This window comes from Amycolatopsis nivea (assembly GCF_004522235.1).
Lineage (GTDB): Bacteria > Actinomycetota > Actinomycetes > Mycobacteriales > Pseudonocardiaceae > Amycolatopsis > Amycolatopsis nivea.
The window spans coordinates 1-57002 of the sequence record NZ_SDLT01000030.1 but is presented as its reverse complement, the minus strand read 5'-3'; the positions used below and the strand labels follow the sequence as shown (position 1 = coordinate 57002).

Annotated in this window: 51 protein-coding genes and 1 tRNA gene (1 of these 52 running past the window's edge); 35 read left to right on the top strand and 17 right to left on the bottom strand. The window is 69.1% G+C overall.

Going from position 1 to position 57002, the window contains the following annotated elements; genetic code table 11:
* Window positions 1–1311, bottom strand: the 5' portion of a protein-coding gene (gene pcaB, locus EIZ44_RS29945; protein ID WP_134732624.1) for a 3-carboxy-cis,cis-muconate cycloisomerase. Its footprint begins 45 nt before the window's first position; the window shows 1311 of its 1356 coding nt (coding positions 1–1311); the start codon lies at window positions 1309–1311; its stop codon lies beyond the left edge, outside the window.
* Between pcaB and EIZ44_RS29940 the strand changes: the two genes are divergently transcribed.
* Both EIZ44_RS29940 and EIZ44_RS29935 read left to right on the top strand, forming a co-directional pair.
* Complete coding sequence (locus tag EIZ44_RS29940; protein ID WP_134732623.1) at window positions 1310–1633, top strand: hypothetical protein; 324 nt, start codon at window positions 1310–1312, stop codon at window positions 1631–1633. The genes pcaB and EIZ44_RS29940 overlap by 2 nt on opposite strands.
* Window positions 1634–2029: 396 nt before the next feature.
* Entirely contained in the window at window positions 2030–2212 is a 183-nt protein-coding gene (locus EIZ44_RS29935; protein ID WP_134732622.1) for a hypothetical protein, read from the top strand.
* 90 nt (window positions 2213–2302) lie between these two features.
* On the opposite strand, the gene EIZ44_RS29930 is transcribed toward EIZ44_RS29935, so the two are convergent.
* Window positions 2303–2842 (bottom strand): DinB family protein, encoded by a 540-nt coding sequence (locus EIZ44_RS29930; RefSeq protein ID WP_134663810.1) that lies wholly within the window; start codon window positions 2840–2842, stop codon window positions 2303–2305.
* A 331-nt stretch (window positions 2843–3173) separates the two neighbouring features.
* On the opposite strand from EIZ44_RS29930, the gene EIZ44_RS29925 reads away from it, so the two are divergent.
* Window positions 3174–4271 (top strand): tryptophan dimethylallyltransferase family protein, encoded by a 1098-nt coding sequence (locus EIZ44_RS29925; RefSeq protein WP_238603540.1) that lies wholly within the window; start codon window positions 3174–3176, stop codon window positions 4269–4271.
* 45 nt (window positions 4272–4316) lie between these two features.
* Window positions 4317–5690, top strand: coding sequence for a tryptophanase (locus EIZ44_RS29920; protein ID WP_134732621.1), 1374 nt, complete (start codon window positions 4317–4319; stop codon window positions 5688–5690).
* 60 nt (window positions 5691–5750) lie between these two features.
* Here the strand turns inward: EIZ44_RS29920 and EIZ44_RS29915 are convergent, their stop codons facing one another.
* From EIZ44_RS29915 to EIZ44_RS29895, 5 genes are all read right to left on the bottom strand, one after another.
* On the bottom strand, window positions 5751–6338 hold the full coding sequence (locus EIZ44_RS29915; RefSeq protein ID WP_009071593.1) for a GTP-binding protein: 588 nt from the start codon (window positions 6336–6338) through the stop codon (window positions 5751–5753).
* Window positions 6319–6684 carry a DUF742 domain-containing protein gene (locus EIZ44_RS29910; protein WP_037807351.1) on the bottom strand — a complete coding sequence of 122 codons (366 nt, stop codon included), beginning with the start codon at window positions 6682–6684 and terminating at the stop codon, window positions 6319–6321. Before EIZ44_RS29910 ends, EIZ44_RS29915 begins: the two co-directional genes overlap by 20 nt.
* Window positions 6681–7106, bottom strand: coding sequence for a roadblock/LC7 domain-containing protein (locus EIZ44_RS29905; protein WP_009071597.1), 426 nt, complete (start codon window positions 7104–7106; stop codon window positions 6681–6683). Before EIZ44_RS29905 ends, EIZ44_RS29910 begins: the two co-directional genes overlap by 4 nt.
* Before the next feature lie 42 nt (window positions 7107–7148).
* Entirely contained in the window at window positions 7149–9512 is a 2364-nt protein-coding gene (locus tag EIZ44_RS29900; protein WP_134732620.1) for a sensor histidine kinase, read from the bottom strand.
* A 320-nt stretch (window positions 9513–9832) separates the two neighbouring features.
* Window positions 9833–12286 carry a class III lanthionine synthetase LanKC N-terminal domain-containing protein gene (locus EIZ44_RS29895; protein WP_240691453.1) on the bottom strand — a complete coding sequence of 818 codons (2454 nt, stop codon included), beginning with the start codon at window positions 12284–12286 and terminating at the stop codon, window positions 9833–9835.
* A 318-nt stretch (window positions 12287–12604) separates the two neighbouring features.
* Here EIZ44_RS29895 and EIZ44_RS29890 point away from each other — a divergent pair, with 318 nt between their 5' ends.
* The 4 genes from EIZ44_RS29890 (at window position 12605) to EIZ44_RS29875 (ending at window position 14674) form a co-directional block, all read left to right on the top strand.
* Window positions 12605–12970, top strand: a complete 366-nt coding sequence (locus EIZ44_RS29890; protein ID WP_134732619.1) for a hypothetical protein — start codon at window positions 12605–12607, stop codon at window positions 12968–12970.
* A gap of 22 nt (window positions 12971–12992) precedes the next feature.
* The gene (locus tag EIZ44_RS29885; RefSeq protein WP_134732665.1) at window positions 12993–13355 is read left to right on the top strand and encodes a hypothetical protein; all 363 of its coding nucleotides are present in this window, start codon (window positions 12993–12995) and stop codon (window positions 13353–13355) included.
* Window positions 13356–13513: 158 nt separating this feature from the next.
* Window positions 13514–14227, top strand: coding sequence for a S1 family peptidase (locus EIZ44_RS29880; RefSeq protein ID WP_134663805.1), 714 nt, complete (start codon window positions 13514–13516; stop codon window positions 14225–14227).
* 81 nt (window positions 14228–14308) lie between these two features.
* Window positions 14309–14674 (top strand): DUF427 domain-containing protein, encoded by a 366-nt coding sequence (locus tag EIZ44_RS29875; RefSeq protein ID WP_037807362.1) that lies wholly within the window; start codon window positions 14309–14311, stop codon window positions 14672–14674.
* A gap of 599 nt (window positions 14675–15273) precedes the next feature.
* Here EIZ44_RS29875 and EIZ44_RS29870 read toward each other — a convergent pair.
* Window positions 15274–16320: a LysR family transcriptional regulator gene (locus tag EIZ44_RS29870; RefSeq protein ID WP_134732618.1), complete on the bottom strand. Its 1047-nt coding sequence runs from the start codon at window positions 16318–16320 to the stop codon at window positions 15274–15276.
* A 182-nt stretch (window positions 16321–16502) separates the two neighbouring features.
* Here EIZ44_RS29870 and EIZ44_RS29865 point away from each other — a divergent pair, with 182 nt between their 5' ends.
* Window positions 16503–17036, top strand: a complete 534-nt coding sequence (locus tag EIZ44_RS29865; protein WP_205673356.1) for a hypothetical protein — start codon at window positions 16503–16505, stop codon at window positions 17034–17036.
* A 321-nt stretch (window positions 17037–17357) separates the two neighbouring features.
* Here the strand turns inward: EIZ44_RS29865 and EIZ44_RS29860 are convergent, their stop codons facing one another.
* Window positions 17358–17954, bottom strand: a complete 597-nt coding sequence (locus EIZ44_RS29860) for a TetR/AcrR family transcriptional regulator (RefSeq protein WP_134732616.1) — start codon at window positions 17952–17954, stop codon at window positions 17358–17360.
* A gap of 80 nt (window positions 17955–18034) precedes the next feature.
* Between EIZ44_RS29860 and EIZ44_RS29855 the strand changes: the two genes are divergently transcribed.
* Window positions 18035–18781, top strand: coding sequence for an alpha/beta fold hydrolase (locus EIZ44_RS29855; RefSeq protein ID WP_134732615.1), 747 nt, complete (start codon window positions 18035–18037; stop codon window positions 18779–18781).
* A 6-nt stretch (window positions 18782–18787) separates the two neighbouring features.
* Here EIZ44_RS29855 and EIZ44_RS29850 read toward each other — a convergent pair whose 3' ends face one another.
* Window positions 18788–19555 (bottom strand): methyltransferase, encoded by a 768-nt coding sequence (locus tag EIZ44_RS29850; RefSeq protein WP_134732614.1) that lies wholly within the window; start codon window positions 19553–19555, stop codon window positions 18788–18790.
* Between the two features lie 117 nt (window positions 19556–19672).
* On the opposite strand from EIZ44_RS29850, the gene EIZ44_RS29845 reads away from it, so the two are divergent.
* The 7 genes from EIZ44_RS29845 to EIZ44_RS29810 all read left to right on the top strand — a co-directional run bounded on the left by EIZ44_RS29845 (window position 19673) and on the right by EIZ44_RS29810 (window position 27295).
* Window positions 19673–20044 carry a YciI family protein gene (locus EIZ44_RS29845; RefSeq protein WP_037807377.1) on the top strand — a complete coding sequence of 124 codons (372 nt, stop codon included), beginning with the start codon at window positions 19673–19675 and terminating at the stop codon, window positions 20042–20044.
* Window positions 20044–21240: an RNA polymerase sigma factor gene (locus EIZ44_RS29840; protein ID WP_439098628.1), complete on the top strand. Its 1197-nt coding sequence runs from the start codon at window positions 20044–20046 to the stop codon at window positions 21238–21240. Before EIZ44_RS29845 ends, EIZ44_RS29840 begins: the two co-directional genes overlap by 1 nt.
* 90 nt (window positions 21241–21330) lie before the next feature.
* Window positions 21331–22938, top strand: a complete 1608-nt coding sequence (locus EIZ44_RS29835; RefSeq protein WP_134732664.1) for a fatty acyl-AMP ligase — start codon at window positions 21331–21333, stop codon at window positions 22936–22938.
* Window positions 22931–23188 carry an acyl carrier protein gene (locus EIZ44_RS29830; RefSeq protein ID WP_037807706.1) on the top strand — a complete coding sequence of 86 codons (258 nt, stop codon included), beginning with the start codon at window positions 22931–22933 and terminating at the stop codon, window positions 23186–23188. The genes EIZ44_RS29835 and EIZ44_RS29830 overlap by 8 nt, the downstream gene beginning before the upstream one ends.
* Window position 23189: 1 nt before the next feature.
* Window positions 23190–23522: a hypothetical protein gene (locus EIZ44_RS29825; protein ID WP_037807383.1), complete on the top strand. Its 333-nt coding sequence runs from the start codon at window positions 23190–23192 to the stop codon at window positions 23520–23522.
* Entirely contained in the window at window positions 23522–26881 is a 3360-nt protein-coding gene (locus EIZ44_RS44890; RefSeq protein ID WP_167754319.1) for a WXG100 family type VII secretion target, read from the top strand. The genes EIZ44_RS29825 and EIZ44_RS44890 overlap by 1 nt, the downstream gene beginning before the upstream one ends.
* Window positions 26882–26890: 9 nt before the next feature.
* Complete coding sequence (locus tag EIZ44_RS29810; protein WP_037807387.1) at window positions 26891–27295, top strand: hypothetical protein; 405 nt, start codon at window positions 26891–26893, stop codon at window positions 27293–27295.
* Between the two features lie 42 nt (window positions 27296–27337).
* Here the strand turns inward: EIZ44_RS29810 and EIZ44_RS29805 are convergent, their stop codons facing one another.
* The gene (locus EIZ44_RS29805) at window positions 27338–28327 is read right to left on the bottom strand and encodes an NADP-dependent oxidoreductase (RefSeq protein ID WP_240691452.1); all 990 of its coding nucleotides are present in this window, start codon (window positions 28325–28327) and stop codon (window positions 27338–27340) included.
* Window positions 28328–28451: 124 nt separating this feature from the next.
* Between EIZ44_RS29805 and EIZ44_RS29800 the strand changes: the two genes are divergently transcribed.
* From EIZ44_RS29800 to EIZ44_RS29785, 4 genes are all read left to right on the top strand, one after another.
* Window positions 28452–29345: a LysR family transcriptional regulator gene (locus EIZ44_RS29800; protein ID WP_134732611.1), complete on the top strand. Its 894-nt coding sequence runs from the start codon at window positions 28452–28454 to the stop codon at window positions 29343–29345.
* A 230-nt stretch (window positions 29346–29575) separates the two neighbouring features.
* Window positions 29576–31180, top strand: a complete 1605-nt coding sequence (locus EIZ44_RS29795) for a carboxylesterase/lipase family protein (protein ID WP_134732610.1) — start codon at window positions 29576–29578, stop codon at window positions 31178–31180.
* 80 nt (window positions 31181–31260) lie between these two features.
* A complete protein-coding gene (locus EIZ44_RS29790) occupies window positions 31261–32193 on the top strand; it encodes a patatin-like phospholipase family protein (protein WP_134732609.1) in 933 nt (310 codons plus the stop codon).
* The gene (locus tag EIZ44_RS29785; protein WP_134732608.1) at window positions 32190–33029 is read left to right on the top strand and encodes an SDR family oxidoreductase; all 840 of its coding nucleotides are present in this window, start codon (window positions 32190–32192) and stop codon (window positions 33027–33029) included. The genes EIZ44_RS29790 and EIZ44_RS29785 overlap by 4 nt, the downstream gene beginning before the upstream one ends.
* Here the strand turns inward: EIZ44_RS29785 and EIZ44_RS29780 are convergent, their stop codons facing one another.
* Window positions 33030–33692 carry an SGNH/GDSL hydrolase family protein gene (locus EIZ44_RS29780; protein ID WP_134732607.1) on the bottom strand — a complete coding sequence of 221 codons (663 nt, stop codon included), beginning with the start codon at window positions 33690–33692 and terminating at the stop codon, window positions 33030–33032.
* 8 nt (window positions 33693–33700) lie between these two features.
* On the bottom strand, window positions 33701–35182 hold the full coding sequence (locus tag EIZ44_RS29775) for an FAD-dependent monooxygenase (protein WP_134732606.1): 1482 nt from the start codon (window positions 35180–35182) through the stop codon (window positions 33701–33703).
* A 123-nt stretch (window positions 35183–35305) separates the two neighbouring features.
* On the opposite strand from EIZ44_RS29775, the gene EIZ44_RS29770 reads away from it, so the two are divergent.
* The 5 genes from EIZ44_RS29770 (at window position 35306) to EIZ44_RS29750 (ending at window position 42834) form a co-directional block, all read left to right on the top strand.
* Complete coding sequence (locus EIZ44_RS29770; RefSeq protein WP_134732605.1) at window positions 35306–38365, top strand: AfsR/SARP family transcriptional regulator; 3060 nt, start codon at window positions 35306–35308, stop codon at window positions 38363–38365.
* A 173-nt stretch (window positions 38366–38538) separates the two neighbouring features.
* On the top strand, window positions 38539–38937 hold the full coding sequence (locus EIZ44_RS29765; protein ID WP_134732604.1) for an STAS domain-containing protein: 399 nt from the start codon (window positions 38539–38541) through the stop codon (window positions 38935–38937).
* Window positions 38938–39040: 103 nt separating this feature from the next.
* Window positions 39041–39988 (top strand): helix-turn-helix transcriptional regulator, encoded by a 948-nt coding sequence (locus EIZ44_RS29760; RefSeq protein WP_134732603.1) that lies wholly within the window; start codon window positions 39041–39043, stop codon window positions 39986–39988.
* Window positions 39989–40144: 156 nt separating this feature from the next.
* Window positions 40145–41380 (top strand): MFS transporter, encoded by a 1236-nt coding sequence (locus EIZ44_RS29755; protein WP_134732602.1) that lies wholly within the window; start codon window positions 40145–40147, stop codon window positions 41378–41380.
* 185 nt (window positions 41381–41565) lie between these two features.
* Window positions 41566–42834, top strand: a complete 1269-nt coding sequence (locus EIZ44_RS29750; RefSeq protein WP_240691456.1) for a GGDEF domain-containing protein — start codon at window positions 41566–41568, stop codon at window positions 42832–42834.
* 239 nt (window positions 42835–43073) lie between these two features.
* Here EIZ44_RS29750 and EIZ44_RS29745 read toward each other — a convergent pair.
* Window positions 43074–43149: transfer RNA gene (locus EIZ44_RS29745), tRNA-Lys, on the bottom strand.
* Window positions 43150–43210: 61 nt separating this feature from the next.
* On the bottom strand, window positions 43211–44299 hold the full coding sequence (locus tag EIZ44_RS29740) for an epoxide hydrolase family protein (protein ID WP_134732601.1): 1089 nt from the start codon (window positions 44297–44299) through the stop codon (window positions 43211–43213).
* A gap of 45 nt (window positions 44300–44344) precedes the next feature.
* On the opposite strand from EIZ44_RS29740, the gene EIZ44_RS29735 reads away from it, so the two are divergent.
* Window positions 44345–45298, top strand: coding sequence for a helix-turn-helix transcriptional regulator (locus tag EIZ44_RS29735; protein WP_037807428.1), 954 nt, complete (start codon window positions 44345–44347; stop codon window positions 45296–45298).
* Here EIZ44_RS29735 and EIZ44_RS29730 read toward each other — a convergent pair whose 3' ends face one another.
* Together EIZ44_RS29730 and EIZ44_RS29725 are read right to left on the bottom strand one after the other, a co-directional pair.
* On the bottom strand, window positions 45299–45703 hold the full coding sequence (locus EIZ44_RS29730; RefSeq protein ID WP_134732600.1) for an acyl-CoA thioesterase: 405 nt from the start codon (window positions 45701–45703) through the stop codon (window positions 45299–45301).
* Entirely contained in the window at window positions 45697–46977 is a 1281-nt protein-coding gene (locus tag EIZ44_RS29725; protein WP_134732599.1) for a hydroxyacid-oxoacid transhydrogenase, read from the bottom strand. Before EIZ44_RS29725 ends, EIZ44_RS29730 begins: the two co-directional genes overlap by 7 nt.
* 124 nt (window positions 46978–47101) lie before the next feature.
* On the opposite strand from EIZ44_RS29725, the gene EIZ44_RS29720 reads away from it, so the two are divergent.
* The 8 genes from EIZ44_RS29720 (at window position 47102) to EIZ44_RS29685 (ending at window position 56923) form a co-directional block, all read left to right on the top strand.
* A complete protein-coding gene (locus EIZ44_RS29720; protein ID WP_134732598.1) occupies window positions 47102–48745 on the top strand; it encodes a thiamine pyrophosphate-binding protein in 1644 nt (547 codons plus the stop codon).
* Between the two features lie 230 nt (window positions 48746–48975).
* Entirely contained in the window at window positions 48976–49317 is a 342-nt protein-coding gene (locus EIZ44_RS29715) for a hypothetical protein (RefSeq protein WP_037807433.1), read from the top strand.
* Window positions 49318–49528: 211 nt separating this feature from the next.
* Window positions 49529–49732 carry a cold-shock protein gene (locus EIZ44_RS29710; protein ID WP_009071749.1) on the top strand — a complete coding sequence of 68 codons (204 nt, stop codon included), beginning with the start codon at window positions 49529–49531 and terminating at the stop codon, window positions 49730–49732.
* Window positions 49733–49914: 182 nt separating this feature from the next.
* Window positions 49915–50136 carry a heavy-metal-associated domain-containing protein gene (locus EIZ44_RS29705; RefSeq protein ID WP_009071751.1) on the top strand — a complete coding sequence of 74 codons (222 nt, stop codon included), beginning with the start codon at window positions 49915–49917 and terminating at the stop codon, window positions 50134–50136.
* A gap of 142 nt (window positions 50137–50278) precedes the next feature.
* Window positions 50279–51334: an ATP-NAD kinase family protein gene (locus tag EIZ44_RS29700; RefSeq protein ID WP_037807435.1), complete on the top strand. Its 1056-nt coding sequence runs from the start codon at window positions 50279–50281 to the stop codon at window positions 51332–51334.
* Window positions 51335–51425: 91 nt separating this feature from the next.
* On the top strand, window positions 51426–52814 hold the full coding sequence (locus tag EIZ44_RS29695; protein ID WP_037807438.1) for a GlnX family signal transduction membrane protein: 1389 nt from the start codon (window positions 51426–51428) through the stop codon (window positions 52812–52814).
* A complete protein-coding gene (locus tag EIZ44_RS29690) occupies window positions 52811–53779 on the top strand; it encodes a glutamate ABC transporter substrate-binding protein (protein ID WP_199817233.1) in 969 nt (322 codons plus the stop codon). Before EIZ44_RS29695 ends, EIZ44_RS29690 begins: the two co-directional genes overlap by 4 nt.
* 72 nt (window positions 53780–53851) lie before the next feature.
* Entirely contained in the window at window positions 53852–56923 is a 3072-nt protein-coding gene (locus tag EIZ44_RS29685; RefSeq protein WP_238603508.1) for a serine/threonine-protein kinase, read from the top strand.
* Window positions 56924–57002: the final 79 nt, after the last annotated feature.

Here is a 57002-nt window from a genome sequence, read left to right as displayed (position 1 = left end):
CGCCCCGAGGTACTGCGCCGGGTCTAGCAGACCGGCCAGCGTTGTTGCGTCGACGGCGCTGGTGATCTCCGGCGTGTCCGCCAGAATCTCCGACAGCGGACGGTTTTCCTCAATCGCGCGCCGGGAAGCAGTGCCCAGCAAGTCTTTCGCGCGGGCCTTGCCCAGCTTCGGCGCCAGCGCGGCCGACAGTCGTTCCGAGACGATCAACCCGTTGGTCAGCGCGAGGTTCTTCTGCATGCGGTCCGCGCGAATGTCCAGCCCTCGAACCAAATCCACGGCCGTATGGGCGGCTCCGCCGGTCAGGCGCAGACACTCGCGCAGCAACTGCCACTCGGCCTGCCAGACCCCCGCCGAACGCTCGTCCTCCGCCAGGCCGGACTGCGTAACTCCCGCCGCCAACACCGGTACTTGCAGCGCCGCCGACCGGATCAACGCCGACTGCACCGGGTTTTGCTTGTGCGGCATCGCCGAGGACCCGCCGCCGGTCGCCTCGGTCGCTTCGCCGATCTCGGTGCGGGCGAGGACCTGAACGTCGACCGCGATTTTGCCCAACGCCGTCGTCACGCCAGCCAATGCGGACACCAGTTCGGCTACCGGCGCGCGATCCGCGTGCCAGGGCAAAATTGGTGCGGTCAAACCGGTTTCCTCGGCGAAGGCGGCGACCAACCGTTCCGCATAGTCGGCGGTGCCGTCGCCGTACTGGACATACGCGGCCAACGTTCCTGCCGCGCCACCAAGCGAGACCGGTAATCGGAGCTCAGCGATTCGGCGTGCGGATTCCTGGACGCCTTGCCGCCAGATCGCTGCTTTCAGGCCGAACGTCGTCGGAACCGCGTGGGCGGTGAGGGTGCGTCCGGGCATGACCGTCTCGCGGTGCGTACGTGCCAGCTTGGCGAGCGTGTCCGCGATCGACGTGAGGTCCGCGGTGATCAGCCGCAGAACGTCGCGCGCGACCACCATCATCGCCGTGTCGACAATGTCTTGACTGGTCGAGCCGCGATGTACGTAATCGGCATCGTCCGGGACTTTGGCGGACAGCGTGCGCACCAAGCTGACCACGGGGTTTCCGGTCGCACGCGCGTCGCGAGCCAGTTGGACGACGTCGAGTTCGCCCTCGCCCAGCGCCCGGGCGGCCGCGGCGATGCGCTCGGCTGCCTCGGACGGGACCGTGCCGAGCCGCGCCTGCGCCCGTGCGAGCGCTGCCTCCGCGTCCAACATGGCGGCGGCGAAGGCCCGGTCACCGGTCCCCGCTTCGGCCGGGGTTCCGGCGCGCACCGGGGAGAGCAGGCCGGAATCAGGATCGGCGGTCATGTGGTCCAGCATCGCACGCCGGGTGATTTCGGGAGGGGTGGCCGCTGACCGCTCGCAGCACGGGTGGTGGCAGGACGGGCTTTCGCTGACCAGCTCCGACGGCAATCGCACTGCCGCCGACCACTGGCGCGCGACGGCCGGATGCGGACGGCGCGACCTAGCCACAGGCGGCAGCAAGCACGGCTCGGTGTCGCAGTGCGACTCGACCGACGCACGCGGCGTGCGGACGGCTGGGCGTCGGCTGCGCGACTCAACCGAGGTGGCGGCGAGCGCATGGCTGGGTGTCGGCGCGTGGACGATTGGCCTCGACGGCGCCGCCTAGCCACTGTCGGCCGCGTGTGGACGGCTGAATGTCGACGCGTGACTTGGCTGGAGCGCACTGCGCGTGGACGATTCACCGTCGACGGTGCCACCCAGCCAAAGTTGGCCGCGTGTGGACGGCTGAATGTCGACGCGTGACTTGGCTGGAGCGCACTGCGCGTGGACGATTCACCGTCGACGGTGCCACCCAGCCAAAGTTGGCCGCGTGTGGACGGCTGAATGTCGACGCGTGACTTGGCTGGAGCGCACTGCGCGTGGACGATTCACCGTCGACGGTGCCACCCAGCCAAAGTTGGCCGCGTGTGGACGGCTGAATGTCGACGCGTGACTCGGCCGAAGCGCACAGCGCGCGAACTACTGGGCGTCGGCGGCGCGCCCCAGCCGAAGGCGGCGGCTGGTGTCGGGGCGAGCGACTCGGCCGAAGCGCGTGACGTGCGCACGGCTAGGCGTCGAAGGCGCGACGCAGCCACAACTGGCCGCGCACGAACAGCCGGATGCCGCCACGACTCAGCCGAAGTCGTCGGCGAAAGCGCTGTCCGAACGGTCGCCGCTCACCCGCGAGCAAGCCGTGACCTCATAGGGCCGCCTCCACTCTGGACTCGAGCCAAGCTCCAGGCCATGTCGCCGCCTCACTCCTAATCAGACGTGGCCGAAACACCAAGCGTCACCTTCACCGGCCAGTGGCTCCGTCAGTCACCTCCCGCAGCAAGTCCGCGTGCCCGTTGTGCCGCGCATACTCCGCGATCATCGACAGCAGCATCCACCGCAGCGAGAACGGCTCTCCCGTGGTCTTCCCGACCCCCTGCGCGTCCAGCGACGAAGCCCCTGCCACGATCTCCCGGCTCCGGGCGCACTCCTCGCGCCACAAAGCCAGTGCCTCGTCGAAATCCCCGTCCAGGCGGTCGAAGTCCTGGTTCGGGTCGTCGTCCGAGTAGTGCAGCAGCGGGACGTCCTCGCCGGCGAACTGGATGCGGAACCACCATCGTTCGCAGCCCGCCAGGTGCCGGACCAGGCCGTGGAGCGACATTGTGGACGGCGGCACCGCGCGCGCCGACACGGCTTCCTGGCTCAGGCCCGCGCACTTCAGCGCCAGGGTTTCGCGGTGCCACTCCAGATAGGCCAGCAGCGTCGAGCGTTCGTCGGCGACGCGGGGGATGGGCGGGCGGTCGCTTTCGGCCACCTTGGACAGATGCTTCGGGGTCGTTGTCATGAGACGAGCGTCTCACCCGCCACCGACAATTTTCGGCGCCATCCCGTCGCATCGGGTGCACGGGACACCGTCCGCGCGCAGCAGTGGGCTAGACCACATGGCGGGGGCGGGTAGCCGCAGAATCCGTTCCTGTCGATGCGGAATTCAGGTGAATTCCGGTGTTGATCAGCACACTCAGGCACGGTTTCCGGACGGTGTTGTCGCTCCGTCAGAGGTATCGTGATCGGCATTCCGGGGATTAATCTTCTCGGCGGCCCGTGAACGCCCGCTCCACCGAACAGCGGATGCTTCGCGGGGCCGGACGCACTAATGAAACGGTGAATACAGCGCCATGGTCGGAGCGAGTGTGCCGATGGTCGAGTTGTCGATGTACAGCCACGCCGGTGGTCAACTCGACCGGCTGTGCCGGGCAGTGGGATTCGATCCCGAAGAACGCCGTCACCTGGAACTTCTCCGGTTGTTGCTCGGGGAGTCCGGGGAAATGACCGTCGACGCTCCGGCGCAGTTCCCGTGCAATGTGGCGGACGACACTACGCCGGTGGAATTCTCGGTCGCATTCGACGCCAATGGCGAATGTGTGGTACGGGTTCTCGGCGAGACCGTCGGGGCTCCGGACCCGCGCTCCTTCCTCGCTCAGGTGGCGGGCGAATACGGCCTGGTCACCGACCGGCTCGACGCGGTGGCCGACCTCTTCCTCCCGCACGAGGAGCGCCGCGGGCCGTTCACGCTTTGGTACTCGCTGATCTTCCGCAACGGCGCCGCGCCGAAGATCAAGGTGTACCTGAACCCGCAGATCAGCGGGTCGACCATGGCGGATTCCCTGGTCAGCGAGGGGTTCCGGCGGCTGAATCTCGGCGAGGCGTTCGACCCGGTGGTCGAGCACGCGCTGCGCCGCGGCGAGCGCGACAACTTCACCTTCTTCGCGCTCGACCTCGACGACGACCCGCTGTCCCGGGTCAAGGTCTACGTCTCGCACGACGCCGCCGAGACCGAGGACGCGGTGCGCGCGGCGGAGCTGGTGCCGGGCACGGACCCGATGCTGATCCGGGAGTTCCTCGCCGTCCTCGGCGGCGGAAAAGGTCCGTTCGAAGGTCGCCCGCTGGTTTCCAGTTATTCATTTGTCGAGGGCATGGGCGGCACCCCGGGAAACTACAGTCTTTACCTCCCGATTCGGAGTTACGTGCCCGACGACGAGGTGGCCCGCGCGCGCGTGCACGCCATTCTCGCGCAATACGACTTCGACCCGACACAACTGGACAAAGCGCTGGCAGCGGTTTCGGAAAGGCCGCTGCGCGACGGCGTCGGGCTGATCGCGCACGTGTCGCTGAGAATGGGCGAGTTCGGCTCCGGAATCACCGTCTACCTGTCCTCCGAGGCTTATGCGGTAGCGCCGCCGAGAAAGCGGCCGGTGCTCGGCCGGATGACCTGACGCGGTAGTTTTCGGCTGTCACCCACAACTGGAGGAAATACCCTGATGCGGACCTTCCCGCCGTACCGCTCCCAAGTCGTCGCCGAAATTCCGGTCACCACGCGTGCCGAGCGGGAACAAGCACTCGCCGCGGCGGGTTACAACGCCTTCAACCTGCCCGCGAACAAGGTCAGCATCGACCTGCTCACCGACTCCGGCACCGGCGCGGTCTCGACCCGGCAGGAGGCCGCCGCGGCCGCCGCGGACCGCTCCTACGCCGGGTCGGACTCGTTCTACCGCTTCCGCGACGCGCTGAGCGACCTCACCGGATACCCGCATCTCCTGCCGGTGCACCAGGGCCGCGCGGCCGAGCGCGTGCTGTTCTCCAGCGTGCTCGAAAGCGGCCGGATCTCGGTCAGCAACACGCACTTCGACACCACCCGCGCGAACGTCGAACTGCTCGGCGCCGAGGCGATCGACCTGCCCTGCGCGGAGTTCGGCGACCTCGACAGCCTCGAACCATTCAAGGGCAACATCGACCTGGACGCCCTGGAACGCCTGCTGACCGGCCCGGACGGCAATCGCGTCGGCCAGGTCCTGCTCACCATCACCAACAACGGTGGTGGCGGACAGCCCGTCTCGATGGCGAACCTGGCCGCGGCGGCGAAGCTCGCGCGGACGCACGGTGTGCCGATTTTCCTTGACGCGGCACGGTTCGCGGAGAACGCGTGGCTGGTCATCCAGCGCGAGCCGGGCTACGCGGACAAGACGCCGCGCGAGGTCGCGCGAGAGGCGTTCGGCCTGGTCGACGGCTGTGTCGCGAGCCTGAAGAAGGACGGCATCTCGCCGATGGGCGCGTTCATCGGCCTGACCGACCCGGACCTCGCCCAGACCTGCGAAACCAATCTGATCGCCACCGAAGGCTTCCGCACCTACGGCGGGCTCGCGGCGCACGACCTCGACCGCGTCGCGAAGGGCCTTCAGGAAGTCGTCGACCCGCACTACCTCGCCGCGCGCGCGGGCGAGGCGGCTCGGCTCGCGAGGCAGGCCAACGAGGCCGGAGTGGACATCGTGCAGCCGCCGGGCATCCACGCGCTCTACCTCAACGCAGGACGCCTGCTCCCGCATCTGTCCGCCTCGCGGTTCCCGGGCCACTCGCTGGCCTGCGAGTTGTACCTGGCGGGTGGAATCCGGTGCGTGGAACTGGGTTCGCTCTACCTCGGCACGCTCGACGAGCAGAACGAGCTGATCACCCCGGCCCCGTTCGAGCTGGTCCGGATGGCGCTGCCGCGGCGCGTGTACAGCCAGGGCCACTACGACTACGTGGCCGAAATCCTCGGCGACATCGCGAAAAACCCGGAACAGGTGCCCGGCTACCGGATCGTGGAAGCGCCGAAGATCCTGCGGCACTTCAACCTCCGGATGGCCCCGGTGCACTGAGGACAGACGAACGAGGGGGCTCCCCGCGCCGGGAACCCCCTCGCTGGTCGGAAACCCGGCTCAGGCGGGTTGCGGAACCACCGTCATCGCGTGCTTCACCAGCCGGATCAGCGCGATCTTGCTCGAATCCCGCTGCCGCGCGTCGCACATCACGATCGGCACGCCGTCGGGCACCACGAGCGCCTCGCGGATCTCGTCGGCGGTGTAGCGCGGCGCGTTGTCGAAGCAGTTCACCGCCACGACGAACGGGATCTTCCGCCGCTCGAAGAAGTCGACCGCCGCGAAGCTGGTCTCCAGCCGGCGCGTGTCGACCAGCACGACGGTGCCGATCGCGCCGCGCGCCAGGTCGTCCCACATGAACCAGAACCGTTCCTGGCCAGGGGTGCCGAACAGGTAGAGCACGTGCCGCGGCGAGATGGTGATCCGGCCGAAGTCGAGCGCGACCGTGGTGGTCTTCTTCTGTTCCACGCCGGAAAGGTCGTCGACGCCGGTGCTCGCCTCGGTGAGCACCTCCTCGGTGGACAGCGGCGGGATTTCGCTGACCGAGGCGACCATGGTGGTCTTCCCGGCGCCGAACCCGCCCGCGACGATGATCTTGACCGGGGTCGGCACCGACGCCGCGGCGTCTTCAGAGCTTGATGAGGCCATCGAGAACCGCCTGGAGAGTTTCGTGGTCCGGCACCTGGGCCGGCTGACGGGACGGGGCGCGGGTGATGACGAGACCGCGGTCGATCAGGTCCCCGCACAGCACGCGCACGACGCCGAGCGGCAGCTTCACGTACACCGCGATCTCGGCCACCGACAAGGGTCTGCGGCACAGCTGCGTGATCGCCAGGTGCTCCGGGCCGAGCCCGACCGGGTCCGATCCCTGCTGCAGGGTCATCACCTGGGTGGAAAGGTCGAGCTGGTGTTCAGACGGGGTCCGTCCGCTCGTGATGGTGTACGGCCGGACCAGGGGTCCGGCGGCCTCGTCGTACCAGCCGTCGTCGCTCATGTCGCCTCCCGCAGCAGGTTCGCGGCCTCGCGCGGCGCCGACGCCAGGTAGTCGCCGACGCGCTTGACCAGCCGGTTCATCTCGTACGCGATCATTTCGACATCGATGTCCGCGCCGGCGAGCACGGCGAGGCACGCGCCCTGCCCCGCCGCCGAGACGAACAGGTACCCGCGTTCCATCTCGATCATGTTCTGCAGCACCGGCCCGCGGTTGAACTGCCTGCTCACCCCTTTGGCGAGGCTCTGCAGGCTCGACGCGATGGCCGAGAGCTGGTCCGAGTCGTCCTTGCTCATCCCGGACGACTTGCCGAGCAGCAGGCCGTCGGCGGACAGCACGATGGCGTTCTGCGCGCCGACGACGCGGTTGACGACGTCGTCGAGCAGCCAATTGAGATCAGGGGTGGAATTCCCGTACTCGTTCATGCGGACAGACCCTGACTTTCGGTGTGGTGAGGTGTTCGGTCGTTATGAGTCATTTTGCCCGCCTCGCGCCCGGCGGGTGCCCTTGTGGAACGCCATCAGCGTCCGCGCGGTGGTCTCGCCCGCGTTGGTCACGTCCGCTTCGGCGGCGGCGTCCGGGTCGTCGTGCAGCTGGGCGACGAGGTTCTGCTGCGGCTGCCGGCGCGGGAGCCGGGGCCGGTCGTCGCCCTGCAGCCCGCTGAGGTCCGGTCCGGCGGCGCGCGGCGCGGCCGGGACGTCCGGGATCTGGCCCGCGGACGGGGGATACGGCTCCGGGGTGCGCGGGCTCGGCGTCGGAAGCGGACGGGCCGGGTACGGCCGCGGCGTCGGCTGCGGAGCCTCCGGGACCGAGCGCTGGACGGCGCTTTCCTGCGCGGGCGCGCCGACCTGGGCGAGCGCCGGGGCCTCGTCCGCGGGTTCGGGCGCGTTCGCGTCGGCGAGGTGGTTCGACGGGATCAGCACGGTCGCCCGGGTGCCGCCGTACCGCGACGGGTCGAAGGTGACCGTGATGCCGAGCCGCGAAGCCAGCCGCGCGACCACGAACAGGCCGAGGCTGGAGTCCGCGCGCAGTGCCATCGCGTCGAATTCGGGCGCGTCGGCCATCATCGCGTTAGCCCACTCGCGCACGCCCTCCTTCATGCCCAGCCCCTGGTCGGACACGTCGACCACGACGCCGCGCGCGACCATCCGGCTGGTCACCTCGACCTGCGAACCCGGCGGGGAGAACGACGTCGCGTTGTCGACCAGCTCGGCGACGAGGTGAATGGTGTCGGCGACCGCGGTGCCGACGATCGCGACGTCCGGCACCTGCTCGACCTGCACCCGCGAGTACTGCTCGGTTTCCGAGACGGCCGCGCGCAGCACCTCCATCAGCGAAACCGGTTTGCGCCAGCGCCGTCCGGGCTGCTTGCCGCCGAGGATGATCAGGTTCTCGGTGGTCCGCCGGGCGCGCGCGGCGAGGTGGTCGAGCTGGAACAGCGAAGCCAGCTGGGTCGAGTTCTCTTCGCGGCTTTCCATTTCGTCCAAGATCTGCAGCTGCCGGTGCACCAGCACCTGGTTGCGGTGGGCGATGCCGAGGAACACGTTGTGCACACCGCTGCGCGCCTTCGCCTCGCTCGCGGCCGCGTTGACCGCGGTCAGCTGCGCGGTGTTGAAGGCCTCGGCCACCTGGCCGATCTCGTCCCGGCCGTGGTCCAGCTTCGGCAGCTCGGCCTCGATGTCCACCGGATCGCCGCTCTTGAGCCTGCGGACGATATTCGGCAGCCGGTTGCGCGCCAGGTCGAGCGAGTCGTTGCGCAGCCGCTCGAGGCGCGTCATCAGGGTCCGGTCGACGAGCGAGCGCGACACCCGCACCGCGACGATGATCGCGGCCAGCGAGGCGAGCAGGGCCACGATGCTGCCGATGATCGCGTTGCGCAGCTGCGCGTTCCCGGAGTCGATCGCGGCGGCGGAAACCTGGTCGGCCTGTTCGATGGTGAGCTGGTTCAGACCTTGCGCGACCTGCGCGGTCAGCGCGTGCCAATCGCCCGCCGAGACCGGGACGTTGTTCTGGTCGCCGCTGGTCCACGGGCCGTGCTTGATCAGCGAGTCCTCGGCCGCGTTGAGCCGTTTCCACGCGTCGCTCGTCGAGAGCTGCTGGTAGTGCTGGCGCACGGCTGGTTCGAGGAACGGCGAGATCTGCGCCAACTGCGTGCGGTAGTAGCCGACCAGCTGGGAGAACTGGACGAAGTCGTCCGGCGCGAAGGTGCCGCCGGAGAACGCGGCCGACACCAGCGACGTTTCGCGCGACATCAGGTCGCCCGCGCGGAACAGCGAGGTCGCCGAGATCGCGCCTTGCACCGCGGTCGCGTCGGGGACGATGCGCGCCTGGGTGTCGAACAGCGTCGCCGCGGAGTCGAGGACACCGTTGTAGTAGGAGTTGACCTGCGCGCGGTTGATGCTGCGGAAGTTGACCTGCGAGCGCAGCACCGGCAGCTGGTCGAGCTGCGCCTTCAGCGCGGTGACCTTGCCGGCGATCTCGTCCGGCGCGCTGGAAATGGTGGCGGCGAAGGCGTCCTGCAGACCCTTCAGCTTGCCGTCGCTGTCCTGCTCCTGTTGCTGGAGCTGCTGCGGGCCGGAGCTGGGGCTGTCGAGGTACTGCAGGGCGAGCTGGCGTTCCTGCTGCAGCGACGACAGCGCGGTGAGCGCGGGGATCGAAACGTCACGCACCGAGCCCGCGACGAGCCGCACGTACAAGCCGTTGATGAAGAAGGCCGTCGCCAGCACCGCCCACAGCACGAGCAGGGTGATGCTCGGGATCAGGACCGTCCGGGTCAGCCTCTTCCGGATCGACTTGTCGTACGCCTTGCCGGGATCGTCCTTGTTCTCCACGATGATTCACGAACTCCTGGGTCACCCTCGGCGAGAGTGCGGACACGGCCGGGGAAGCGGACACGCCAGTGGGTGCGAGTGGTCCTCGTCACGGAAATCTCGGATACACCCTTCGTAGGCCCACCGAACGGAACAGCCCCGGTTTCTATCACGAACGGGGGCCTCGTGGTGCCGCTGAACGTGCGGCCGAACGCGGTCTTGACGCCGGTTACCGACGGTAGCGGCGGGTTCCCCCGGCGTTTCCCGAGGCCCTGGCCCTGACTGCGAATTCCGGACCAACGGGCTGGGCTGAATGAGTGATTCAAAAAGTGTCCGGACACTCAGTCGAGGTTCCGTGTGGCGGAACTGTCGGCGAATTGACTTGTCGACAGTTGCTGTCCGCAGTGGACTAATGACTGACCCCGCGGCGTCGGGCCGAGGAACGGAAGCAGTTCGATGCCGTCCTGAAGCGCGGCGAGGGTGCGCAGGACTCCGGCGCCGCCGGTGGCGACGTCGGCGGACAGTCGTAGCAGGCGAGTGCCGGGGAAGGCAAGGCCGCCGCGGAACGGGACCGCATACCAGGAAAGCCGCGTCAGGTGCCGGTCGATCGCGTCCTGCGTGCGCCGGTCCGGCGTGCTGCTGAAGGCCAGTCCGGCGGCGAGTCCGCAGCGGCCGTTCAGCAGTCCGGGATGGAGCGCGAACTCCCCGCGGCACGCGACGCGCAGCGCGGGCAGGCTGCGCGCGGCCTTCGCGTCGAAGCGGTACCGCGCCAGTTGTTCGGTGACGATCAGGATTCCCGCGCTGCCGATTCCCGCCCCACGGCGCGAACCGCGGTTGCCGTCGCGGACCGGCAGCGAGCCGTCCAGCGCCGGGACGCATTCCTCCAGGTCGCGTTCGAGTGCTTGATCGGCGAACGACAGCCAGGCCGGTTCGCCCGTGCGTTCGTAGAGCCGCAGAAACAGCAGCGCCGGGCCGGACCAGCCGTACAGAAGCCCGGCTCGCGCGGTCGCTCCCGGCGGTTCCGCGGTGTCCAGTGCCTCGGCGAGGCGGATGCCGATGTTCAGTGCTTGCCTGCCGAATTCGTTGTCGCCGCGGGTCGCGGCGAAGTGCAGCCGGGTCAGGCCGACGCCGGCCAGCCCGCTCGCGAGATCGTGGCCGACGGTCTGGTCCACCAGCGCGCGCGAGGCGGCGAGGAGATCGGCCGCGGCCTTCCGGTAGCCGAATTCCTCCAGCACGTATGCGATTCCGTGACTGCCGTCGTAGAAACCCGCGCGGCTGGGCTGTTCTCCCTCGATCGCCTCCAGCAGCCACTGCTCGTGCTCGGGGAACCGGCCGACGCCCGCGACGTGCAGCGAGTGCAGCGCGCCCGCCGCGCCGGTGCCGAAGGTCGCGCCGCCGACGCGGAACTGCTCGATGTCGCCGGGGAACAGGCGATCCCGCCGATCCGGGGTCGCGCACGCGAGCAGGGCTTCGGCGATCTGCTTGCGCACCAGGGTCCAATCGGGGCGGGGTTCGTCGAGTTCGGTGTGCGCGGGCTCGGTGTGCGGCGCGATGCTGTCGGCGTAGCCGGCGGGCAGCGAGAACCGGCGTTCGGTGAGCTCGGCCGCCCAGCGGAGGCGTTCCGGCACCAGGTGATAGAGCGGGGCCAGCGGCAGGAAGAGACGCAGCCGCAGGGCGGTTTCGTCGCGGTCGAAGCCGGTCAGCGACACCGTGCCGGAGCTGTCGACCAGGATGTTGCGCGGGTTTTCGAGCACGACGCCGCGTTCGGCGGCTTCGGCGACGATCCGGTCGACCTGCGCCACCACGGACAACGCCTGCCTGCGGTAGGCGGCGAGGTCGGCTTCGGGGCAGTCGCGGCGGGTGAGCGGGTAATGCCGGGTGAGCCAGACGTCCAGCGGCAGGCCCTGCCGGTACTCCCGCACCAGGTAGTGCCGCTGTCCGGGCAGGTAGGCGTGGGTCTTCGGGATGCCGGGGATTCCGGCGAGCCGCTCGAAAAGGTCGTGTTTGCGCTCCAGCCGCGCGACCGCGTCGACGCCGTCGCCGTCCAGTCCGGTGTAGGGCCAGGCCTCCTCGACGAGCACCTGCTCGCCACCGCGTTCGGCCAGGTAGACGGCGGTGCCGTGGGCTCGGCGGAGCACCTCGGCGACCCGGTGCGGCGGCATCGGCGCGTCGGTGTACTCCGCGACGCAGTCGGGGATCCGGACCCAGTTCGGCACGGAGAACTCCGGGCCCTGCGGCGCGGGTTCGAGTGCGCTGCTCGGCCTGCGCAACGCGGGCACGCGGGCGCCGCCATGTTCGGTCCACAGGGGCGTGAATCCGCCGTAATGCACGTGAATCGGGCATTCTCCGCAGCGAAGCGCGCCGTCGATATCCGGTCCGGGCTCGCCGGTGAGGAGTTCGGAAAGATCGTCGAGGATCCGTTCGAGGGCGTTATTGTCGGGAGGATAAATAGTGGCCAGTGCACCGGTTCCGCCGGTGGTCGGATATTCGGCATTGCGGTCGAGGAAAATCGACCGGGAACGCAGATGCCGGTGGTGCAGCCCGGCGGTCCGGCAGTACTCGCGAACGCGGTCCAGTACCCGGTCGGCATTGCCGGGCGCGGCGGAAATCTCCACGGCCCAGCCCTGTTCCGGCAAAACGGCTCCGACGGGGTGGAGGTAACGCCAGTGTCCGTGGTCCTCGGCAGTCCATTGTGGACTATAGGGCGGGGCGGCCAGGTCGTCGGCGGATATTTCCCGTCGGCGGTCGAAGAACCACGGATCGGCGAGGCAGAATGCCTCGTGCCGGACGTTCATGAAAGTGGATCCTTCCGCGTATGCGCTTCTCCGGTTCTCCGGCGACGGAAACCATTCCCGCACAGCTTCGGCGTCGCGCCAATCCGCCATTTCAGCGTTCGGCCGACCCGAGCGGGGCGAGGATAAAACCGGCGGTGACGAACCGAGAGTGAGTTGCCGTCGCCCGGTCGAGCGGGATTTCCGTGGCATTCGGGAATTGACGGAATGCCAGCGACCCGTTCCGGTGAACGTGGCCCCGGCCACGCCGTCGGCCCCTCGCCCGTCCGGGGCGGTGAGCCAGGCGGGTACGTTGAGGCCGGCGGGCAGAAGGAGGAACGGGTGATCGTCGGGTTCGCGATAGCGGTCGCTGGATGCGCCGCGCTCGTCGCGCTGTGGAGTTTCGTCCAGGCGGCGCGCAAGAAACTCCCGGACACCCCGCTGCTCGTCGCGCTCGCGGTGGTCGAGGTGCTGCTGGTCGCCCAGCTCGTGATCGGGATCGTGCTGCTCGCGAGCGGGCACCACCCGGGCAGCCTCGCGACCTACCTCGCCTACCTGATCGGCTGCCTCGTCGTGCTGCCGGTCGGCGCGGCGTGGGCGCTTGCCGAGCAGAGCCGGTCGAGCACGGTCGTGCTCGGCATCGCCTGCCTGGCCATTCCGGTGATGGTGCTGCGACTGAACGAGGTGTGGAGTGGAGCAAGCGCGTAAGACGGCCACCGGCCCCGGCCGGATCCTGGTCGCGGTGTACGCCATCTTCGCGCTCGCCGCGACGTCGCGGGCGGGCGTCCAGATCGGCACGAAATTCCACGAGGCACCGCTGGCGTACGTGCTGTCGGCCTTCGCCGCGGTGGTCTACATCCTGGCCACGGTCGCGCTCGCCCGCGGCGGCCGGACGTGGTGGCGGATCGCGCTCGCCGCGTGCACCGTCGAACTGCTGGGCGTGCTGACCGTCGGCACCCTGAGCATTTTCGACCGGCAGGCGTTCCCGGACGCCACGGTCTGGTCGGTGTACGGACAGGGATATCTGTTCATCCCGCTGGTGCTCCCGGTGATCGGCCTGTACTGGCTGCGCCGGACCCGGGTCGCCGGCTGAGGAACAGTACGCGGAACTGTCCGTAGCGGCGGCGGCAGCGGAAGAACAGGTGGTCCCCGGCTACTTTCGCCGGTTCTGGTTCCTGGGCGACGCCCTGATGATCGGGGTTCCCCGTCCCCACCGGAACCGCGGCGACGAAGCCGCAGAAACGAGAGACCATGCGTTTGCGCACCTGTTTACTCGTGCTCGCTACCGCGCTTGGCCTGGCCGGATTCGCCGGAGAGGCCGCCGCTGCCAGTGGACCGGCCGCGACCCCGGCGATCATCGGCGGCGGTTACGCCTCCAACGCCCCGTGGGCCGCGCGGCTGTTCGTGAACGGGCAGCAGAACTGCACGGCCACGATCATCGCGCCGCAGTACATCCTCACCGCGAAGCACTGCGTCGCCTCCAGCGGGACCTACACCTTCCGCATCGGCAGCCTCGACCAGAGCAGCGGCGGCACGATGGCCACCGGCGCCGCGATCACGCGCTACCCGGGCGCCGCTGACCTGGCCATCGTCCGGTTGTCCAGCTCGGTGAACGCGACGTACTCGCCGCTCGGCACCTCGACCGACGTCCGCGCCGGGCAGACCGTGCAGGTGTACGGCTGGGGCGCGACGAGCCGCTGCGGTTCGGAGATCAACTGCCAGTCGCGGTACCTGAAGGTGGCCAACGTGCGCGTCACGACGCCGTCGTGCAGTGACTACGAAGGCGGCGTCGCGGTGTGCGCGACGTACGGCGACGGCATCACCGCGGGCGGCGACTCGGGCGGCCCGATGTTCGCGTCCGGACGGCAGGTGGGCGTCGCGTCGACCAGCGACCGGCAGAGCAGCACCGCGTACACCAACATCACGCGGTACCGCAGCTGGATCTCGCAGGTCGCGGGCGTCTGAGTTTCCCGACGTCTGATTTTGTCGGTGGTCCGGCCTAGTGTTGGGAGTGCGCACCGATTCCGTTGCGCGGAGGAGGAGAACATGCCCGACAAGCTGATCCCGGGGCCGGACCACCCGATCACCGTTGAGCCCAACCCCGCGCGGGTGGTGGTCAAGGCAGGCGAGAAGACCATCGCCGACACCACCCGCGCGCAGGTGCTGCGCGAGGCCAGCTATCCGCCGGTGCAGTACATCCCGTTGGAAGATGTCGACTTGGCGATGCTGTCGCCCACCGAGCACCGCACGCACTGCCCGTACAAGGGCGACGCTTCCTACTACAGCCTCGCCGCGGTGCCGGACGGCGAGAACGCGGTGTGGGTGTACGAGGCTCCGTATGACGCGGTGGCTGCGATCAAGGGGCACGTCGCGTTCTACCCGGATCGCGTGGAGATCGAGGAGGTCGGTTGAGGGGTGCTTGCTTTGGCGCAGGGCTGATCCTGGTTCGTTGACCTCGTGCGCTGCTGATGCGGGATTGGCGCTGATCCGGCACGCTCCGCGTGCGGGAGATCCGGGTTCGGCGTCGCTCGCGGCGCGGTGCGGCTCAGCAGTCCCGTGCTGGGCTGGNTTCGGCGTCGCTCGCGGCGCGGTGCGGCTCAGCAGTCCCGTGCTGGGCTGGGGTGTGGTGCTGATTGGCGCTTGGGTGCGGCTCGGCGGTTCAGCGGTGTGGTGCTGAGCCGCGGCGCGGTGTTGAGCTGTGGTGTGCTGCGGCTCGGTGGTTCGGTGCGGCTCAGCGGTGCGTGCTGATCATTGGGTCGGCGCGGCGCTGCGCGGTGCCACGGTGTGGTGCTGATTGGCGCTTGGGTGCGGCTCGGCGGTTCAGCGGTGTGGTGCTGAGCCGCGGCGCGGTGTTGATTGGCGCTTCGGTGCGGCTCGGCGGTTTGGTGCTGAGCTGCGGTGCGGCTCGGCGGTTCAGTGCGGCGCAGCGGTGCGTGCTGATCATTGGGTCGGCGCGGCACCGCGGTGTGGTGCGGCTCGGCGGGTCAGCGCGGCTCAGCGATGCGTGCGGGTCAGCGGTCCACTTCGAGCCAGGACGCCTCTCCTGCTTGGTGCAGTGCGTTCCACAGCAGGTTGAGGGGATGGCTGTCCGGGTACGAGGATCGTTCGCCGCGGCGGGCGAACACGCCGACGAGGAGTTCGAGTTTCGGCTCGATGTCGTCGACGAGGCCGATGATGCGCAATCCGGAGGCGGCGTGCAGGCGGTTTTCGCCCGCGGCCTCGCCGAGCCCTTGGGTGACGAGCATGCAGCCGCGGATCAAGCCCGAGCGGAGCAGTTCGAATCCGTATTGCGCGGAGTCGATCTCGGCGACGATGTCGAGCCGGTTGCGGTAGTCGGAGCCGAACCAGCCGCGCATAAAGTCGTTGATCACGCCGCCGCTGGGCACGACGAGCGGGAGCGTCGGCAATTGGCTGGTGGCGACGGACTCGCCGGGTTTCGGAGTGTCCATATTGGTCACGATGCCGAGTCCGCTGCGCCGCCATTCGAGCACGTCGACGGAGTCGAGCGCGCTGGTCGTGACCACGCTGCCGCACACCAGGTCCACGTCCTTGGCCAGCAACCGGTCGATCAGGTCCTTGGTGCGCACGTGCACCACGTTGAGTTCGATGTCGCGGGCGCGGAACTGCTCGGCCACGAGATCGCCGGCGTGGGCGAGGCTGCCGAGGGTGTAGCGGGTCGCGCCGACGGTGAGCGTTCCGCCGAGTTCGCGCCGGCATTCGTGAATGGTGTCCAGCCATTCGGTGAGCGTGCGGCGCGCTTGCTGAGCGACGGCGCGTCCGGTGTCGGTGAAAAGAACGTCACGGCCGCGTCCCTGGCGGTGCAACAATGGTTCACCGCACAATTCCGAGAAATTGCGGTTGAGAGTGTCGAGTTGTTTTTGCACACTGGACTGGTCGCGGCCGAGCGTGCGGGCCGCGGCGAGGGCGGTGCCGGTTTCCGCGACCGTGATCAGCGTGCGCAACTGGTCGAACGTCGTGTCGAGCAGGGCAGGCGACGAGCGCAGGAGCCTGCTGAGCACGTTGAACGACGGCGACCGGAACGGGCTGGGTGCGGACATCGGGCAGGGCTCGCCTTCTCATTCTCTTCGCGGACGTCGGAGAGCCTAACGCGGCGTTCCTGATCTCGCGGCCAGTTAAAAAAATCTGTAGATAATATCGGCGAACCGGTGGACGGCGCAAGCAGTCGGCGGGAAACTCCGTGACGCTTGATTCGATTGCTGATCCAAGGAGTTCGACAGAAGTGAGTTCGTACAGTTCCACCGGTGCGCGCCGTTCGCGCACCCTGACCGTCGGCGGAGGGTTGGGGTTGCTCGGCGCGCTCAGCGGACTGCTGTGGGGTGCGATGGTGCTGGTGCAGGGCGAGAGCCTGATCCGCCCGGCCGTGCAGGAATACTTGCAGACCGAAGGCCGCGACCTGGCCTCGAGCGGTCTGCTCACGGTCGACGACCTGACCGGAATCGCCATGCCGTCGTTCACCACCCGCGCGGCGATCTGGCTGGTCATCGGCGTGGTGACCCTGGTGTCGGCCGCGATGGTGCTCGCCGCGCACAACTGGGCCCGGGTGGTGCTGACGGTGTTCGCGGTCTTCGGCATCGGCCTGGGCCTGCGCGACCTGATCGACGTGAACCCGGCTCTGCTGAACGCCTTCGACGCCATCGCGGTGGTGAGCCTGCTGGCGGTGCTCGTCGTGCAGTGGCTGCCCGGGGCCAACCGGGCGGTTCGGGCACGCAAGAACGCGGTGATCGCGCGGAAGGCCGCGGCGTTCGCGGTCTGATGGGTTCTTGACGGTTTTCGCGGTCGGCACGTCTGAGGGGTCGTGCCGCCCGGGAAAGCCGATCCGCCGCAACGCGGCCGGAGGGCGGCTGTGTCGGGGGCAGCCGTAGAGGGCGGCCGTGTTGGGGCGGCGTTTCACAGACCGGCGTTTCCGGCAGATCCGTTTGAGGGGACGGATGCCGGGGAGCGCCGACGTCCTCGAGGGGAGTGCCGTACGAGGGGGAGTTCCGCCTCGCCGCGTGACAGCGGCGAGGCGGGACCGTCAAGGACGTACTGGCGTTCGCGCTCGTCTTCTCAGCACAATTTGTTCAGCCCAGCAGCGCTAAGACAGCGCCCGCTTCCACACTTCGGCGGCGCAGCAGCACAGCTCGCTCGGCTTCACCGCGGCCGGATCTAGCAGGCACTGCAGCGCGATGCCGCGGAGTTGCCCGACGATGGCCACGGCGATCTGCTCGGGATCGACATCGGCGCGGATGGTGCCCTCGGTGATGCCCGCGGTGATCTCCTGGCGAAGGTCGTCGCGGAAGGCGTTGTCGCGTTCGCGGAAGATCGGGGCGAGTTCGCGGGAGGTCATCGATTCCGCCCACAGCACCAGGAACGCCCGGCTCAGCACGTCAGGGTCGCTGAGCCGGGACAAGTAGCCGTCGATGAGTCGCAGCAGCCGGTCCAGGCCGGGCGGCAGGGTGTCCAAGCCGGGGACGAAAGCGGTCTGCGTGGTGCGGGCGAGTTGTTCCAGCAGCGCTTGTTTCCCGCCGAAGTGGTGGGTGACCAGGCCGCGGCTGTACCCGGCCCGCTCGCCGACGCGCGCCAAGGTCACGGCGCGTACGCCTTCCTCGACGACCAACTCCGCGGCGGCTTCCAGCAAAGCGGCCGACGCCTGGTCTCGGCGTTCCTGCTGCGTGCGGCGCGGCGTGGTCACGGGAAGAAACTCTACAACATACTTGCCAGCTGACAAGCAAGTATGCGTAGAGTGGGAGCGACGAAGAGGGAGGAAGTCCGATGACCGCAGTGTTTGTCCACGGCAATCCCGAAACCGCCGCGGTGTGGGAGCCCCTGCTTGCCGAACTGGGCGACCGGTCGACCGTATGCCTATCCCCGCCCGGATTCGGTGCGCCGTGGCCGGAGGGGTTCGGCGCGACGGCGGTCGAGTACCGCGACTGGCTGATCGCCGAACTGGAGAAGTTCCCCGAACCGGTCGACCTGGTCGGGCACGACTGGGGTGGCGCGCACGTTCTCAACGCCGTCATGGCTCGTCCGGAGTTGGTGCGCACCTGGGCCAGTGACACGGCCGGCGCGTTCGACCCGGATTACGTCTGGCATGACCTCGCGCAGGTGTGGCAGAAGCCGGGCGTCGGCGAGGAAGCCGTCGCGGCGATGTTCGGGGCACCGGTGGAAGCCCGGGCCGCGCGCCTGGTCAGCGGTGGAATGCACGAAGCGGTGGCGGCCAAGGTCGCCGAGGGAATGAACGACGACATGGCCCGCGCGGTGCTCCCGCTCTACCGGTCCGCGGCGCAGCCCGCGCTCGCGGAGTCCGGCCGGAATCTCGGACGCGCGGCGGAGCGTCCGGGGCTCGTCGTGCTGGCGACCGAGGACCACTACGTCGGGACGGACGAGCAGCGCCGCCGTTCGGCCGAGCGGGCCGGGGCGAAGGTCGCCGTGCTGGAGGGGCTCGGGCACTGGTGGATGACGCAGGACCCGGTCCAGGGCGCGCGTGTCCTCGCGGAGTTCTGGGACTCGTCCAAATAGGACAGTTCAGGCCCGCGCGACGAGATGGAACACCCGGCTGAGCCGCCGGTACGGATCTCGTCGCGCGGCCTCCAGTTCGACCTCCGCGATCTCGCCGATCCGGCTCTCGTCGACGTCCAGGTCCATCCAGTCGGCGAACAGCCAAACCCCGTACCAGGCAAGCGGTTCGGCTCCCTGCCCGACGAGCAGCTGCGACAGCCCCGCGACCGTGTCGGCGCGCGTGTCCACGCCGAGGACGCCCCGTTCGCCCTGCGCGTCGAACGCCGTCAGCGCGTCGCTCCACCGTCCTTCCAGCGCGGGGAGGACGGCCAGCGTCTCGGCGTTGAGCGCCATCACCGAGACGATCCCGCCCGGTGCCGCGCAGGCGCACAGCGCGTCGATCATCGGCACGGGATCGTCCACATACATCAGCACGCCGTGGCACAGCACCGCGTCGAATTTCTGGCCCGCGACCGCCGTGACGGCGTCCTCGCCGCGGCCGCGCACCAACTGGACGCGCTCGCGAACCTCAGCCGATTCCGAAGCGAGACGCTGCTCCGCCTTCGAAAGCATCGCATCGGAAGAATCCAGCAGGACGACGTCGTAACCTAGGCGTGCCAAGGGGAAAGACTGATGTCCGGCCCCGCCGCCGACGTCGAGCACCGTCGCCGGCGGCGGAGGCAGGTGTGCCAGGAGCTGCTGGTGCAGGACGTACGTGCGCACTCGGCCTTTGACGGTCGCGTACGCGCCTTCCACGAACGGACTCGCCAGCGCGGCCCAGACGTCGGTCTCCATGCCGTTCATAGTGCGCCCGGACCGAGAGTGACGCGCGTCACATAAAGTCCATGTCCAGAACCCGCCCGCGCCTCCGACCACTCCGCGAAAGACCCCGAAACCACGAGGAGCAAGACGATGAAGTTCCTGATCAGCCTGCACATCAACCAGTCCGTCCTCGACGCGCTGACCGAGGAGGAGAAGGAAGCCCTCGGCAACGGCGTCACCGCGTTCATGGAGTCGACGAAGAAGTCCGGCGAACTGATCGCCGCCCAGGCCCTCGCCGACCCGTCGCAGGCCGCGGTCGTGTCGGTCCGCAACGGGCAGCCGGTGGTGACCGACGGGCCGTTTCTCGAGTCCAAGGAGTTCCTCGGCGGCTACTACATGATCGACGTCGAGAGCAAGGAGCGCGCGATCGAGCTGGCCGCGCAGGTTCCGGACGCCGCGATCGAGGGGCTCGGCGTCGAGGTGCGCCAGGTGATGTTCTCGGAAGGACAATTGGACGCGTGATCACTCCATCCGTCGAGGACCTGCTGCGCGAACTCGTGCCGCAGGTTCTTGGCGTGCTGGTGCGCCGGTACGGCCAGTTCGAGGGCTGCGAGGACGCCGTGCAAGAGGCGGTCCTCGCGGCTTCTCAGCAATGGCCGGTCGAAGGCGTGCCGGACAATCCGCGAGGCTGGCTGTCGACGGTCGCGTCCCGGCGCTATGTCGACCAGCTGCGCAGCGACCTGGCGCGCCGCGAGCGGGAGCTGGCGAACGCCGCCGAAGCCGCGCCCGAGGTGCCGGACACCGACGACACGCTGCTCCTGCTGTTCATGTGCTGTCATCCGGCGCTGACCCCGGCGTCGCAGACCGCGTTGACCTTGCGTGCGGTCGGCGGTCTGACGACGGCCGAGATCGCCCGCGCGTTCCTGGTACCGGAGGGCACGATGGCTGCCCGGATCAGCCGTGCCAAACAGCGGATCAAGGCGGCGGGCAGTTCGTTCCCGAGCTCGGAGGAACCGGAGCGGCTGAATGTCGTGCTGCAGGTGCTGTACCTGATTTTCAACGAGGGCTACACCGCGTCGTCCGGCAGCGATCTGCACCGCGCTGACCTGGCCTACGAGGCGATCCGGCTGGCCAGGATGGTGCATGAGCGGCTGCCGGACGACAGCGAGGTGACCGGTCTGCTCGCGTTGATGCTGCTGACGCACGCGCGCCGGACGGCCCGCACGACACCGTCCGGCGACCTGGTCCCGCTGGCCGATCAGGACCGCACGACGTGGGACCGTGCCATGCTTGACGAGGGCACTGAGCTGGCGAAAGCGTCGCTGGCGGGTTCGGCGCTCGGTCCGTACCAGCTGCAGGCGGCCATCGCCGCGACGCACGCCGACGCGGCGACCGCGGACGAGACCAACTGGCGGCAGGTGCACGCGCTTTACCTGATCCTGGAACGGATCGCGCCCAATCCGGTGGTGACGTTGAACCGGGCGATCGCGCTCGCCGAAACCGAGGGCCCGCGCGCCGGGCTCGCTCTGCTGTCCACATTGGACAGAGAGGAACGGATAGCCCGGCATCACCGGTTGCTGTCGGTGCGGGCGCATTTGCTGGAGAAAGCCGGGGATCTGCCTGGCGCGTACGAGAACTACCGGCTGGCCGCGAAGGCGACGGCGAGTATCGCGGAGAAGCGTTATCTGGAATCCCGGGCCGCCAAGGTGCGCGAGTGAATTCTCCGTGCCCGGGCTCGCGGGCCGGTCGCGAAGTCGAGTAGGTTGCGCTGCGTGTCCCGGACGTCTGCGAGCGTGCCTGACGAGGTCATGCGCGGCTCGATCGTGGACCGGCTGTTCGCCCGCGCCGGCGACGAACGGCCGTTGTTCACCCACCAAGAGCACACTCGTGGCGTCGAGCACACGCTGTCGTGGGCGGAATTCGCCGCCAAAGTCCGGGTCGTGGCCGGGGAATTGCGCCGGGTCGCGGAACCGGGCGAGCGCGTCGCGATCCTCGCCGGACAGGAACTCGCTTATCCGCTGGCGTTTTTCGGCGCGCTCGCCGCCGGGATGGTCGCCGTTCCGCTGATGCTGCCCGGCAATCGCGCGCAGGCCGACCGGCTTTCCGGGGTCCTCGCCGATTCCGGTGCGCGAGTGTGGGCGACGTCGTCGGCCGTCGCGGCGAAGGTGCGCGAGTTCAGCGATCCCGGCGACCTCGTGGTGGTGGACGAGCTGTCCGGGCCGGGCGTCGACCCGGTCCGCGTGGATCCGGAGAGCCCCGCCTACCTGCAGTACACGTCGGGGTCGACGCGCGAACCGGCGGGCGCGGTGATCCCGCACCGGGCGATCGTCGCGGCTTGCTGGCAGGCCAGCCAGGCGTACGACTCGGACGAGCAGACGACCTGTGCGGGCTGGATCCCGTTCTTCCACGACATGGGCCTGATCCAGCTGCTGTGCCTGCCCGTTTACGTCGGCGGCCGGTCGGTGTTCATGTCGCCGGCGGAGTTCGTGCACCGGCCGCAGCGGTGGCTGCGCCAGCTCTCGGACTATCCGGCCGTCTTCACCGCGGCCCCGAATTTCGCCTACGACCTCGCCGCCGACGTCGGCGCGGAGGACGACCTCGACCTCTCGGACGTCCGGGTCGCGCTCAACGGAGCCGAACCCGTCCGGCCACGCACGGTCGAGCGGTTCCACGAGGTGTTCGGCCCGCGCGGGTTCCGAGCCGAGGCGCATCGGCCGTCGTACGGGCTGGCCGAGGCCACGGTGTACGTCGCGAGCGCGGGCGAGGAAGGGCCGCGCGGCGCGGTGCTCGACCGGGAAGCGCTGGCCCAGGGCCGCGCCGTCGAAACGCCGGACGGCCAGCCGGTGATGTCGGTGGGACGGCCGGTCGGGCAGCTCGTCCGGATCGTCCACGACGGACACGAGCAGCCCGAGGGCGAGGTCGGCGAGATCTGGGTGCACGGCCCGAACGTCGCGTCCGGCTACTGGGGCCGCGGCGACGCGGATTCGTTCGGCGGGGTCCTCGACGGGCTCGACGGCTGGCTGCGCACCGGCGACCTGGGCGTGTTCCACCGCGGCGACTTGTACGTCACCGGCCGGCTGAAGGACCTGATCGTCGTCGACGGCCGCAACTTCCATCCGCAGGACCTCGAGGCGGCGGCGGGCGAGGCGCACCCGGCGATCCGGCGCGATCGGGTCGCCGCGTTCGGCGTCGCCGACGACCAGGGCGAGGGCGCGATGGTGGTCGCGGAATGGGTGCGCGGAGCGGAAGCCGAGGTCAAGGACGTGACCCGGGCCGTGCTGCGAGCGGTGTCGAGGGAGCACGATCTCACGCTCCGTGCGGTACACCTGGTCCCTTCTGGCGGACTTCCGCGCACTTCCAGCGGAAAGGTCGCCCGGTCGGCCGCCAAGGCGCGTTACGGTGGCGTCCGTGGGTGATCACTGCGCCGAGGTCACGAAGGTCGTCAGCGACACCTTCCGGCTCGACCCGGCCCTCGTCGTGCCCGACGCTCCGCTCGAGGAGCTCGGCATCGACTCGAAGGGCCGGATCCGGCTTCTCGCCGCGCTGGAGATCTACTACGACGTGTCGATCGATCTGGACGAGCTCGATCGGTTCACCGATGTGGAATCCGTGGCGGACGTGCTCGCGGAGGCCCTGACAGCTTGCCGAGCTGAGGAGAAGCACTGAAATGAGCGGTGGGGGCGGGTACACCGCGACAACCGAAGCGTTGTCGAAGGCGTCGAAGAAGATCGGCGACCTGGCGGAAAAGCTGCTTGACGACAATCCGGACCTCGAAACCTCCGAGCTGACCAAGGAGAAGTTCGGCCGGGTGCACCAAGCGCACGCCGACAAGTACCTCGAGGGAACCAAACAGCTGTGGGGCGCGCTCTCCGGCTACAGCAAGGCGCTCGAATCGTTCGGCACGAACATCAGCACCGCCGGGTCTGCCTACGGCACGAACGAGGACAACCAGTCCGGCGCCATCACCAAGACCGGCAACGGCGTCGACGGGATCCTCTGATGGCGGACGAAAACAAGCCGAAGACGTGGCCGGATGTCAAAAAGCTGCTCGACAACTCGGCGGTGCCGCCGGAGCTGAAGGACGGCCTGCTCCGGGCGTGGGTCCACGAGCACCCGCATCCCGAAGGCGACGAGGGCCAGGACGTCGCGAAGTACATCAAGTCGTACGGACGCACGTTCATCACCGTTCCGAACAACCCGTTCGCGGCTCCTGGCGGCGCCCCGCCGCTCGAGCAGGTCTACGAAGAGGCCCGGCAAAAAGGCCAGCAGAACAGCTACAACCAGGACGAGAAGAAGAAGGAAGTCGACAAGGGCAAGGGCGAGCTCGACAAGAAGGCCCCGCCCGCCGTTGGTGAGGGCAAGGACGCCGGGGCCACCGGCACGAAGACGTCCGACGAGCTCTTCGACCCCGCAGCGGCCGCGCTGAGGGTGTTCGAGACCTTCGGCGGGCTGCTCGAGAAGCTCCCCGACGACTGCAAGGGCAACACGCGCAAGCTCGACCTCGACAAGGACATCCGCGGTCCGTTCGACGAGCAGCGCGGCATCAGCTTCGAGGGTTTCGTCAACGACGCCATCCATTTCAAGCACGGCTCGGAAACCGTCAAGGCGACGCTGACCGATACCGGAACCGAACTGGGCACCCTCTTCGGAACCTGGACCGGGGCGGGCGCCGACGCGGCGTCGGACCGGTACAACGAGAGCATCCAGAAGAAGGCCGCGAAGCTGGGGGAGGACCTCAGCCACGCCAGCGAAGCGACGCTGCACACCACGAAGACGCTGTTCGATCTGTGCAAGGGGAAGGCCGACCAGGTCATCGCCCTGTACCGCGATCAGGTCGGCAAGGCCGACTACACGATGGCGCAGAAGGTCATCGCGGTCGCCAACGGCGAGCACGGCAGCGTCGACGACCTGGCCCAGATCGCCGGCTGGATGGACTACAACTTCGGCACCAACCTGGTCGACACCCTCAACGACCAGGGCTGCTGCAACGACGACGAGATCCAGAGCCACGGCAAGGACCTCGCCAAGCAGTGGATCATGAACCAGTTCAACCCCGACATGTGGGACACCATCTACAAGGGGTTCGAGAAGGCTTGCAAGGACGCCAAGGACCTCGTCGACAAGGCCTACGACGCCCTTGACAAGGAAATGGGCAAGATCAAGAACAAGTTCGAGGGCGCCAAGGACGGCGGGGCAGGTGGAGCCGGCGGCTCGGGCGGTCCCGGCGGCGGTGGTCCTGGCGGTGGGGGTCAGGGTCCCGGCGGCGGCGGTCCCGGTGGGGGCGGCCAGGGTCCTGGCGGCGGCTACGGCGGCGGTCAGGGCGGGTCTGGCAACTATGGCGGCGGTCAGGGCGGTCCCGGCGACGGCACCGGTGGGGGAACCGGCGGCGGTCCTGGCGGCGGATCCGGTTCGGACACGCCGCAGGGCGACCACCCCGGTGGTTCCGGAGGCGGTATCGGGGGCGGGTCCGGTTCGGGCGGCGGGTCCGGCAGCGGTTCGGGCAGTGGTTCCGGCGGGGGCGGCGGGAAGGTCCCCGACCTGGACGTTCCGTCCGATTCGCCGGGCGGCGGCCCCCTCGGCGGCGGCTCGGGCGGAGGCCCCGGCGGCGGGACTGGCGGCGGCGGTCCGGTAGACGGACCGCCGATCAAGACCGATCCCGGCGGGTCCGGCGGTTCTGGTTCCGGTTCCGGCGGTTCGTCGGGCTCGGGCGGTTCGGGTTCCGGCGGCGGACAGGACCAGCACCAGGCCGAGGAAGAGGCCAAGCAGCGGGCCGAGCAAGAGGCCAAGCAGAAGGCTCAGGCGGAGGCCAAGCAAAAGGCCGAGGCCGCGATGGAGTCGCTGAAGAAGGACGCGCAGGGCAGCCACGGCGGCGGCTCCCTCGGCGGACCCGGCGGCGGCGAACCCGGCTCGACCGGCGGCGACGGCAAGGGGCCGGACGACAAGGTTCCTGGCGACGACAAGACCTCCGGCGACAAGGGCGGCGGCGGTTCACCTGGCGGCGGCGGTCCGGTCGACGGCCCGCCGATCAAGACCGACCCGGCCGACGGCGGTCCCGAAGGCGAAGACGGCAAGCCCGGCGAGGACAAGAACCACGACGGCAAACCGGACGACGACGGCAAGCCGGGCGAGGACAAGAACCACGACGGCAAGCCGGGCGAGGACAAGAACCACGACGGCAAGCCCGACGACGACAAGGGCCGCGACGGCAAGCCGGACGAAGACGGTCGCGACGTCCTGAAGGTCAAGCAGGGCGACAAGACCTTCGAAATGTCCGAGCCGGACCACGACGGCAAGATGGACATCAAGATCGGCGAGGGCTCCGGGAACGTCAAGGACTTCAAGATCGACTGGTCCGACGACAAGTCCGCGCACGGCGGCGACGGCCAGCACGACGACGCCCAGGTCCACCACCCCGGTCCGGACGGCAAGATCCATCTCCGCGACGGCGACACGAAGATCACCGCCGAGCGTCCGGACGGGCCGAACGGACCGACCGTCGTCACGGTCGACGACGGCAAGGGCAACCCGACGACCTACACGCTCGGCGAGGAAGACCAGAAGCAGGGCATCCACGAGGTCGACCACCGCCCGGACGCACCCGGCGACAGCACCGGACGGCACCACGCGGGCGACGGTCCCGGCGACCACAAGGGACCCGACCACAAGGGACCCGACCACAAGGGACCCGACGGCAACGGGCACGGCGGCGCCTCGCCCAGCAGCAGCCATCCCGGGCGTCCGATCGAGGGCGGGCCAGGTCCGGAGATGTCGCACACCGGCGGCCCGTTCGGCGAACATCCGGCGGGAGGCGGCCCCGGTCCGGTGCATCCCGGCGAGCCAGTTCAGCCGCTGCAGCACGGTGTTCCGAGCGGTGCGCCGGGTCATCCGATCGAGGGCGGTCCGGGGCCGGAGATGTCGCATTCGGGCGGTCCGGCCCAGCCGCTGCACCACGGCGTCCCGAGCGGGGCTCCCGGCCATCCGATCGAGGGCGGCCCCGGTCCGGAGATCTCGCACAGCGGCGGTCCGGGCGTGCCCGCCGGCGCACCGAGCGCTCCGCTGCACGGCGGGCCCGTGGTCGGCGTCGACCACACGCCGGTCGCCGGCACCCAAACCGGCGGCGGGTTCTCGCAGCCGGCGGGCGATCACTCCGGTCAGCCAGGGCAGTCCGGCGGCTCGGGAATGCCTGGCATGGGCGCGATGGGCGGCGGACACGGCGGCGGTGGCGGCGGCGGCGAAACCGAGCGGCGCGCGGCGTATCGCGTGGAGGGCGCGGTCTTCGACAACCTCGGGGAGCCCGCCAGCCGGATCACTGGTTCACTCGACGATGACGACGACGCGCCGATCATCCGGACCAGGTAGGAGGCACGCATGAGCGAAACCGCCGCGATGAAGGCCGAACTGGACGCGCTGGTCCGGGAGCAGGCCGATCGCCGGGCCCTGCGCGAGCAGAAGGCCGAGGAGATCAAGGCGCAGTCCCAGGAGTACATGACCAAGCAGGTGCAGGCGGCCGAACGGTACGTCCAGCACCGGCGGGAGATGGGGAAGCGCAAGACCAAGTCCGGGTGGAGCACGGACCGGCCGAGCACCGATCCGCCCTCGGCGTTCGATTCCGACGAGTTCGGCAACGAGCCGGGTTCGGCGTCGCCGTTCGCGGTGACTCCGAATCAGCCCGCGCTACGGAGCGAGGCACCGCGCCGTCCGACGCGTCGACCGCGTCCGGTGGAAGACGACGAGGACGACGACGCCTTCCTCAACAACCGTTGGCGCGATTGAGGTTCTGACTCGGGAGGGGGCTGTCCGGCCCCCTCCCGGCGGTCAGACCCGGACCAGCATTTTCCCGACGTTCTCCCCGCGCAGCATCCCGATGAACGCGTCCACGATGCTGGAAAACCCTTCTGTCACAGTCTCGTTCACGAGCACCTGCCCGCCGCGGACGTGCGGGATCAGGAATTCCTCGAACTCTTCGCGCGCGTCGAGGTGATCGCGCACCAGAAACCCTTCGATCCGAAGGCTTTTCCCGACCACGTCGAACAAATTGTGCGGCGCGCTCGGCGGCGTGCGCAGGTTGTTGTACTGCGCGACTGAACCGCACCAGGCCACCCGGCCGCGCTCGCGGAGGACGTCGATCGCCGCGGCCAGGTGATCGCCGCCGACGTTGTCGAAGTACACGTCGATTCCGTCCGGAGCCGCCTTCGCGAGCAGATCGGTGACAGGACCGTCGTGGTAGTTGAAGGCGGCGTCGAAACCGAGGTCGCGCGTCAGGTGCTCGACCTTCGCCGCCGATCCGGCGCTGCCCACGATCCGTCCCGCGCCGAGCAACCGGGCGATCTGTCCGGCCGCGCTGCCCACCGCACCGGCCGCCGCGGAGATGAACACGTCGTCACCGGGACGGACCTGCGCGATCCGGGTGAGTCCGACGTACGCGGTGAGCCCGGTCCCGCCGAGAATGCCGAGGTAAGCGCTCAGCGGAACGCCGTCCGCGGGCGTGATCGTCCGGGCGTCGGCGCTGGTGAGGACCGCGTGAGTCGCCCAGCCGTGCCGATGGAACACCGTCGTGCCGACCGGCAGCGTCGGCTCCTTCGACTCGACCACCGCGCCGATCGTGCGACCTTCCAGACCCGCGCCCAGCTCCCAGCCGCCCCATTCCATGAACTCGCGCATGTACGGATCGACGGACAGGTAACGGTTTTCGACCAGCACCTGTCCGTCGGCGAGGTCCGGCAGCGGCTGGGTGACGAACTCGAAGTCGGCGGCGCTGGGCGCGCCCTCGGGACGGCGGACCTGGCGGACGGCGGTCAGGGGCACGTGGATCTCCTTAATTGGCTCTGACCAGCAACTTAAGCGCGCCCAAGCCGCCGCGGCAGACCTCCGGATCGATGGACCGCGCCAATCCATGAATCCCGCTCATGGTCACGGCTAGGCTGGCCGCATGGATGCTGTCGACCTCACGCCGGGCGAGTTGCGCCTGTTGCTCGCGGTGGAGCGCACCGGCAGCTTCACCGCCGCTGCCGCCGAGTTGAGCCTGACTCAGTCCGCGGTCTCGCACGCGGTCCGGACCTGCGAACGCAAGGTCGGCGCCATCCTCTTCGACCGCGGCCGAACCGGTGCCCGTCCCACCGCGGCCGGTGCCCGCGCGCTCGTGCACGCCCGGCTGATCCTGCGCCAACTCGACGTTCTCCGCGCCGAAGCCCGGGGCGCGGCCGCCGGATCCCTCACCGGTCCGCTGCGGATCGCCGCTTTCCGCAGTGCCGCCGCGCATCTCCTGCCCGCGGCGCTGGAACGCTTGACCGCCAAGCATTCCGGCTTGCATCCGCAGGTGCTGGTCGTCCCCGAACTGGGCCGCGGCACCGCGGGCGAGGTCGCCGACGGACGCGCGGACGTCGCCATCGCGACCCTCGGCGAGGACGAAACCCCGCCGGCCGGATTGGTCGCCGGAGAACTGTTCCGGGAGCCGTACTTCCTGGTCAACCCGATCGGGCAAGCCGAATCGCGCCGCCTCCCGCTGCTTGACTGGCCGGAAAACTGCTCCTCCTACACCCGGTCCTGGTGGGCGCGGCAGGACTGGCTGCCGTCCGCGAAAATGGAGGTCGCCGACGACGGAGTGGTGCTTTCCATGGTGGCGCAAGGGATCGGCATGGCGATCCTGCCGAAACTCACCCTCGCCGCCACCCCGCCGGGAGTCGCCGTCACCCCGATCGCCGACCCGCCCACCCGGCGGATCGGGTACGTCGCCACCTACGCCGGTGCGCAATCCCTTGCGGTGCGCGAGTTAGTGCGCGAATTGCGCGCGGTGGCCGAGACGGAGTTCCTCGGCGCGGCTTGATCCCGGACAAAGACCATCGTCCCCGGGAATTTGACACCTTCCGCGCGCCCGAACGGAGGTTGTGCCTCGCCGTGCGGCCGCCAGACTGGAGGCACGCGGGACGCGTTCCCGCCGCGATGACCCGCAGGTGGTCATTGGTCGAGCCCATTCCGGTAAACCGCCTGTTCGGTGCGTGGTCGCTGCTCGTCGTTCGTTCGCCTCCCCGGCCAGGCGGGACCGAAGGAGGACGGATGAGATTCGACGGAAAGGTGTCCGCTGTCCTGGCGGCTGTCGTGGGAGTGGTGCTGTCGGTGGCCGGATCGGCGGCGCTGGCCGCCAAAGTGAGCGCGCCAGCGTGTTCGCCGGGCACGACGGTCACCACCGACGACGGTCCGGTATGCGGGGTCGCGAGTGCGGAGATCAAGTCGTGGCAAGGGATTCGCTACGGCGCGCCGCCGGTCGGCGAGTTGCGCTGGGCCCCGCCGCAGCGGCCCGTGCACTGGGCTGAGCCGTTCGCCGCGACCGCAGAGGGCAACGAATGTCCGCAGCCGCCCGGCACCGGACCTGGTTCGGACAACGAGGATTGCCTCAACCTGACCGTGCGCACGCCGGCCAACGCCGGGCCCGGCCCGTTTCCGGTGATGGTGCAGATCCACGGCGGCGGATTCCTGTTGTGGAAGCCAGCGGACGCGAGCCGTCTCGTGACCGCGGGGCACGTCGTCAGCGTGGAATTCAATTACCGGCTCGGGATTTTCGGCTTCCTCGCGCATGAATCCTTCGGCGCGCACGCCGGAAACTACGGCCTCCAGGACCAGCAAGCCGCGCTCCGCTGGGTGCAGCGCAACATCGCGAAGTTCGGCGGAGACCCGCACAACGTCACCATCTACGGCGATTCCGCGGGCGGTTCGAGCGTCTGCGCCCACACCGCTTCACCAGGCTCGGCCGGGCTGTTCAACCGCGGGATCAGCCAAAGCGGGGAGTACAACTCGCTGCTTGGGGTCGACACCATCTGGCAAACGCAGGACTGCAAAGCCCAACTGCCCACCGAGAAGCAAGCGCAGCAAAAGGGAGAACGCTTCGCCAAAGCACTGGGTTGCTCCACCGCCGCCTGCCTGCGTGCGCTGCCTGCGCAGGCGGTGCTCAAACAGGCCGACCACGGAAGGAACCCGGACAACGGCACGGTCGCACCGATCGTCGACGGGGCAACGCTGCCGATGTCACCTGCCGAAGCTTTCGCCACCGGGCACGTCAATCACGTAGCGTTGCTGCACGGCGTCGACCGCGACGAAACCCAACTGCCGTTCGCCGAGACCGCAGCCGATTACGACAAGTTTATTAAGCAGCAGTACGGAGAGCACGCCGACGAGGTCCGCAAGACGTATCCGTTGAAACGCTTTCCCGCGCCGGCCCCGTTCCTCGCCTACCGGACCGCCGTCGCCGATTCCAACTCGGTCTGCCCCGCACTGCTCAACGACGAACGGCTCTCGCGACACATCCCGGTCTTCGCCTACCAGGTCGATGACACGGATATCCCGCCGCAATTCTTCGTCGACCCCGCCAAACCGAATGGTGCCTACCACGTCGCCGAATGGCTGCTGATGTTCCCGAACGGCACCCAGTTGACCCCCAACCAGCAGGTGCTCGCCGACCAGATCCTGACCCAATGGGCTGGGTTCGCGCGCACCGGAAACCCCACTGTGGACGGTGCGCCGCAATGGGATCCGTACACAAAGGACAGCCCGGCGGTGATGGTGCTCAACGCTGCCGGAGACAGTCAGCTCACGATGGAGATCCCGCGACAGCATCACTGCGCGGAGCTCTGGGATCCGTTGACTCCCTTCGTGCACCACCGGTAGGCGCTCTGCAACGGTATTGCCCTCGCCGCAGAAATGACATACGGTTCCGCCACTGACACGCGATTCCGCAGAGGTGGTCGATGACCCAACGTGCACTGGTGCTCGGTTGTGGCGGCACGCTCGGCTTCGCCTGGACCGCCGCTGCCCTCGCCGCGGTCGAGGACCAGCTGGGATGGGACGCGCGCGACGCCGACGTCCTGGTCGGCACGTCGGCGGGCGCGGAGATGGCGGCGTTCCTCGCCTCGGGCATCGGGGTCGGCGAGATCATGGCCGCGCTGCTGGGAGAGCCCGCCGACGACCGCGTCGTACACCATCTCGCGCAGCATCCGGGCAAGCTGCCGCCGTTGCCGACACCGGTTTGGCCTGGTCTCGGCCTAGCCGCCGCGGGATTGCGTGGCCGGGTGGACCTGCTGGCCGGGCTGGCCGGAGCGTTGCCGAGGGGACGTGGCGACGCTGGATGGCTGCGCGACCTCGGCACCGCGTTGGCCAATGCCGACGGCTGGGTCGACCATCCGCGGACCTGGCTCGTCGGAGCCGATCTCCGCACGGGGGAGCGGGTCGCGTTCGGGAATTCGCAGCGGACTCAGCTCGGTACCGCGATTGCCGCGTCCTGGGCCATTCCAGGCTGGTTCCCGCCGGTCGCCGTCAACGGCCGCAGGTACGTCGACGGCGGCACCGTTTCGCCGACGTCCGCCGATCTCGTCATTCCGGCCGGGGTCGAGGAGGTCGTGCTCATCCCGCCGATGTCCACCTCCGGCGGCGTGCCCGGCCGCGGCTTCGCCCGCGTCGAACGGCTCGCCCGGCGCGCGATGACCCGGCGCGTCGACGCCGAGGTCAAGCAGCTCCGCGCCGCCGGGATCCGGGTGCTCCGGATCGAACCCGGCCCGGCCGAACTGGACGTCATGGGCCCGAATTTCATGGACCTGCGCCGCCGCGCCGACGTGCTCCGCGCCTGCCGCACCCTGACCCCGCCGCGCGTGCGCGCCGCCATCGAGCAAGGAGCGACCCGATGAGCTACCCCAAAATCGACCTCGACGGCGCGTCGGTCGCGATCACCGGCGGAGGCGCTGGGATCGGCGGCGCGGTCGCCAAGTTGTTCGCGAGCAAGGGCGCGCGCGTCGCGATCGGCGACCTCAACCAGGCGGCCGCCGAGGAGACCGCCGAGCTGGTCGGCGGCACCGCACACCACCTCGACGTCGCCGATCGCGACTCGTTCGCGTCCTTCGTCGCCGCGGCCGAAAAGGCCCACGGACCGTTGCACGTGCTGGTGAACAACGCCGGCCTCATGCCGAACGGCAGATTCCTCGAACTCGCCGACGCCACCGACCGGCTGCAGATCGACGTCAACCTCGGCGGCGTCCTCAACGGGATGAAACTGGTGCTGCCCGGCATGGTCGAACGCGGTTTCGGGCACGTCGTCAACGTCGCCTCGCTGGCAGGCAAGTTCCCGGTCAAGGGACTGGCCGTCTACAACGCGACCAAATTCGCCGTGGTGGGGCTGACGGCCGCGACCCGCTTGGAGTTCGCGGAGGCGGGCGTCAGCCTCACCGCAGTGCTGCCCTCGGCAGTCGACACCGCACTCGCCTCCGGCCTCGACATGCGGCCGATTCCGAAGGTGCAGCCGGAAGACGTCGCCAGGGCGGTCGTCGATTCGGTGCGCAACCGCCGTGCCGAAATCGCCGTGCCCGGCTACGTCGGCCTGCTCGCCACCGCCGCGGGCGTCACCCCGGAACCAGTCCTCAACCGCATCCGGCGGCTGGTCCGCGACGACCGCGCGCTGCACGCGGACCACCCGGAACGCACTGCGTACCGGGCGAATCTTGAGGCACAGCAAGGAACTCGGCAGTAATCAGGCGACCAGACGCAGCCAAGCCTCGGCGAGTGCCGCGTGCCCAGCCGGAGTCGGATGGACGCCGTCCGCGGCCCAATACTCGGGTCCGGTCGTCGCGGAAAGTTCGGCGAACATCCCGTCCGCCGCAAGCAAATGCGCGCCGTACTTGCGGGCAAGTTCGCGCACCACCTGGATCTTCGGGTCGAGATCGGCGCGCCACTTCTTCCGCTCCGCAACGCCAAGCTGCATGTCGCCGACCTCGATGTCACCGCTGATCGGCAGCAGGAACGGTTCGATGAGAATCAGCTCGGCACCGGATTCGGCCAGCGGCGCAACCAACCGGTCGTAACCGGCCGCGTAATCTTCGGCGGGAATGACGTAGCCGTCCGGGTCGTACGAATGCCAGCCGACGTCGTTGATGCCGACGAGGATCGACACCACGTCCGGACGTGCATCCAGAATGTCGGTCTGCCAACGGGATTCGAGATCCATGACCTTGTTGTCCGCGATCGCGGAGTTCAGCCAGGTCACCGGCCGATTCGGACGCCGGAGTCCCCATTCGCCCGCGATCCGCAGCGGGTAACCGAATCCGAGGCCGTCCTCGCTCTCGTTCCGCTGGGAGTCGGTGATCGAATCGCCGGTGAACAGCACAGTGCTTCCCGGCCGGAGAGAGATAGTCATGGCTGCTCCTAGTTTTCGCCGAACCACTGAGTTTTGGCTTGGGTGAACGATTCCTGGGTAAAGTCTCGGTCGCCCGCCCAGGCGACAATGCCGTCCGGACGCACGAGCACGGCACCCAATCGGAAGTCTTCTTTCGCCGGACCGGCCGCGTAACGCAATCGGCCCGCGGCCTCACGCAGACGCTCGTCAGCGCTGAAGTCGAGGACGACACCACGGCCGTCCTGCATCAGATCGCCGAGGCGAATTCCGTTCGCCAGCTGGAAATCCGGGGTGTAACGGCCGATCAGCGGATGCTCGTCGCCGAGGTCGTAACGAAGCGACGCGCCGGACATCTTCCCGTACACGTAGGTCGTTCCGTCACGGGTGCTGAGCAGGTCACGGAGAACGCCTTGCACCGCCTGGCCGTGCGCGTCCGGCCGCATCGCCGCTGCCTGCGCACGAGTCCACTCCAGCACCCAAGCCCCGACCGGATGGCGTTCGCGTGGGTAGCTGTCCAGAAGCGCGTCCGGTGCCTCACCTCGGATTACCGCGCCGAGCTTCCACCCCAGGTTCACGGCGTCGCTGATGCCGGTGTTGAGTCCCTGGCCGCCCAGCGGAGAGTGGATGTGCGCGGCGTCGCCGGCGAGCAGCACGCGGCCGCGCCGATACGTCGTAGTCTGCATGGCGCGATCGGTGAACGTCGAGACGAGACGGACGCCGGTCAGCGTGACGTCCGTGCCGGACACCCGGCGCAACACGGTCTGAAGATGCTCGAGGCTCGGCTGCTGCGTGCGGTCGAACGCGCCATGGTCGAAGTCCAGCACGCCGAAGTGGCCCGGCGCGGGCATCTGGACGTACATCCCGTTCGGCGTCAGGTTGAATCCCGGGCGCAGCTTCTCGGGATCGGCGACGTCGACGAGCATGGTGTAGCCAGTGAACTGCGGTTCGGTGCCGACGAACTCGAAACCCGCCAACCCGCGCACGACACTGCGCCCGCCGTCGCAGCCGATCGCCCAGCGCGCCGCGTACTCCTGCTCGCCAGCCCGCACCAGCACGCCGTCTTCGTGCTGCTCAACGCCGGAAACCTCGACCCCGCGCCGGATTTCGACGCCGAGCTTGGCCGCCTGCTCGGACAGCACCGCCTCGATCGCGTCGAGGTTGGTCATCATGCCGCCGGGCAGCGAACTGGGCAGCCAGTACGGCAGCGCATCGACGGCTATCTTGGCCGGATCCAGCACCATTCCGGCGAAATGGCCCGCCGAACGCGGCCGCTCCTCGCTGGGCGGGTCGTGGATGTCCGACGCCGCGAGCAGCGGAGGCAACATCCCGCGGCGGTGGAACGCCTCGATCGACGTGGCCGACAGCCCGCGCAACCCGAGCGGCGCCGTCCGCCAGGGTGAACCCGGCTCGGGCTCCCGTTCGAGCACCAGGACCGAACTGCCCGCGAGTCCAAGCTCGCAAGCCAGGAACAGACCGACCGGCCCGGCACCCACTATTACTGCGTCATGCATGGCAAACCCCCTGTGTTCTCCGTCGCTGCGACCACCTTGGCGACGGCCGCTCACACGGACCGCACACGGCGCTCACGCGGGGGCACATGGCGCTGACACCGGTGTTCGCGCGAAGATCGTCGAATGGACGGGAGCACGCGGCTTCGAGTCACGCTGCTCGGAGCGTTCCAGGTGACACGGGGTGCCGCGGCCCTCGCGATACCCGGTGCTCGGTTGCAGGGACTGGTCGCGCGGCTGGCACTAGCCGGTGGACGTCCGGTCCAGCAGAGCGTCCTGGTCGACGCAATCTGGGGCTCGGATCTGCCCGCCGACCCCGCGCACGCCCTCCAAGCCCTGGTCTCCCGCCTGCGCCGCGCCCTCGGTTCGCCGAGCGACGTCACGCTGGTCTCCGGCGGCTACCGGCTGACCATCGACCCTGCCGACGTGGACGCGCTGCGGTTCGAACAACTCGTCGCCGCGGCTTCGCCGGAAGACGCCGTGACGCTGTGGGGCGACCGTCCCGGCGTCGAACCCCCAGCCGTCGCCGCGGTCGATCCCGCCACCGCGACCCGGTTGGCCCGCCTGTCGATCGAAGCCGTCACCGACCTCGCCGAAGCGGAGCTTTCGCAGGGCCGTCCCGACGCAGCAACCGCCCGTCTGACCACTCTGCTGACCGAGCACCCCGTCCACGAACGCGCCGCCGCACTGCTCATGGACGCCCTCGCCGCGCAGGGTCGTCAAGCAGAAGCTTTGGCCCAGTATGAACAAATCCGCGAAGCGCTGGCAGACGACCTCGGCACCGACCCGGGCACCGCGCTGCGCGAACGCCACCTGAACCTGCTGCGCGCCGAGCCCGTCAAGGAGACCAAACCGGCCGCCTTGCCTGCGCCGCTGACCAGCTTCGTCGGCCGCACCGACGACCTGGCCCGGATCGATGCCCTGCTCGCCACCGGCCGGTTGGTCACCGTGCTCGGTCCCGGCGGCGCCGGAAAGACGCGGCTCGCTCTGGAAGCCGCCCGCCGCCGGGAATACCGCGACGGCAGCTGGCTGATCGACCTCTCCCCGGTCACCGAACCGGCGAAGGTCGCCGCTGCGGTGCTGACCGCGATCGGACTGCGCGGCACCGCACTGTTCGAGGCCTCGGCCAAGCCCGTCGGCGACCTGGACGTGCTGGCGGATGAGCTGATCGGCAAGGAAACCTTGCTGGTGGTGGACAACTGCGAGCACTTGATCGACGCCGTCGCCCACCTCCTTTCCGCACTGCTGCCTCGCTGCGCCGGACTGCGGGTCCTGGCCACCAGCCGCGAGCCGCTGGCGATCGACGGCGAGGCATTGGTCCCGCTCGGCCCGCTCCGCGACACCGCGTCCGTGCGGCTCTTCACCGATCGAGCGGCAGCCGTGCGTCCCGATTTCACCGTCGACGAGCGGAATCTCGACGACGTGCTGCGAATCGTCCGCGGCCTGGACGGCATGCCGCTGGCGCTGGAACTGGCGGCGGCCCGCCTGCGGACGCTTTCGTTGGCAGATCTGGCTTCCGGCCTGTCCGACCGCTTCCGGCTTCTGACCACCGGCAGTCGCACGGCTTTCCCGAGGCACCGGACGCTGCGCGCGGTGATCGCCTGGAGCTGGGACCTGCTCAGTGAAGACGCACGGACGGTCGCGGAACGGATCTCGGTCCTGCCCGGCGGCGTCACCCCCGCCTCGGCGGCCGCGGTCTGCGAACTCCCGGTCGAGCAAGCCCAGGAACTGCTCGCCGACCTAGTCGACCGCTCGCTGCTCCAGCTCGTCCCCGGCCGGTACCGGATGTTGGAGACCATCCGCGAGTACGGCCTGGAATGCCTTGCCGAACAAGGGATTCTGCCCGTCGTACGGAACCGGAGCGCGCGATATTTCGCCGAACTGGTTGCCGCTAACGACCCGCTTCTGCGCGGCCCCGGGCAACGCGACGCGCTCCACCTGCTGACCGCCGAATACGACAACGTGCTGGCCGCCCTGCGCCACCTCTGCGACACCTCGGACGCCGGGCTCGCGCTCGCGATCGACCTGTCCTGGTACTGGCACATGCTGGGCCGACATGCCGACGCGTCGTACTGGCTCGGCCAAGCGACCGCCCAGCCAGGCATGCACCGCGACATCGCGGCCGGAGCGCTGCTGCTGGACGCTGGTGCCGCAGCCGACGAGGTAGTCAGCCGCCTGCTGAACTACCCGGAGTTGCCGCCCTTCGGCGTGCTGACCACTGCGGGATTAGCCGCCCGCGCGGGGATCGACGCGTCGCCGCTCATCCAGCGGCTAGCCGACGGCCCGAATCGATGGCTGGCCGGATTGGCCCGGATCACCCGCGCCGAACTGGCCGAAAATGACGGCCATTTAGCCCAGATCGATTCGGACGTCGCCGTCGCACTGGACTGCTTCACCGAGGAGGGGGACAGCTGGGGCGTCGCGATGGCTCTGCCGATGCGCGCCCTGCTGCGGCAATACGACGGCGACCTGGCCGGTGCGCTGGCCGACCTGACCGAGGCCAAACGGCTGGCCCAGGAGTTCGGTTCGCTCAACCACAGCGACGAGACGTTCATCGACCTGCGCCTGATCGACCTGCACGTCCGGCTGGGCGAAACCGAGCAGGCCGCGGTGATGATCGCGGTGACCAGGGACCGCACGCTGCGCTCGACTATGCCCGAGACTGTCGTGCTGCTCGACGCGCGGGAGGCCAGCTTCCGCCTGCGCACCGGTGATCTGACCCGGGCCCGCGAGCTGATCGAAGCGGCCGAGGCCGGACTGTCCACCCCGCTCCCGTTCGGCGGCGACCACGGGCAGGCGCTGGTCAGCGCGGTACGAGCGGAACTCTGCCTGGAACTCGGCGACGGCCCCGGCGCCGAGGCGGCGCTGGACCGGGCGTACGCGGCCGCGGTCAACAGCAAGGACCAGCCGATCGTGGCCACCGTCGCGGTGACGGTCGCCGGCCTGGCCGAGCTGTACCGCCGGTTCACGGAGGGAGCGGAAATCCTCGGCGCAGCGGCCCGCCTGCGCGGTGCCCACGACCGCACTGACCTGCAGGTACGCACGCTCAGCAGTCGTGGCCGACTGGCCCTCGGCGAGGAACGCTTCGCCGCCGCGTACGAGAGCGGCTGGCAACTGCCCGCACCGGCGGCAGTGACCCGTGCCGATCCGGCTCGCCTGCACCGGAACGGTTCGTTTTCCGGATAGTCCCGGTATTCGGTTCCGCCGCTAGACCATTCCCGGCGAACCCTGCACGGTGGAGACAACCCCAGTTCCTTCCGGAGCGGAAGACCGGAAATCGGGCAGAGATTCAGCGGTGCCTTCGGGAACGATTCCCCGTCGCGGCGTTGGCCACACAGACGACAGGGAGAACCCCGCTGATGTCCGAGACAACCGAACGGTCGCTGCGCCCCGGCGACCTGGCGATCCGTTGCGGGGCCCTGGGCTCCCTAGTGCTGGTGAGAGTGAGCGGCGCACTGGATCTGGCCACCGCCGACGACTTGGCCGACGTACTGAATACGCAGCTGCGGACCGGCCGCGACATCGTGCTCGACTGCACCGGCCTGGATTTCATGGCAGTCATCGGCATGTCGCTGATGCTCGACACCCACCGCGCCGCCACCGCCCGGCACCGAAAACTGATCGTGGTGACCGGCGGCAACCGGGCCGTCCTGCGCCCGCTGCGCGTCACCAGGGTCGACGCCATGCTCCGCCTCGCCGCCACCATCGACGACGCCTGCTCCCAGCTCGGCGGTTTGATCCCCGACCCACGCGGGTAACCGGGGGCCTGCCCCGCGACGAAGCACGTCGGAGGTCCTCGCACGACGCCCGAGGACCCGCCGGGGTCGCTTTGTCGGCGTGGGACGGAGGACGAACCGGCGGATGTCCGCTCCTGGACACTTGGTGTTCGACAGCGACGACTTAGAGCGCACGGAAGAATTCCTCTCCAAGTCCTACGCCCCGATGCGCATCGGCAGCGGAGGCCGCGCCGCGGGCGCCCACATCACCCGGGTCGCCTCGGACAGCGTCAGCGCCGACCAGCTGGACCTGCACTTCGAGATGAGCTACGACGTCAGCCCGCTCGGCCGGATCTGCCTCTGCGACATCGAGACCGGAACCATCGAAGACCACCGGCCCGCCAACTGGTCCGAACCCGCCGACTTCGGCCCCGGCGACCTGTTCTCCTTCGCCCCGCCAGACCGCCCGTACACCGGCCGGATCTGCCGGGCGCGCTACAGCATCACCATGCTCGACCCAGACGTGCTGGCCCGCGTCGCCGGTGTCGAAAAGCCCGTCGAACTGCTCGACCACAACCCGGTGTCCGCCGCCGGTGCCCAACACCTGCGGGCCGCCATCACCTACGTGCGCGACCAAGTCCTCTCCGCACCAGACATCGCCGAGCACCCACTGCTGGTCAGCACCGCCACACAGCACCTCGCCGCGGCTGTCCTCGCGGCCTTTCCCACGACTGCGCTGGACGAACGCGCTGGCACTTCACTCGACGCGCATCCGGCAGCTTTGCGCCGCGCTGTGGCGTTCATCGAAGCGAATCCCGAGCGCGACCTCACGGCCACCGACTTGGCCCAGGCCGCGGGTGTCTCCGCACGGGCCGTGCAGCTGGCTTTCCGACGGCACCTGGATACGACCCCGATGGCCTATCTGCGGCGGGTGCGTCTTGACCATGCACGAGCTGAGCTGAGGGCTGCTACGCCGGGGGAGACGACGGTTACGCAGGTGGCGGCGCGATGGGGGTATATGCGGCCTAGTGCGTTTACTGCGCATTATCGGGCTGCGTATGGGGAGCTTCCTTCGCAGGCTCTTCACGATTGAACGGAATTCTTCGCGAATTACCTCATTGACGAACGCGCTGCCTCGTTATTCGAGGTCTCATGTCGCCGGCTGTGTTGCGAGAAACGCCTGTGCCAGCGGGAATCTGAGGCTACGCTCGGCGTTCGGGGAGACGCATGGGGCAGCCGCGGGGTGGGGATGGCCAGTCGTACGTGGAATGCGTTCACAGTGCCTGGGTTCCGGGTGGTGTGGGTCGCGGGTGTTTTGTCGACGGCGGGGGATCAGCTCGCGCGGGTCGCGCTGACGATTTTGGTGTTCCAGCGAACGGGGTCCCCGGCGTGGAGTGCCGCGACGTACGCGTTGTCGATGTTGCCCGCGTTGTTGTCCGGAGCCCTGCTGTCGTGGCTCGCTGACCGGTTCCCGCGGCGGCGGGTGATGGTGGTCTGCGATCTCGTCCGGGCGGGGCTGGTCGCGCTGATGGCCGTGCCGGTGGTGCCGTTGCCGTTGCTGGCGGTCTTGCTGGTGCTGGTGCAATTGGCGGAGGCTCCGTTCTCGGCGGCGCAGGGCGCGGTGTTGCCGGAGTTGCTCGGCGGCCGGTACGAGGCGGGCCAGACGGTGCAGCAGGTGACGAACCAGTTGTGCCTGGTCGCCGGTTTCGCCGCCGGCGCGCTGGTGGTCACCGGGGTGGGGCCGCACACCGCGCTGGCGATCGATGCGGTCACCTTCGCCGTGTCCGCGGCTCTGCTCCGCGTCGCACTGGGTCCGCACGTGCCGCCGGTGTCTCTGCCCGGCGACGCCCTCGCTTCACGGTGGCGTCGTTCCTGGCGTCAGGTCGCCGGAGGGGCTGTCGCCGTGTTCGGAGATCGTCGGCTCGCGACCCTGCTGTGGCTGGGTTGGCTGGCGCTGTTCACCGTCGTCCCGGAAGGGCTCGCGGTGCCGTTCGCTCAGGAAATCGGTGTCGGCGGGGGATGGATCGGGGTGCTGCTCGCGGCCGAACCCGCCGGAGCCGTCGTCGGGGCGGTGCTGCTGAGGTTGGTGTCCCGGCGAATGCGGCTGCGAGCTTTGGGGCTGCTCGCGATCGGCACGTCAGTGCCTCTGCTTGGCTATTGGTCCGGTCCCGGCCTCGTTCCGGCGCTGGTGCTGTTGTTCGGATCGGGGCTGTGCTCGGCCTACCAGGTCACCGCCGGAGCCACGTTCGTGCAGCTTGTCCCGCCCGACGTCCGGGGCCGCGCGCTCGGGTTCGCCCGCACCGGCATGGTCGCGGGCCAAGGCCTCGGCATCGTCCTCGGCGGGCTGCTCGCCCAGTTCACCGGCCCAGCCACGGCGATCGCGGCGGCGGGGACCGCGGGAGCGCTGGTCGCGCTCGCCGCGGCTGCCGTCTGGTCCCGCCGGGAGCCCCAGGCGATCAGCGCCGTTCTTCCCGCGGAGTCCTGAACATTCGTCGTCACCAGCCCTTGTCGCGCATAGTTGACGCCTCCCTTCGCGGCTCACCGGATACGGGACACCTGAAATGGTCCCAGCCGGGCCGGTCGGCGGCAGAGGGATGACATCGGACCGCGACGCGGCTACCGTTCGTAGACGGGTGATTACAGACACAGCAGGCTTGGGGAGGCGCTGTGATGCACATCGGTACGCCCAGCAGAACCTGGCTGCCCGCTCGCTGGCGAATGTGGTCTCTGCCGAAACCGGCCCGGGCGTTCGTGCTCGTCGTCGACATCGCGGCGGTGGCCGCGGTGGTCTTGGCAGCTCGCTCCTGGCCGGCCTCCGGGCAGTGGGCGCTCGCCGGTTGGCTCGCCGGCTGCGCGGTGATCCACCTGCACGCCTCGCACGCCATCGAACGGATCCGGCGCGACCAGTCGCACTCTCCCTACGTGGACCTGTGCAGCGTATGGATCTTCGCCGGTGTGCTGACGCTGCCGCCGTTGCTCGAGCTGGGTTTGATCGCCGTGATCTACGGCCACCGCTGGGTACTGGTGAACCGATTCGACGCGCACCGGCCACCGCACCGCACCGTCTTCACCGCCGCGACCCTCGCGTTGTCCGCGACCGCGGCCACGACCGTCCTGCACGCCGCGGGCCACCCCGCCCTAGCCGGTTCAGCAATCCGGCCGGACTGGTCCGACGTGCTGGTCATCATCGCGGCGGCGGCCGTCCAGTGGACCGTGAACACCGTGCTCGTCGCGGTGGTCATCCACTGCACCACGACCGTCAAGCACGCCGGCGAAGCGCTGGGCAGCCGGTCGGACAACCTCCTCGAAGTCAGCCAGCTCGCCCTCGGAGTATTCGTCGCCCTCGCCCTGTGGTGGTGGCCGCCGGCGGCCCTGCTCATGATCATCCCGGTGCTGGCACTGCACCAATGCGTCCTTCTCGACCAGCTGCGCCTCGCCGCGCGGACCGATCACCGCACCGGACTGCTGCACGCCATCGCCTGGCAGGACCAAGCCAAGGCGGAACTCGCTCGTGTCCAGGCGGAACACGGGCAGGTCGCCGTCCTGATGATCGATCTAGACTGGTTCAAGACCATCAACGACACCCACGGTCACCTGGTCGGCGACGAGGTCCTCCTCAAAGTCGCGAAAGCGATCACCACCTCGGTGCGGCGAGGTGACAGCGTCGGCCGCTACGGCGGTGAAGAGTTCGCTGTGCTTTTGCCAGGGGTCGACGAAGCCGAAACCCGCGACATCGCCGAACGCATCCGCACCCGGATCCACACCCTGAGTCTCAGCGACCCCAGCGGCCACCCCATACACCTCACCGCCACCCTCGGCGGCGCGGTCTACCCCGATATTCCCGAAGAGAGCATCGAAGGACTGCTTCGCGCCGCCGATGCCGCGCTGTACGCCGGCAAGACCGCTGGGCGTAACCGGGTCGCCCTCGCCGCACCGTAGTGCGGGTTCTGAATCAGACCACAGCGAGGCTGGTCGGCTGGCGGCTCAGGTGAGGTGTTTCCTTGAAGCTCGAGCGCGCAGAAGACGCGGGCCCGCCGCAGCGAAGCACACCCTCGACACATGCGGTTTTCCCCAACGGGGCAAGGCTTTCCTGCTCGGTGAGCGGGGAGAGCCCACCGCGAACATCCGCGGGATCCCCAGATAAGAACATCCCCGCTGATCAGCGGGGATGTCGGTAGTGGTGGGCCGCCTGGGGCTCGAACCCAGAACCTACGGATTAAAAGTCCGCAGCTCTACCAATTGAGCTAACGGCCCGCGCGCTCAGTCTAGCGGGCAGCGCCCGGCCCCTCACCGGGGTGGGTACCCACCCCTAGCCTCACCGCCGCGAGCGGAGTCGAGACACGAACCGCGCGAGGTCTGCGGCGTAAGCCTCCGGCTGGTCCATCGCGATGAAGTGGTGTCCAGCCGGATTGTCGACCGGCCAGTGGACGATCTCCGACTCCCTCGAGGCCAGCCGGCGGATCCCCGGCACTCCGCTGTACACCCCGGTCGGCGCGTCCTTCTGGCCCCGCGGCCAGGCGAACCCGGTGCTCGAGTAGTACGACCACGACGACGTCCCGAAGGTCTCCGTGAACCAGTACACGCTCAGGTTCGTCAGGAACCCGTCCAGCATCTCGTCCAGTGCCCGGCCGCCGCCACCGAACTCGTGGAACTTCTGCGCCATCCACGCCAAAGCACCCACGGGAGAGTCGTTCCAGCCGTACGCGAACGTCTGCGGTGCGGCGCGCAGCAGGGCGTGGTGGTCGACGCCGTTCATCCAGTCCTGCGACATCATCTCGGTGAACGCCGAGCGCTCCGAAGAATCCAGGTCAGGCAGGTCGGCTTCGGTGGGAATCCCCAGGCCAGCGGTGATGTAGACGCCCAGCACCGGACCGACTCGGGCGACTTCGGGGGCTACGTAGGCACCGTAATCGCCGCCTTGGACGACGTAGTCGCGGTAGCCCAGGCGGCGCATCAACTCGGCCCATGCGCGGGCCACGCGAGTGGCATCCCAGCCTGGGCCGGGGGCGGACGAGAAGCCGTAGCCGGGCAGGGACGGGACCACGACGTGGAAGTCCGACAGATGCTCGATCAGGTCCGCGAACTCGACGAAGGAGTTCGGCCAGCCGTGCGTCAGCAGCAGCGGCGTGGCGGACGGTGCGGCGGACGAGACGTGCAGGAAGTGCAGGTCGACACCGTCGATCTCGGTGTGGAACTGCGGGAATTCGTTCAACCGGGCCTCGTGGGCGCGCCAGTCGTAGCCGGTGGCCCAATAGGACGCGACCTCGCGCAACCAGTCGACCGGGGCGCCGCGGTCCCAGCCGTCGCCGGGCAGCGCGGACGGCCAGCGGGTTTGGGTGAGCCGGGCGCGCAGGTCGGCGAGGGCGGCGTCGGAGATGTCGATGCGGAACGGGCGAATGGTCATGAGAAGGACGTTAGAGAGCATGTAGGGCTGGTATGGTCCTAGATCATGAGCGCGGCGCGGTTGTTGCAGTTGCTGTCCCTGTTGCAGGTGCCGAGGCAGTGGCCGGGCAGTGAGCTCGCGGAGCGGCTGGGCGTCGAGGGGCGCACGGTTCGCCGGGACATTGAGCGGCTGCGGGAGCTCGGGTATCCGGTCGAGGCGACGATGGGTGCGGAGGGCGGATATCGCCTGGTCGCGGGCAGTGCGATGCCGCCGTTGCTGCTGGACGACGAGGAAGCGGTCGCGATCGCGGTCGGGCTGCGGATGGCGTCCGGGCACGCGGTGACCGGGATCGACGAGGCGTCGGTGCGGGCGCTCACGAAGCTGGAGCGGGTCTTGCCGTCTCGATTAAGGCGCAGGGTGAGTGTGCTGAGCAAGGCGACGGTGCCGTTGCCGCTGAACGACGGGCCGCGGGTGGATCCGGAAGCGCTCACGGTCCTGGCAACGGCGATCGCCAACCGCGAGCGGCTGCGGTTCGGCTATCTCGCCAACGACGGCAAGGCGACGAAAAGGCTGGTCGAGCCGCATCATCTGGTGTCGTCCGGCCGGCGCTGGTACCTCCTGGCTTTCGACAGTGACCGCGACGACTGGCGGGTCTTCCGCGTCGATCGCATCGAGAAACCGCAGGCCATCGGGACCCGGTTCACCGCGAGAGACCTTCCTGCCAAGAACCCGGCGGAGTATGTGACCACGAAGCTGCACACCTCCCGCCCGACGCATCGCGCGGTGGTCACCGTGCACGCGTCGGCCGACGAAGTGGTGCGGATTTGGGGCGCGGCAAGCGAAGTGACCGCGGTGGACGACCGCACCTGCCGCGTTGTCAGCCCGGCCGACACGCTGGAGTGGCTGGCGTTCCGGCTGACCAGCCTCGGCCGCGAGTTCCAGGTGCACGAACCGCCGGAGCTGGCGGAGCACCTGCGCGAACTCGGCGGCCGGGCGTTGCGTGCGGTCAGTCCGGGGTGATCAAGCCAGTTCCGCCAACGATTCCCGCAGCTTCCCGGTCACCTCGACCGGCCGCCGGGACTCGCGATCCACGAACACGTGCACGAAATGTCCTTCCGCCACCAAGGTTTCCGACGCCGTGTACATCCCGATCTCGTACCGCACGCTCGACCGCCCGAGGTGCGCCACCCGCAGGCCGATCCGCAGCGTGTCCGGGAACGAAACTGAGGCGTGGTAAGCACAACGCGATTCCACGCACAGTCCGATCACCGGCCCGGACTCGATGTCGAGGCCGCCGCGTTCGATCAGCCAGGTGTTGATGACGGTGTCCATCAGCGAGTAATGCACGACGTTGTTCACATGGCCGTAGACGTCATTGTCTTTCCAGCGCAACGGAATCGTCTGCCAATGCGGGTAGTTCACCACAGCTGCACCGAGTCCCGGAGAATCCCGGCCAGGTCCTTTTCGGACGGTGTGCGCGGCGCGGTGGCCAGCAAGCGTTGCTGTTTCAAGGTTCCCTCCACCAGAGAGTCCACATCGGACTCGCTATAGCCGACCGCGCCGATTCCGGCGGGCAGGCCGATCTCGCGCATCAGCATCGTCAGCACCGCGGGCAGATGATCGGCGAAGTCGCCGGACCATTCGAAATCCGGGGCCAGCAGCCGGGCGACGCGCTGGTGCCGCTCCGGGTTCGCTTCGAAGGTGAACCGGAACGCGGCGGGCGCGGTGAGCGAGACGGCCATGCCGTGCGGCACCATCGCTTCCTCGCCGGGATAGCCGTCGGGGTGGAAATCCCGGACCTGCCCGGCGATCGGATACGCGTTGGCGTGCGGGATGTGCACGCCGGCGTTGCCGAACCCGAGCCCGGCGAACGTCGCGGCCAGCGCCATCGCTTCGCGCGCGGCCATGTCGTCGCCGTCGCGCACCGCGGCGGGCAGCGCCCACGACAGCAGTTGCAGCGACTTCTCCGCGAACATGTCCGCCAGCGGATTCGACCCGCAGTAGGGAACCCGTTCCTCGGGCCGCTTCCGGCCGAACTCGGTGTAGGGCTTGGCGGTGTAGCTCTCCGCGGCGTGGCAGAGGATGTCCATCCCGCTCGCCGCGGTGACCCCGGCCGGCTGGCTGACCGTGAGCCGCGGGTCCACGACCGCGAGCGTCGGGCGCAGCCGCAGGTGGCTGATCCCGCTCTTCACCCGCAGCGACAGCACGTCCAGCACGCACACCGTGGTGCTTTCCGATCCGGTTCCGGTCGTCGTCGGCACCGCGACCAGCGGCTTCAGCGGGTTCGCCGGCGCGCGGCCGCCGCCGACCGGCGCGTTGACGTAGTCCATCAGCTCGCCGTCGTTGCTGGTCAGCAGGTTGGCGGCCTTCGCGGTGTCGATGCTGGACCCGCCGCCGACTGCCACGAACGCGTCGTACGGGCCGGTGCCGCGAGCGAAGTCCACTGCCTTCTGCATGCTGACGTCGGTGGGCTCGACGTGCACGCCGTCGAAGGTTTCGGCCGCGATCCCGTAGCCGCGGATGCCCTCGGCGATCCGCTCCGGCCAGCCGGTCGCCGCGACGACCGGGTCGGTCACCACCAGGACGCGCCGGGCGCCGAACTGGCCAAGATCGTATCCGATCTCGTCGCTCGAGCCGGTTCCGTATTTGAGTGCCGGAGCTCCATAAGTGAAAACAGTCTCATGTTCGGCGGATGTCACGACGGCGTCCTCCCAACTGGTGGGCAGCCCGATCCGGCAATTGGCACAATCCCGCGGCGAGTTGTTCAAGATCACTTGACGCCGGTTCACGGTGCCGCCCTAAGCTCTCCTCATTAGATACCAAGTGGGAACCACCGTCGCGCAAACGGCCGTACGCGTCTTGAACGAGGCCCGGGTCCGCCGGGTGTACGCGGTCGTCGGCGAGTCGTTCCTGGAATTGCTCGACGCGCTGCGCCGCGAGCGCGACGTCACGCTCGTTTCGGCCCGCCACGATTCGGGCGCGGCCTTCATGGCCGAGGCCGAGGGCAAGCTCACCGAGCGCCCCGCCGTGCTGCTCGCGAGCCGCGGTCCGAGCGCCGCCGCGCTGGTCATGGGCGTGCAGACGGCGTATCAGGACGAGACGCCGATGGTGGTGCTGCTCGAAACCCCCGCGCTCGATCCGGTGCTCACCGGCGAGGTGCCGACGTCCGATTCGACCGGGATGTTCGAATCGATCGCCAAATGGTGCGTCCGCGCGGACGATCCCGACGACGTGCCGCATCTGCTCGCCGAAGGTCTCGCGCGGTGCCGCGAAGGACGGCCGGGCCCGGTCGTGATCGGCGTGCCGAGCGACGCGTGGGGTGTCCCGTATGACTCGGCCAAACCGGTGGCGAAGGTGCGCCCGCCGGCCACCGGAACGCTGGGCCGTTCGGCGGAAGCGGTAGCCGGTCTGGTGGACGAAGCGCGCTACCCGGTGGTCATCGTCGGCGGGCGGGCACGGTCGGCGCGGGACGAGCTGATCGCGGTGGCCGACGAGCTGGCGCTGCCGGTGTACAACGCTTTTCGCCGCCAGGACGCGTTCCCGGAGAACCACGCGCGCTACGCCGGGCACCTCGGCCTCGGCATCCCCGCGCGCCAGCTCGACGCGCTCGAACGAGCCGACCTCGTGCTCGCGCTCGGCACCCAACTCGACGAAGTCACGACGCAGGGCTTCCGCTATCCGACTCCGCAGCAGACGCTTGTCCTTGTCGGCACTGGCATCGACGAGCAGCGCCGTCGCGGCCTGACGTTCCGTGTGGACACTGAGGTCGAGCCGTTCCTGAAGGAACTGCGCGCGATCGCTTCGCCGCGTACGCGCAGAGCGTCGGCCGCGAACGCTGCCGTGCACACCTTCATGACACCGCCGAACACAAGCAACAACACGCGCGTACATCCGGTCGACGTCGTGCGCGCGCTGCGAAAGCTCGCGCCCGAGGACACCATCGTCACCAGCGACGCCGGCAACTTCGCGCAGTTCATGCACCGCTATTGGTGCTTCACCGCTCCGCGCAGCCAGCTCGGTCCGAGCAACGCCGCGATGGGGTACGCGGTGCCTGCGGCCGTAGCGGCCAAGCTCACCGAACCGCGACGCGCTGTGGTCGCGATGGTCGGCGACGCGGGCACGCTCATGACAGGGCAAGAGATCGAGACCGCTGTGCGGTACCGCGCGCCAGTGATGGTGGTCGTGTTCCAGAACGGCTTGCACGGTCCCCTCGCGATGCATCAGGCGCGTACGCACGGACGGCTGTCCGGAGTGACCATCCCGCTGACTGACTTCGCGTCGTGGGCGCGCGGGCTCGGCGCGGCCGGGTACACGGTGGACGATCGCGAGCGGCTCGAACCGATCATCGCGAGCGCGCTCGTCCGGCAGCGGCCGTGCGTCATCGACGTCCGGACGGACCCGGACGTCGTGACCCCCGACGTGCGGCTGAGCACGCTTCTCGGAGCCCCGCGTCCTTCCGGGACCTGAAATCTTCCTGAGAACACAGGGAAACGCCGGGAATGTTCGGTAGCTGGCGGGGGTTGGCTCAGGTAACCTGACGGTGTTCCCGGGGTTCGGCATCCGGACCCGGTTCGCCCGGCGAGGTTCGCTGGCGTTCGGTTGGGGAAATTCCCGGGTGGACACGTTCCCCGGCTCGGTTCGCGGCCATTCGGCGCGTTTCAGGGGTGGGGACAACCGGTTTCGGCCGGATTTTGTCGGTGCCGGATGGCACCATCGCGGTCATCGCCCCGCTTGCCGCGGGGAAGGAACGAGGGGAGTTCGTCATGGCCGACGAAAAGGACGGGAAATCCCGTACCGCCGCGGCGACGGCTCGCGGCCGGGCCCGGTCCGCGCGGGCCGGTGCGCTGGTGTCGGTAGTGCGCGAGGAGCCGGAACAGGGCCAGGCCGTCGAGGTGCCTGCCCAGACCCGGTCCGGCGTGGTTCCGGTGCTGTTCAGCGCCAGCGCGGAAGCCCACGACGTAGCCGTGGTCGCGCCTGATCAGGGCGCCGACTGGCGCTCGCCGTTCGGTGCGCCGCTCCGCCACGCCAGCGGGGAGTGACCCGGCTTCGCGAACTGGGGTGAGTCGGCTTGTCCGCGCCCGCTCCGCTGTGCTTTACTTTAGTTGGTCTCGATTTTTGTGTTCGTGGTAAAGCACGCTCGCAGAACTCAGCGGGCGTGGGCCTCCTCTCTGGGGAACGCATCTCGCCCGTGTCTGGGCCCAGGACGTCGGTCGGCTTCCTGTTTTGGTGTTATGTATGGAGATTGTTTAGATGACTGAGGGCACCGTGAAGTGGTTCAACTCCGAGAAGGGGTTCGGCTTCATCACTCCCGACAACGGCGGCGGCGACGTCTTCGTGCACTACAGCGAGATCCAGGGCAACGGTTTCCGTACCCTCGAGGAGAACGCTCGCGTGCAGTTCGAGATCGGCCAGGGCCAGAAGGGCCCGCAGGCCACGTCGGTCAGCCTGATCTGACCTGCGTCTAATCGCTAAGTCGCCACCACTCCCGGTTGCGGGGGTGGTGGCTTCTTTCGTCTCTGCCGCCGAGCGCTCGTCCCACCATGCGGATTGTCTTGCCGGACAAGGCTTTGTATGCCGGACCGGCCATTGTGGATCACCCGATCGTGGACTGCCCGGATGCTCGTAGGCTCGCGGGCATGAGCGAAAACACCTACCTCGTCACCGGCATGTCCTGCGGCCACTGCGCGCAGTCGGTCACCGAGGAACTGACCGAGGTGCCCGGGGTCGAGAACGTGACCGTCGACGTCGAAACCGGGCACGTGACGGTCCGCAGCGCCGAAGCCCTCGACGAGACCGCCGTCCGCGCGGCGGTCGAAGAAGCCGGGTACACCTACGAAGGGCTTGCTTCTCTCGTTTGAACGACGGGTAGCCACGCGGGAACCCAGGGTAGGCTCTGGCCGGCGTGGAGGCACGGCCGATGCAACGTCCGTGCAACCCTTTCCTCCGCGTGACCGGACGCGTGTGCTGGTCCCCTGGCGGCAGTGGACTGAGGGGTGCTCGATGGGGGTAGTCGTTGCGGGGATCGTGGCGAACCCGGCGTCCGGTCAGGACATCCGAAGACTCGTCACGCAGGCGTCGGCCGTCCCGGTCGAGGAGAAGGCCAATCTGGTGCGCCGGCTGCTGTCGGCGTTCGCGGTGACCGGCGTCGAGCGTGCTCTGCTGTCCACTGACCTCAGCGGTATCTCCGCCGCCGTGCTGCGCGACCTCGGCCGCGAGCCGCTGCCCCGCGTGGAGTTCTGCGACGAGGACACCCTCACCGGCACCGCGCAGGACACCATCAACGCGGTGCGCCGGATGGTCGAGGCCGGAGCGGGCGTGATCGTGTGCCTCGGCGGCGACGGCACGGCCCGCGTCGCTGCGAAGGCGTGCGGCGACGTCCCGCTGCTTGCGCTGCCGACTGGCACCAACAACGCGTTTCCGCAGGCCGGAGAAGCCACTGTGGCCGGGCTCGCCGCCGGGATGGTCGCGAGCGGCCAGGTCGACGCCGATCTCGTCACCCAGCGAGTCAGCATGCTCGAGGTCGTCACCAAGAACCGTCGCGAGATCGCGCTCGTGGACGTCGCGGTCTCGATGAACAAACACGTCGGCGCGAAGGCGCTCTGGGATCCGACCGCGCTCACTGAGCTGTACTGCACCTTCGCCGAGCCGGACGGCATTGGCCTGTCGAGCATCGCCGGACAGCTGTGTCCGAGCTCTCGTTCCAGTGCGGACGGTGTGGCGCTGCAGCTTGGTCCGGTCGACAGTTCCGCGTACGTGGTGCACGCCGCGATCGCGCCTGGCGTGGTGCGTCCAGTCGGCGTACGTGGCTGGGGAGTGCTGCGTCCCGGCGTACGCGTGGACCTTGCCGCAGGTGGCGGCGTTATCGCGGTAGACGGAGAACGCGAACTGGAACTGAAAAACGGCGAAGGAGCGTACGTCGAACTGCGCGCCGACGGCCCGTGGTGCGTCGACGTACGTGCGGCAATGGCCGAAGCGGCAACCCAGGGGTTGCTACGCAGTACCGCTACGAGCGGAACCGGTGAGAAAGGTCGAAGCCGCGGTCAGTGCGCTGGCTGAGATCACGTGCAGGTGACACCTTCCGGGTGTCGTTCGCTGCGCCTCGCCCGACCGGCTACCTTCTGCGAGTGGCACACGGGGAGGATCGGGGATGAGCAGCACTGCGACGCGGCCGGAAACGACTGCCGAGCCCCCACCGGAGAAATTTCGGGGCCGCAGCGGAATCGCCGGGCTGCTGGACCTGCCCGGGCAGGCGGTGCGCGCGGTCGTCAGATCCACGACCACCACGCCCGGCAAGCTTTCGCTGATCGCGGTCGCGCTGGTGCTGCTTTCGCTGGTGGCCGGGCTCGTGGGCGTGTTGTCGGTGAAGGACAAGGACAACACCATCAACGGCCTGATCGACCACCGCGAACCTCTCGCGGCGGCCGCGCAGCAGGTGTTCCGCTCGCTGTCGGACGCGGACGCGACCGCGGCCAGCGCTTTTCTTTCCGTCGGCACCGAACCGCCCGCGCTGCGGAAGCGGTACGAGCAGGACATCGCCGAAGCGGGATCCGCGCTCGCCCGCGCGGCGTCCGACACCACTGACGTCGGCACCGCCGCCCACCAGGTGGACATCCTGAACCAGAAGGTCCCGGTCTACACCGGGATCGTCGAGACCGCGCGCGCCAACAACCGGCAGGGTTTCCCGTCCGGCGCTTCGTATCTGCGCGAGGCCTCGCAGCTGATGCGCACGACGATCCTGCCCGCCGCGGACGAGCTCTACAAGGCGCACACGCAGAAGCTCACCGGCGAGCAGGACAGCAGCAGCGACGTGCCGTGGGTGGCGGTCGCGCTGGTCGTCGTGCTCCTCGCGGCGCTCGTGGCCGCGCAGATCTACCTGACCCGGCGGACGAACCGGGTGCTGAACATCGGATTGCTCGTGGCCACCGGCTGCATCGTGCTGTCGCTGCTGTGGGGCGCGGTCGCGCTCGTCGTGCAGGGCAGTCTCGTCGCGACCGGGCGCACCGACGGCACGTCGCAGGTCGACATCCTGGTTCGCGCCCGGATCTACGCGCTGCAGGCCCGCGCGGACGAAACCCTGACGCTGGTCGCGCGCGGCGACGGCGGCGCGTACGAGCAGCAGTTCATCAAGCTGGCCGAGAAGCTCGTCGGCGCAGACGGCAAGGGCGGCCTGCTCGGCGACGCGCGCGGCCTCGCCTCCGGCACCGCGGGCGAGCAGAAGATCGAAGCGGCGGAACAGGCCGCGCGCGAATGGTCGCTGGCCCACCTTCAGGTCCGCCGCCTCGACGACGGCGGGCAGTACCAGGAAGCCGTCGACTTCGCGACGAGCGTGAGCCCGAACAGCGCCGCCGCCGCGTTCGCGCGGCTCGACACGAACCTCCAGGCCGCGATCGACGTCTGCCGGCAGGAATTCCTCGACAGCACCAGATCCGGCGACAACGCGCTCACCGCGCTCGCGGCGGGCGTCGGGGTGCTGGCGGTGCTCGCGGCGGGCGGCATCACAGTCGGCGTGCGAGAGAGACTGAGGGAGTACCGGTGATCCGGTCGCGGCACTTCGTCCGGACTGCCGTGCTCGCGGTGGTCGCGGTTCTCGCCGCCGCCTGCGGGACGGCGGTCCAGCCGATGGAGGCCGCGCCGGTCACTGACGCGGCCTGGCCCGCCCCGGCGGGCGTCGGCGGCCCGGACGCCGCGGCCGGCGGCGATTCCGACACCAGCTGCAACCCGCTCGCCAGCCTCGCTCCGAATGGTCTGGACACCTCCGGGCCGAGCCTGCAGAAGATCAAACAGCGCGGGAAGCTCATCGCGGGCGTCGACCAGACGACCTATCTGTTCGGCTTCCGGAATCCGAAGACCGGCAAGCTCGAAGGCTTCGACATCGACCTGGTCAACGAGATCGCCAAGGCGATTTTCGGCAGTTCCGAGGGCCACGTGCAGTACCGGGCGATCACGTCGTCGCAGCGGGAGAACGTGCTCAAGGAACACCAGGTCGACGTGGTGGTCCGGACCTACAGCATCACCTGCGCGCGCCGGAAGCAGGTGCAGTTCTCGTCGGTGTACTACGTGGCCGGGCAGAAGATCCTGGTGCCGAAGTCGTCCAACGCGCAGTCGCTGACCGACCTCGCCGGGAAACGCGTGTGCGCGGCGGCGAAGTCGACCTCGCTCGCGAAGATCGCCACCGACCCGGCCAAACCGGTCGCGGTGTCGGTGCCGAACTGGTCGGATTGCCTCGTGATGCTGCAGCAGGGCCAGGTCGACGCGGTGTCCACCGACGACACGATCCTGGCGGGCATGGCCGCGCAGGACCCGACGGTGAAGGTCGCGGGCGATCCGATGACACAGGAGAATTACGGCGTCGGGGTCCCGAAGGACGAGGAGGACCTGGTCCGCTTCGTGAACGCGGTGCTGGACAAGATCCGCGGCGACGGCACCTGGGCGAGCAGTTACCAGAACTGGGTCGGCGCCCGGCTGGGGCCGGCGAACCCGCCGTCCCCGCAATACGGGTGACCTGGCCAGTCGCGCTGCGTGAGTTGTACTTTTTGAGCGGCAGGTTTGCCGCGGGGAGCTCGGGAGGTAGTTGTGTCGGAGGAGGCGCGCCGTCCTCGGCACGCAGCACCGGACGGGGACGGCGACGAGGCGAAGGCCGCGGACCAGCCGTCCGGGCGGGGCGAGGCGGCCGACGCTTCGTGGACCCCGCCGCCGCCCGTGCGCTGGGACACCCCGGAACCGTCGGTGTCCGGGCGGCTGAACCCGCAGGCCGATCCGGACGCCGAGACGTTGATCAACGCTCCGGTGCAGCGTCCGCAGGGCGGGCAGCAGGGTCAGTCAGCTCAGCGAGGCGGTCCGCAAGGTCAGCCGGGACAGGCCGCGCCGTCGGGCCAGCCCGCTCAGCCGGGACAGGCGCAGCCGGGGCAGGCCGGGCAGCAGCCGCGGACGCAGGGCCGTCCGGCTCCGCGCGGGGGCCAGCCGATGCCGCCGCAGGGCCGTCCGCAGGGGCAGCCGCCGTCGCAAGGCCAGCCGTATCCGGGACAGCCCGCGCCGCCGTCGCAGGGGCAGCCCTATCCGCCGCAATCGCGCACCGGACAGCGGCCGGCCCCGCCGAACCATCCGCAGCAAGCGCAGGGGAACCGCCCGTCGCGTCCGCCGGAGAACCGCGCCACCGGACCGAACTCCGGTCCGATCCCGATGGGCGCCGCCGCGCAGGGCAAGCCCCCGGCTGACGGCGGCGACGCCCCCACGCGTCCGCCGGGCGACCTCGCGCCGGTGATCCTGCCGCAGTCGAACCAGCCGGTCGCCCCCGTCGACCCGGCCGCGCCGATGCCGACCAGCGTGCTCGCCAGCCCGACGCCGCACACCCAGAGCATCATGCCGCCGACCCCGCGGGTGGCCCCCGCCGACGGCGGCCCGCTGCCCGACCACGGCACAGACAGCGTCCTGCCGTCGGGCGGCAGCGAAGGCCATGGCACCGGCACCCACGGTTCGCAGGGCTCGCAAGGCACCGGTACCGGTACTGGCACGGGTTCGTTCCCCGGCACCTCCCGGCGCACTGGCTCGCGCGGCACCCGCCGCTCCCGGCGCGGACGGCTCGGCGCGGGGCTCATCGACGTGCCTCCGGTGCCGTACCGCGATCCGTCGACCGCGGTGCTGGCCAACCCGGTCGTGGCCGAGGACAAGCGGTTCTGCGGCAACTGCAGCGCGAAGGTCGGCCGCGGCAAGGACGGTCAGCCGGGCGAACCCGAGGGCACCTGCGAGAAGTGCGGCACGCCGTTCTCGTTCATCGCGAAGCTGAAGGCGCACGAGGTCGTCGGCGGCCAGTACGAGGTGCTCGGCGCGCTCGCCTACGGCGGTCTCGGCTGGATCTACCTGGCCAAGGACCACAACGTGTCCGACCGCTGGGTCGTGCTGAAGGGCCTGATCGACACCGGCGACTCCACCGCGATGGCCGCCGCGGCGAACGAACAGCGGTTCCTCGCCGAGGTCGAGCACCCGAACATCGTCAAGATCCACAACTTCGTGCAGCATCCGGACGCGCAGACCGGCAACACCGTCGGTTACATCGTCATGGAGTACGTCGGCGGCCAGTCGCTGCGCCAGCTCGCGCTGCAGCACCACCGGGAAAGCAACCGGCCGGAGCCGCTGCCGATCGGCCAGGTCATCGCGTACGGCCTGGAAATCCTGCCCGCGCTCGGCTACCTGCACGGCCAGGGCCTGCTGTACTGCGACCTCAAGCCGGACAACGTCATCCAGACCCGCGAGCAGCTCAAGCTGATCGACCTCGGCGCGGTGCGGCGGATCGACGACTACGAGAGCCCGCTGTTCTTCACCACCGGCTACAGCGCGCCCGAGCTGGCGTCACAGGGCGCGTCGGTGTCCTCGGACCTGTACACGGTCGGCCGGACGCTCGCCGTGCTGAGCTTCGAGTTCGCCGGCTACACCCGCGAGTTCAAGAACACGCTGCCCGGACCGGACGCGGTGCCGTTGTTCGCGCTTTTCGGGTCGTACTACCGGTTCCTGAAGCGGGCCACGCATGCCGATCCGGACCGCCGGTTCATCGCTGCTGACGACATGGCCGACCAGCTGACCGGGGTTCTGCGCGAGATCATGGCGCTCGGCACCGGTCAGCCGCGGCCCGCCGCGTCGACGGTGTTCGGGCCGGAGAGCCGGACGTTCGGTGTCCATCTCGTGGTGCCCGAGCAGGGCGAGCGGGTGCCGTTGCCGGACGCGGCCGAGGTCGTTGCCGGGCTGCCGATTCCGCAGGTCGACACGGATGACCCGGCTGCTGGTGTGCTGGCTACGACGACCGCGCTGGATCCGCACGAGGCGATCGAGGCGCTGGCTACCGCGCCGCGCGAGTCGATCGAGGTGCGGTTGCGGATTGTGCGTGCCCGGATCGAGCTGGGCGAGTTCGTGGAGGCGCAGCGGCAGTTGCAGGCCGCGCAGTATCTGGCGATCCGGCACGGGTTCCCGCATGACTGGCGGATTGACTGGTACCGCGGGTTGATCGAGCTGGCCGGTGGTCGGCCGCGGGTCGCGCATGTGGCGTTTGACGCCGTTTACGACGACCTGCCGGGGGAGATCGCGCCGAAGCTGGCGTTGGCGGTGAGTGCTGAGGGCGTGGGGGATTACTTTGGTGCCGCTCGGTTCTATGAGCTGGTTTGGCGGACGGACCGGACTTATGTGAGTGCTGCGTTCGGGCTTGCGCGGGTGTATTTGGCGCAAGGGGCGCGGGAGAGTGCGGTGGAGGTGCTGGAAGGGGTTCCGGCTACTTCTACGCATTATGTGGATGCGCAGGTTGCTGCTATCAAGATCAAGACTCGGGCGCAAGGTGTGGGTACCGGGGAGCATCCGACTGTTACCGAGGGCGATCTTGTGGACGCTTCTGGGCGGTTGCAGCGGTTGAATCTTGATGCTGAGCGGCATACGCGGCTTAGTGCTGAGGTGCTTGAGGCGGCTTATGACTGGCTGAAGGTGCCTGGGCAGGCTAAGCCGGTTACTGCTGCGAAGGTGCTCGGGTGTGAGCTGGAGGAGCGGGACGTCCGGTTCGGGCTGGAGCGGTGTTATCGGTCGTTGGCTCGGTTGACGGATGACGCTGGTGATCGGATTGCGTTGGTGGATCGGGCTAATGCTATTCGGCCTCGGACGCTTACCTGACGGGCTCGTCGCCTGGCGGCGACATTGCTGTGGTGGTGGCGTGGGGCACCCCGAAGTTTGATTGTGCTGACGGTCTGGG

Bases quoted from the DNA above. Each gene is read 5' to 3' on its own strand.
- EIZ44_RS29910 (WP_037807351.1), bottom strand. From the start codon at position 6,684: ATGAGCGACGACGGCTGGTACGACGAGGCCGCCGGACCCCTGGTCCGG.
- EIZ44_RS29825 (WP_037807383.1), top strand. From the start codon at position 23,190: ATGAGCGGTGGGGGCGGGTACACCGCGACAACCGAAGCGTTGTCGAAG.
- EIZ44_RS29940 (WP_134732623.1), top strand. From the start codon at position 1,310: ATGTGGTCCAGCATCGCACGCCGGGTGATTTCGGGAGGGGTGGCCGCT.
- EIZ44_RS29895 (WP_240691453.1), bottom strand. From the start codon at position 12,286: ATGAACGTCCGGCACGAGGCATTCTGCCTCGCCGATCCGTGGTTCTTC.
- EIZ44_RS29880 (WP_134663805.1), top strand. From the start codon at position 13,514: ATGCGTTTGCGCACCTGTTTACTCGTGCTCGCTACCGCGCTTGGCCTG.
- EIZ44_RS29870 (WP_134732618.1), bottom strand. From the start codon at position 16,320: ATGTCCGCACCCAGCCCGTTCCGGTCGCCGTCGTTCAACGTGCTCAGC.
- EIZ44_RS29810 (WP_037807387.1), top strand. From the start codon at position 26,891: ATGAGCGAAACCGCCGCGATGAAGGCCGAACTGGACGCGCTGGTCCGG.
- EIZ44_RS29795 (WP_134732610.1), top strand. From the start codon at position 29,576: ATGAGATTCGACGGAAAGGTGTCCGCTGTCCTGGCGGCTGTCGTGGGA.
- EIZ44_RS29775 (WP_134732606.1), bottom strand. From the start codon at position 35,182: ATGCATGACGCAGTAATAGTGGGTGCCGGGCCGGTCGGTCTGTTCCTG.
- EIZ44_RS29710 (WP_009071749.1), top strand. From the start codon at position 49,529: ATGACTGAGGGCACCGTGAAGTGGTTCAACTCCGAGAAGGGGTTCGGC.
- EIZ44_RS29855 (WP_134732615.1), top strand. From the start codon at position 18,035: ATGACCGCAGTGTTTGTCCACGGCAATCCCGAAACCGCCGCGGTGTGG.
- EIZ44_RS44890 (WP_167754319.1), top strand. From the start codon at position 23,522: ATGGCGGACGAAAACAAGCCGAAGACGTGGCCGGATGTCAAAAAGCTG.
- EIZ44_RS29845 (WP_037807377.1), top strand. From the start codon at position 19,673: ATGAAGTTCCTGATCAGCCTGCACATCAACCAGTCCGTCCTCGACGCG.
- EIZ44_RS29765 (WP_134732604.1), top strand. From the start codon at position 38,539: ATGTCCGAGACAACCGAACGGTCGCTGCGCCCCGGCGACCTGGCGATC.
- EIZ44_RS29920 (WP_134732621.1), top strand. From the start codon at position 4,317: ATGCGGACCTTCCCGCCGTACCGCTCCCAAGTCGTCGCCGAAATTCCG.
- EIZ44_RS29850 (WP_134732614.1), bottom strand. From the start codon at position 19,555: ATGGAGACCGACGTCTGGGCCGCGCTGGCGAGTCCGTTCGTGGAAGGC.
- EIZ44_RS29875 (WP_037807362.1), top strand. From the start codon at position 14,309: ATGCCCGACAAGCTGATCCCGGGGCCGGACCACCCGATCACCGTTGAG.
- EIZ44_RS29800 (WP_134732611.1), top strand. From the start codon at position 28,452: ATGGATGCTGTCGACCTCACGCCGGGCGAGTTGCGCCTGTTGCTCGCG.
- EIZ44_RS29750 (WP_240691456.1), top strand. From the start codon at position 41,566: ATGCACATCGGTACGCCCAGCAGAACCTGGCTGCCCGCTCGCTGGCGA.
- EIZ44_RS29695 (WP_037807438.1), top strand. From the start codon at position 51,426: ATGAGCAGCACTGCGACGCGGCCGGAAACGACTGCCGAGCCCCCACCG.
- EIZ44_RS29925 (WP_238603540.1), top strand. From the start codon at position 3,174: ATGGTCGGAGCGAGTGTGCCGATGGTCGAGTTGTCGATGTACAGCCAC.
- EIZ44_RS29790 (WP_134732609.1), top strand. From the start codon at position 31,261: ATGACCCAACGTGCACTGGTGCTCGGTTGTGGCGGCACGCTCGGCTTC.
- EIZ44_RS29835 (WP_134732664.1), top strand. From the start codon at position 21,331: ATGCGCGGCTCGATCGTGGACCGGCTGTTCGCCCGCGCCGGCGACGAA.
- EIZ44_RS29770 (WP_134732605.1), top strand. From the start codon at position 35,306: ATGGACGGGAGCACGCGGCTTCGAGTCACGCTGCTCGGAGCGTTCCAG.
- EIZ44_RS29700 (WP_037807435.1), top strand. From the start codon at position 50,279: ATGGGGGTAGTCGTTGCGGGGATCGTGGCGAACCCGGCGTCCGGTCAG.
- EIZ44_RS29735 (WP_037807428.1), top strand. From the start codon at position 44,345: ATGAGCGCGGCGCGGTTGTTGCAGTTGCTGTCCCTGTTGCAGGTGCCG.
- EIZ44_RS29915 (WP_009071593.1), bottom strand. From the start codon at position 6,338: ATGGCCTCATCAAGCTCTGAAGACGCCGCGGCGTCGGTGCCGACCCCG.
- EIZ44_RS29780 (WP_134732607.1), bottom strand. From the start codon at position 33,692: ATGACTATCTCTCTCCGGCCGGGAAGCACTGTGCTGTTCACCGGCGAT.
- EIZ44_RS29705 (WP_009071751.1), top strand. From the start codon at position 49,915: ATGAGCGAAAACACCTACCTCGTCACCGGCATGTCCTGCGGCCACTGC.
- EIZ44_RS29755 (WP_134732602.1), top strand. From the start codon at position 40,145: ATGGCCAGTCGTACGTGGAATGCGTTCACAGTGCCTGGGTTCCGGGTG.
- EIZ44_RS29785 (WP_134732608.1), top strand. From the start codon at position 32,190: ATGAGCTACCCCAAAATCGACCTCGACGGCGCGTCGGTCGCGATCACC.
- EIZ44_RS29905 (WP_009071597.1), bottom strand. From the start codon at position 7,106: ATGAACGAGTACGGGAATTCCACCCCTGATCTCAATTGGCTGCTCGAC.
- EIZ44_RS29740 (WP_134732601.1), bottom strand. From the start codon at position 44,299: ATGACCATTCGCCCGTTCCGCATCGACATCTCCGACGCCGCCCTCGCC.
- EIZ44_RS29930 (WP_134663810.1), bottom strand. From the start codon at position 2,842: ATGACAACGACCCCGAAGCATCTGTCCAAGGTGGCCGAAAGCGACCGC.
- EIZ44_RS29760 (WP_134732603.1), top strand. From the start codon at position 39,041: ATGTCCGCTCCTGGACACTTGGTGTTCGACAGCGACGACTTAGAGCGC.